Here is a 57,334-nt window from a genome sequence, read left to right on the forward strand (position 1 = left end):
CGCCGGGCCCGCGCGACTGGCTGTTCGGGACCGGGGCGACGCGCGCCGAACGGGGCGTCGTGTGGGCGACCACGGCCCTCGCGGTCGGCGTCCTGCTGCTCACCGCACCCGACGACTGGTCCTGGCTGACGTGGGCGGTGGTGCTCCTCGTCGCGCTCGACGTCACGGGCGGTGTCGCCGCGAACGCGCTCGGCTCGGCCAAGAGGCTCTACCACGCCCCGCTCGCGCCACCCGTCACCCGGGTCGACCGGGTGCTGCACGACCACGTCGCGTTCACCGCGCTGCACGTCCACCCGTTCGTCCTCGCGGCGGTCGTGCCGGACACGACCTGGGTGTGGGCGCTGTGGTGGTACCTCGTGCCGCTCGCGGGCGTGATCGTGGTGCGGTCCGTCCCCGCCTACCTCGAGCGGCCCGTCGCGCTCGGATTCGCGACCGTCGCGCTCGTCGCCGCACCCATCGCGGGAACGCCCGACGGGCTCGCGTGGTTCGGACCTGTGATGGTGCTCAAGCTCGTCGTCGCGCACGCCGTCCGGGAGGAGCCGTACCGGCCGGCACCGCGCACCGTCGACGTCGGCCCGGGGTCCGCCCCCGGGGGCCGACCCGACGCCGCTCAGGGTCCGACCAGGGCCTGACCAGGGACGTCACCCATGTCCCCCGCCGCCGCGCGCGAGGACCATCGTCCGTGGCGGGCATGCCTGGCGTGCCGTGAGGTGAGCACGGACGTCGGACGACGTGCCGGTGGGAGAGGTGGAGGACATGGCGAGGGACACGACCCCGATCGCGAGCGCGCGCGGGCTGGTCAAGACGTACGGCAAGGGCGACACCGCGGTGCACGCGCTCGCGGGCGTCGACGTCGACTTCGGCCGCGGCGAGCTCACGGCGATCATGGGCCCCTCCGGCTCGGGCAAGTCGACGCTCATGCACTGCATGGCGGGGCTCGACCGCACCGACGCGGGCACGGTCGTCGTCGACGGCCTCGAGGTGTCCGGCATGAACGAGCGCAGGCTGACCAAGCTGCGCCGCGACCGGCTCGGGTTCGTCTTCCAGGCGTTCAACCTCGTGCCGACCCTGACCGCGCTCGAGAACATGACGCTGCCCCTCGACATCGCGCGGCGTCCCGTCGACCGCGCGCACCTCGACACCGTCGTGCGGGCCGTCGGCCTCGAGGACCGCCTCGACCACAAGCCGTCCGAGCTCTCGGGCGGCCAGCAGCAGCGCGTCGCGTGCGCGCGGGCGCTCGTCACGCGGCCCGCCGTGGTGTTCGCCGACGAGCCCACCGGCAACCTCGACTCCACGTCGTCGGCCGAGGTGCTGGGCTTCCTGCGCCGGTCCGTCGACGAGCTCGGGCAGTCCGTCGTCATGGTCACGCACGACCCGACGGCCGCCTCCTACGCGCACCGCGTCCTGTTCCTGGCCGACGGGCGCCTGGTCGGGGAGGTCGTCGACCCCACGACCGAGTCGGTGCTCGCCGCGCTCGCGGCGCTCCGGCCGGCGCGGTCGACCGACCCCGCGGCTGCTCCCGCCGCGTCCGCCGCTCCCGTGGCGTCGTCGTCCCCCGCGGCTCTCTGATGGGCCGCGTCGCGCTCCGCGGGATCCGCGCGCACCTCGTGCGGTTCCTGCTCTCGCTGCTGGCCGTCGCGCTCGGCGTCGCGTTCGTCGCGGGCACGTTCGCGCTGCGCACCATGCTGTCCGGCACGTTCGACGGGATCGTCGACGCCGCCGCCCCCGCCGACGCGTACGTGCGCGTCGACCAGCCCGACGACGCGTCCGTCGTCATGGGCACCACGACCGCGCAGAGCGTCCCGCTCGAGCTCGTCGACGAGGTCGCCGCGGTCGACGGCGTCGCGCACGCGATCGGCGGCCTGTCCGGCACGATCGTCCTGGTCGGCGCCGACGGGACCGCGGTTCAGTCGACGCAGGCGCCCAGCCTCGCCCTCAACTACGTGCCCGACGACCCGTCGCTCGACGTGGTCGAGGGCCGCGGGCCGGAGCGCACGGGCGAGGTCGCGCTCGAGACGGCGACGCTCGAGTCGTCGGGCCTGTCCGTCGGCGACACGACGACGGCCGTGCTCGGCGGCCAGGTGACCGAGGTCGAGATCGTCGGCCGTGTCGACCTCGGCGGGCCGATGGCGGGCGCGACGATCGTGCTCGTCGACCAGCAGACGGCCCTCGACGTGCTCGCGCCCGACGGCGGCGGCGTCAACGAGATCGCCGTCTACGCGGCCGACGGGACGACGCCGCAGCAGCTCGTCGAGCACCTCGAACCGCTGGCCGGCGACGGCCTCGAGGTCGTCACGGGCGACGCGCTGCGCGCCGACAACAAGGCCGACATCGCGTCGCAGCTCGGCTTCATCACGACGTTCCTGCTGGTCTTCGCGGGTATCGCGCTGTTCGTCGGCGCGTTCATCATCTCCAACACGTTCGCCATGTCCGTCCGGCAGCGCATGCGCGAGCTCGCGCTGCTGCGCGCGGTCGGGGCGTCGCCGCTCCAGGTGTTCTCCTCCGTGCTCGTGCAGGCGGCGGTCGTCGGCCTGCTCGGGTCGGCGCTCGGCATCGCGGGCGGTCTGGCGCTGGTCTCCGGGCTGCGGGTCGTGCTCGGGTCGATCGGCATGGACCTGGTCGGGGACATCCCCGTCGACGGGGCGACGATCGTCGTGTCCCTCGTCGTCGGGACCGCGGTGAGCGTGCTCGCGGCCGCGCTGCCCGCCCGACGGGCCGCGCTCGTGCCGCCCGTCGAGGCCATGCGCGACGACGTCGCGGTGCCCGAGCGCTCGCTGCGCTGGCGCGCCGCGGGCGGCCTCGCGCTCGGGGCGGTCGGGGTCGCGGCGCTCGTCCTCGCGCTCGTGCGGCCCGAGGCGGACGCGGCCGAGGCGCTGCTCGGCGTCGGTGCGGGCGCGGTGCTCGTCGGGGTGCTCATGCTGTCGCCCGTCGTCGCGCGCGCCGCCGTCGGCGTCCTCGCGTGGCCGTTCGTGCGGCTGCTGCGGCCCGTCGGGCGGCTCGCGCGCGGCAACGTCGTGCGCAACCCGCGCCGTACCGCGAACACGGCCGGCGCGCTCATGATCGGCATGGCGCTCGTGGGTGCGGTGTCCGTCATCGCGGTGTCGGCGCAGCAGTCCGTGACGGGTGTCGTCGAGGCGCAGACCAACGCCGACGTCGTGGTCCGCTCGGCCACCATGGTCATCCCGTCCGGGGCCGTCGACGACGTCGCCGCGCTGCCCGAGGCCGGCACGTCCGACGCGGTCGCGTTCGCGCCGCTCGCGGTCGCCGGCCCGGGCGAGGAGCCCGCGGTCGACTACGTCATCGGGCTGGCCGACGGCACCCTCGGCCGGTCCGTCGAGGTCGAGCTCGTCGACGGGTCGCTCGACGCGCTCGAGTCGCTGAGCGCCGGGGAGGTCGCCGTCACGGAGGCCGCGGCCGACGAGCACGGATGGCAGGTCGGCGACGACCTCACCGTGACCGGCGCCGCCGGGCCGCAGGACCTGTCCGTCGTCGCGGTCTTCACGACGAACGTGCTCGGCGCGCCGCTCGTGGTGGACCAGGACGTGCTCGACACGCTCGTCCCCCGGGAGCAGCAGCAGGTCGACACCATCCTCGTGACCGCTGCCGCCGGGGTCAGCGCGACCGAGCTGCAGGACGCCGTCGCCGACGTCGTCGCGCCCTACGTCGTCGTGTCCGTGCTGACCCGCGACGAGTTCGTGTCGAACCTCGCCGACCAGGTCAACCAGCTGCTCGTCATCCTCTACGCGCTGCTCGGCCTGTCCGTCGTCATCGCGGTCCTCGGCATCGTCAACACGCTCGCGCTGTCGGTGATCGAGCGGACGCGTGAGATCGGGCTGCTGCGGGCCGTCGGGCTCGGGCGGCTCCAGCTCGCCGGGACGGTCACGATCGAGTCGGTCCTGACTGCCGTGTTCGGCACCGTGCTCGGGCTCGCGGTCGGCGTCGCCCTCGCCGCGACGATGCCGACCGTGTACGCCGACGACGGCCTGTCCGAGCTCGCCGTCCCGTGGGCGAACCTCGGCGCGATGGTCGCGCTGGCGGTCGTCGTCGGGGTGCTGGCCGCGCTGTGGCCGGGGATCCGCGCTGCCCGGCTCAAGGTGCTGGACGCCGTCGCGTACGAGTGACGGCCCCGCGACGCGGACCGTGCGGTGTCCTGCACGGTCCGCGCCGCGCCGCCCGGGCCGGCGGTGCGAGCCCCACGCCTCCCGGGTCGTGCGGACCGTCCGTCCGTGTGACAGTCGGAGGGACGTGTCCGGCAAGGGGCACGGGCGGGTCCGGCGCCGGCAAGGGCCCGCGGGGGAGGAACCGTGCGCCGTCCTGCCGTTCCCGTCGCGTCCGCCGTGCTGCTCGCGGTGCTCGCCGTCCTGGGGGCCGTCGCCCCGGCCGCCGCCGCCGTCGACCCCGCCGTCACCGGCCGCCTGTCGCTGTTCAAGCGCATCGAGAACCTCGACACCGGCGCGAGCGAGGGCCGTCGCGAGCTCTGGACGATGACCGCGGTGAACACCGAGGACCCCGCGTACACGTTCACCGGGAACGGGCTGAACGGCGTCCAGTCGCTCGTCGTGCCGGCGGGCGACTACACGATCAGCGAGTCCGGCGGCGTGCCCGGGTACGCGTTCGTGAGCTGGGACTGCGGCGCGGCGGGCACGTTCACGGACCCCGCGCCGACGATCACCGTCCCTGCCGACGGCACCGTCACGTGCACGGTCCGCAACGACGCGATCCAGCCGAGGCTCACGCTGCGGAAGGTCGTGACGGGAGGCCCCGCCTCGCCCAACGCGTGGAACCTCACCGCGCAGGGACCCACGACCGTCACCGGCCCGGGCACCGCGAGCGGGCCGGTGCGCATCGGCGAGTACCAGCTGTCGGAGACCGCCGGGCCGTCCGGGTACACCGCGAGCGCCTGGACCTGCACGGGCGGCACGCAGACCGGGCCCTCGAGCGTCGTCGTCTCGCTCGGGCAGGACGTGGAGTGCGTCATCACGAACTCCCGCAGCCAGCCGACGCCGCACCTCGTGACGCTGCGCAAGGAGGTCGTGGGCGGCCCCGCGACGACCGCCGACTTCCTGCTGTCCGGGACCGGACCGCCCGGCACCGTCCAGGGTGTCTCCGGGTCGCCGACGGTCACCGAGGTGCCCGTCCCGTCCGGGACGTACACGCTCGCCGAGACACCGACCACGCCCGCCGCGCAGGCGGGCTACACGGCGTCGGCGTGGACCTGCACGGCGGGGACCGTCAGCGGCAGCACCCTCACGCTCGCCGACGGCGACGGGGACGCGGTGTGCACCGTCACGAACACGTGGACCGGCGGGACGCTCACGCTCGTCAAGCAGGTCGCGGGCGGCTCGCTGATCCCGCAGGCGTGGACCCTGTCCGCCACGGGGCCGGTGACCGTCAGCGGCCTCTCCGGCGGTCCCGGCGTCACGGGCGTGCAGGTGCCCGCGGGGACCTACGCGCTGGCCGAGTCGGGACCGACGAACTACACCACCTCCGGCTGGGTGTGCGACGGGGGAGCCGGCGGGCCCGGCACGGTCGAGGTCACCGCGGGCGCCGATGTCACCTGCACGATCACCAACACCATCGAGCGGGGGAGCCTCACGCTCGTCAAGGTCGTCGACAACCGGACCGGCGGCACCGCCGACCCGGGTGACTTCACGCTCACGGGCGTGAACGCGCCCGACGGGCTCGTCCTGAGCGGCCCGGCCGGGTCGGCCGCGGTCACGCGGCAGGCCGTCGACGTCGGCTCGTCGTGGGCGCTGTCCGAGGACGGCCCGCCCGGCTACAGCGCGGGACCGTGGACGTGCGACGGCGCCCCGGTCGTCGGCGACGTCGTGACGGTCGACCAGCCCGCCGACGTCGTCTGCACCGTGGTGAACACCTGGGCCGGGGCGTTCCTCACGCTCGTCAAGGACGTCGAGGGCAGCAGCGCGCCGCCCGCCGCCTGGACGCTCACGGCCACCGGCGCCGACACGACCGTGACCGGCCCCAGCGGGTCGGCGGCCGTCACGCGCGTGCCCGTGCCGGCCGGCGACTACACGCTCGGTGAGTCCGCGATCGCCGGCTTCACCGCCGCCGGCTGGACCTGCGGCACGGCGCCGGTCACCGGCGACGTCGTCACGCTCGCCGCGGGCGACGACGTCACGTGCACCGTCACGAACGTCGCGACCCAGCCGCACCTGACCCTGTCCAAGCTCGTCGCCAACGACGCCGGCGGCACCGCGACCGCGACGCAGTGGACCCTGTCCGCGACCGGGCCGACCTCGTTCAGCGGCACCACCGGTAGCCCCGCCGTCACGCGCGTCGCGATCACACCCGGGACCTACCAGCTCGCCGAGTCGCCCGAGACCACCCCCGGGTACGAGGCGTCGGACTGGCTGTGCGAGGCCGGCGGCACGTTCGTCGACGCGCCCGACGGCGTCCTCGTCGTCCCCGCGACCGCCGCCGACGGGTCGCCGTTCACCGACGACGTCCGCTGCTCGATCGTGAACTCCGACGTGGCGCCCCTGCTCACGCTCGTGAAGAGGCTCGACAACCGCGGCGGCGGCCCCGCGGTGCCGTCCGCGTTCGTCCTGCTCGGCATCGGCGACGGCGGGCTGCTCGTCGGTGCGACGGGCAGCGCGACCGTCACGGACGTCCCGGTCGGCGCGGGCAGCTACCGGCTCACCGAGATCGGTGCGCCGCGCTACGTCACCGAGGGCTGGACGTGCGTCGACGCCGACGGCGGCACCGTGCCGGTGGCGGGGGACGGCACGATCACGCTCGACCTCGCCGACGACGTGACGTGCGCGGTCACGAACCGCTGGACGGGCGCGCAGCTCACGCTCGCCAAGTCCGTCGACGGCGGACCGGCCGCCGCGCAGGACTGGACCCTCGTCGCGTCGTCGCCCGGCGGCTCGTCCTTCAGCGGCACGTCCGGCACCCCGGAGGCGACCGGCGTCGTCGTGCCCGGGACGTACACGCTCACCGAGCTCCCGCGGACGTCCGTCGCCGACCTCGGCTACGAGCCCGACGGGTGGGACTGCGGACCCGACCACCCCGTGCTCGACGGGACCGTCGCGCTCGCCGAGAACGACGAGGTGACGTGCACCGCGACGAACGCCTGGGTCGGCGGAACCCTCACGCTCCAGAAGGTCGTGTTCGGCGGGGACGCGCAGCCGTCCGACTTCACGCTCGTCGCGACCGGCCCCACCGGGTCGTGGGAGGGACCCGGCGGGAGCGCGGCGGTGCGCTCGATCCCCGTCGTGCCGGGCGTGTACCGGTTGGCCGAAGGACTCGGCGGACCCGTCGGGTACCGGTTCGAGCGGTGGACGTGCGACGGCGCGACCGTCCTGGGCGACGCTGTCGTCGTCCCGCAGGACGCAGACGTGACGTGCGCCGCGCTCAACGTCTACGTCCCGGCCGTCGACCCGCCGGACCCGCCGGGGCCGCCTCAGCCGCCGCTGCCTCCCGGCCCGCCCGGACCCCCGCCCCCGGCAGGGACCGACACCGGAGGCGGCGCCGCGCTCGCCACCACCGGCTCGACGACGGCCGCGCTCCTCGCGGTCGCGCTCGGGCTCCTCGTCGCGGGGGCGGGCGCGCGCGTCGTCGTCCGCCGCCGGACCGTCTGACGCTGCGCGCGCCGCGGGACGACCTCGGTGGGCCGCGCGTCGCGGGAACGTCCCCGGCGCGACGCACGCCGCACGACCGTGCGGGCGCCCGCCGAGCCCGAGCAGGCGCGTCGCGCGCGGCCCGGTCGCGTCCGTGCTTGGCTGACCACGGGTGCGACATCCGACGCTGGGGGGCGCCGATGACCGACCGCCGAGCAGAGCCCGCGCGCAGCGACGGGCCCGACGACGACGCGTCCCCGGGCGCGCCTGACGTGCCGGCGCCGACGACCGCCGACGACGCCACCGCCGGCCACGAGGCGCGCGCCGACGGAGACGCGACCGCCGCTCCGCCCGACACCGCGCGGCCGGCCACCGGTCCGTCGTCCGACCGTCCGCTCCCGAGCGAGGCGACCGCACCCGCCGGCCCGACCGCACCCGTCCCCGTCGTCGGCACCGCGCCGACCCCGCCCGTCCGCACGCCGCCGCCGGCAGCACCCACCGCCCCGCTCCCGCGCGCCGTCCCGCCCGCACCCATGCCGCCCGCGGCGATCGGCGCGGCCGTCGGCACGGTGCTGGTGCCCGACGCGTCGACGCCCGTCCTGGAGGCGGCGGGCGTCGGCGTGCGCGACCGCTCGCGCTGGCTCGTCCGGGGTCTCGACCTCAGCCTCGCCGCCCGCACGGTCACGTGGCTCGTCACGCTCGACCCGTTCGCGCGCGACGCGACGGCCCTCGCGCTCGCGGGCCGCCTGGCGGTCGACGAGGGGCACGTCCACGTCGTCGACCCGCGGGACGCGACACGCCGGTCGGGCCGGGCCGTGCGCCGCGTCGTCGGGATCGGCTGGGTGCCGCGGCTGCGGCTGCTGGAGGACCGCGCGCGCGTCGGCGAGGTCGTCCGGCAGGCGCACCGGCGGGCGGGGACGCGGCTCGACGACGAGACGCTCGACGCGCTGCTCACGGACGCGGGCCTGGCCGGCGCGGCCGGGCAGGCCGCCGACGACCTCCCGGCGTCGCAGAAGGCGCTGCTGGGTCTCGTCGCCGCCGTCGCGGGCGACCCGCCGGTGGTCGTCGCACCGTTCCCGTCCGGGTCGACGCAGGACCGCGACGCGATGACGTCGTTCACCGAACGGCTCGCGCGCGAGGGGTCGACGGTCCTCGTCGTGACCGCGGGCGACTTCCGCCCGCCCGACGCCGGTGCGCTCACGCGCATCGTGGGGCGCGTCGCATGAGGGCCGCGGGGCTGACGCTCGCGCGGTTCGTGCGCGACCGGTTCGCGGCGCTCGTGCTGGTCGGGGTGCTCGCCGTGCCGGCGATCTACGGCGGCGTGCTCGTCTGGGGCTACTGGGACCCGTACGCGCGCTCGGGCCACATCCCGGCCGCGCTGGTGAACCTCGACGAGCCCGTGCAGACGAGCGACGGCAGCGACCTCGCGGCGGGCGACGACCTCGAACGCGTGGTCCTCACCTCCGACACCCTCGACTGGACCGCGACCGACGCCGACAGCGCCGCGCAGGGCCTCGAGGACAAGACGTACTACGTCGTCGTCACGATCCCGCCGGAGTTCTCCGCGCAGGTCGCGTCGCTGTCGAGCGCCGACCCGCAGCAGGCGCGCGTCGAGGTCCGCACCAACGACGCGGGCAACTACCTCGTCGGGGTGCTCGCCAAGGACGCGTCGCAAGCCGTCGAGGGGACCGCCGGGAGCCAGGTGCAGGCCGACTACCTCGACGTCGTGTACGGCCTGCTCGGGCAGGCGAAGGACGCCGGGGGCGAGGTCGGCGGGTCCGCGCAGGAGCTCGCGGACGGCACGCAGGAGGCCGCCGACGCCGCGCGGCAGGTCGCCGACGGCGCCGCGCAGGTCGCGGACGGCGTCGCGCAGGTCGCCGACGCGCTCGCCGACGTCGACGACGCCGTGCAGGACGCCCCCGCGCTCGCGGACTCGGTCGCCAACGTGGCGTCGTCGGTCGCGGCCCGGACGTCCGGGGCCGCCGACGCCGCGCAGGACGTCTCGGCCCGCCTCACGGCCCTCGAGCAGCAGCTCGCGGCCGGGGGACAGGCCGACGCGGCGGCGCGCGTCGCGGAGATCCGCGACTCGTTCGAGGCGACGGTCCTGCCTGCCGTCGAGGACGCCGCCGACGACGCGTCCGACATCGCCGACGACGCCAGCGCGCTCTCGGACCTCGCGACCGAGGCCGTCACGGCCGCGGACCAGGCGAACCAGCAGGGCCAGGCCCTCGCCGACGGCGCACAGGCGGTCGCGGACGGGTCGGAGGACCTCGCGACGGTGCTCGCCGACCAGCTCGCACCCGGCGCGCAGCAGCTCGCCGACGGGCTCGCGCAGGCCGCGGAGCGGCTCGACGTGCCGATCACCGACGTGGACCGCGAGACGTTCGGGGAGGTGCTGTCCCGGCCGGTCACCGTCGAGCAGGTCCGCGACAACCCGATCGCGCACTTCGGCGACGGCTTCACGAGCTACTTCGCGGGCCTCGGGCTGTTCGTCGGCGCGGTGTTCGTCTTCCTCGTGCTGTCGCCGCTGGACCGGCGCGGGCAGCTCTGGGGTGCGGGCCCGCTCGCCGTCGCCGGGGCGCCCCTGCTGGCCGGTGGCGCCGTCGTGCTGCTGCAGGCGGCGCTGTTGTTCGGCGCGCTGCTGCTGGTCGGGGTCGCGCCCGACGCGCCGTGGGTCCTGCTCGGGGTGCTCGCCGCGTCGGCCGTGTGCTTCGTCGCCCTCATGCAGCTGCTCAAGGCCGCGTTCGGGCTGGTCGGCGAGTTCGTCGGGGTGATCCTGCTGGTCCTGCAGGTCGCCGCCGGCGAGGGCGCGTACCCGATCCAGACGTTCGGCACGTTCTTCCAGACCGTGCACCCCTACCTGCCGATGAGCTGGACCAACGACGCGGTGCGCCGCGCGGTCGCTGGCGGCCCGCTGACGCCCTACGTGTGGGTCGACCTCGCGCTGCTGCTCGGCACCGCCGCCGTCGCGTTCGGGCTGACGTGCCTGGCCGCCCGGCGTCGCGAGCGGTGGACCCCGGCGCGCCTGCGCCCGTCGGTCGAGCTCGTCTGACCTCGCCCCTCGGCACCGGAGGTGTGGCCCGATCCGGTGAAGCCGCAGGTCCGCAGTGACCTAAGTCCCGCGCCACGGCGTCGCGGGGGGAGTGAGATTGCGGGCATGGCCCCGGGCAACCGGCAGGTGCGGCCGGCCGGGGCAGCAGGGGGCACGACGCCGGGGCGTGGGGACGCGCTCCGGCGAGGAGGAGGGCGCGTCCGACCCCCGGTCCCCGCGCGCCCTCCTCCGTGCGCCTGCCCGAAAAGGGCGGATGACCTGCGACGACACCGTGGAAAAACGTGGGACTTGGGTCCCGTACGTGAAGCAGATGTGAACGCAACGATCGTCATGTGAGCCCGATCGGCTCACCGGATCTGGGGAGATCCGCACTCCGGGGGTACCGAAAGGTCACGAACCATGAGCACCAGCACCGTCACCACCAAGTCGCCGGCCCGCCTGATCGGCCTGATCGTCATGATCCTCGGCGGCATCTTCCTCGTCTCGGGCGCCGTCACGTGGGGTGCCGTCTCGAGCAACCTGCGCGCCGAGAACATCACGGTCTCGGAGGACGCGGACATGTTCGCGAACCAGATCGTCGACACGCCCTGGGAGGCGTACTCGCAGGCCGCGATCATCAACCACCACGCGCTCGAGGCGTCGGGCGGCAAGACCTACGCCGAGCTGGACCGTGAGGACCCGGTCCGCGCCACGGTGATGAACGGCTCGTTCCTGCGGGCGTCGCTGTTCACCTCGGTCGTCGCCTTCGGTGTCGCGCTCCTCGTCATGGGCGTCGGCGTCACCTTCGGGCTCGTGGGCTGGGCCATCCGTTCGCTCGGCACCGTCGTCGCCGGAACCTCGACGGTCGAGCGGCCCGCGGTGGCCGCGGTCTGACACCGCACGGCGAACCCGCCAGCACGGCGGTGACCCCGCCGCGGTGAGGACCACCGGGAGGCCGGCACCCGACCAGGGGGTGCCGGCCTTCCGCACGCCTGCCCCGCACCTGTCCGCAGCACCCCGGCCCGACCCGGACGACCGTCCGGCGGGCCCGGCAGGGTGCCATGACCTGCACCGTCACCGCAACGGTGACCTTCTGGGAGGAGCGCCGCTACCGTGAGTGAGGTGACAGCGAACACCGAACCCGTCGCGACGCGTGAGCGCACTGTCGAGGGCTTCGTGCGGGAGTACCTGCGCGAGCTCAACTTCGGGCAGGGAGTCGACCTCTCCCGGGCGTCCGTCAACGACCAGTACCTCGCGCTGGCCCGCACCGTCCGCCACTACCTCATGGTCCGCTGGCTCGAGACCCTGCGCCGGCAGTCCGAGCTCCAGGCCAAGTCCGTCGCCTACCTGTCCGCCGAGTTCCTGCTGGGGCGCCAGCTCGACAACGCCCTGCTCGCCGCCGACCTCACCGACATCGTCGAGGAGGGCCTCGCGGGCCTCGGGATCAGCCTCGACACGCTGCGCCAGGCCGAGGTCGAGCCCGGTCTCGGCAACGGCGGCCTCGGCCGGCTGGCCGCGTGCTTCATCGACTCGCTCGCCACCATGAACGTCCCGTCGATCGGCTACGGGATCCGCTACGAGTACGGCATCTTCCGCCAGACCTTCGTCGACGGCTGGCAGGTCGAGAAGCCCGACTCGTGGCTCACGCTCGGCTCGCCGTGGGAGTTCCCGCACCCCGAGATGGCCGTCAATGTGAGCTTCGGCGGGACCGTCGAGGACTACGAGGACGACGACGGCACCACCCGCAAGCGCTGGGTCCCGGGCTGGAGCGTGCTCGGCGTCCCGTACAACTACATGGTCCCCGGGTACGGCAACAACCGCGTCAACACCCTGCGCCTGTGGTCCGCCCGCGCGACGCGCGCGTTCGACCTGCAGATCTTCAACTCCGGCGACTACGCCCAGGCGGTCCGCGCGCAGACCTTCGCCGAGAACATCTCGAAGGTCCTCTACCCCGAGGACTCGACGCCGCAGGGCAAGGAGCTGCGGCTCCAGCAGCAGTACTTCTTCGTCGCGTGCTCGCTCAAGGACTTCGTCGACCAGGTGCTGCCGAAGGACTTCGACCTCACGCGCCTGCCCGACCGCATCCACTTCCAGCTCAACGACACGCACCCCGTCATCGCGATCCCGGAGCTCATGCGGATCCTCGTCGACGAGAAGAAGTGGGCCTGGGACGACGCGTGGAGCGTCGTGCGGCAGGTCTTCTCCTACACGTGCCACACGCTGCTGCCCGAGGCGCTCGAGGTGTGGTCCGTCGAGCTGCTCGGCCGGCTCCTGCCGCGCCACCTCGAGATCATCTACCGCATCAACGAGGAGTTCCTCGAGGGGCTGCGCGCCGCGTACCCCGACGACGAGCTGCGGGCGCGACGCATGTCGATCATCGCGGAGTTCCCCGAGCGGGGGATCCGCATGGCGCACCTCGCGACCGTCGCGGCCGTCAAGGTCAACGGCGTCGCGGAGCTGCACTCGCAGCTGCTGCGCGACAAGGTGCTGCACGACTTCGCCGAGTACTACCCCGGCAAGTTCACCAACGTGACCAACGGCATCACGCCGCGCCGGTTCCTGCGGCTGTCCAACCCCGGCCTGTCCGGGCTGGTCACCGAGGTCCTCGGCTCCGAGAGGTGGGTCACGGACCTCGACGAGCTGCGTGCGCTCGAGCCGCTGGCCGAGGACGCCGAGTTCCGGCGGCGGTTCCGTGAGGTCAAGGCCGCGAACAAGCGCCGGCTCGTCGACGTGCTCGCCGAGCGCGACGGCATCGTGCTCGACCCCGAGACGATGTTCGACGTCATGGTCAAGCGCCTGCACGAGTACAAGCGGCAGACCCTCAAGCTGCTGCACATCGTGTCGCTCTACGACCAGATCTCGTCGGGTGCGCTCGACCCCGCCGACGTGACGCCCCGGACGTTCGCGTTCGGCGCGAAGGCCGCGCCCGGCTACCGGATGGCCAAGCAGATCATCGGCCTCATCAACGCGGTCGGGCGGACCGTCAACGCCGACCCCGCGGTCAAGGGGCGGCTCACCGTCGCGTTCCCGGCGAACTACAACGTGACGCTCGCCGAGACCCTCATCCCCGCCGCCGACCTGTCCGAGCAGATCTCGCTCGCCGGCAAGGAGGCGTCCGGCACCGGGAACATGAAGTTCATGCTCAACGGCGCCCTGACGATCGGGACGGACGACGGCGCGAACGTCGAGATCCGCCAGCTCGTCGGCGACGAGAACTTCTTCCTGTTCGGCCTGACGGAGCCGGAGGTCGCGGACGTCGTCGAGCGCGGCTACCACCCGACGTCGTACTACGAGACGAACCCGAAGCTGCGCCGCGCGCTCGACCTCATCGCGTCGGGCGCCTTCTCCGGGGGCGACCGCAGCGTGTTCGAGCCCGTCGTGTCGAACCTGCTGAACGAGGACCGGTTCCTGGTGCTCGCGGACTTCCAGGCGTACGTCGACGCGCAGGCCCGCGTCGACGCCGCGTACGCCGACCCGGAGGCGTGGACACGGTCGGCGATCATCAACGTCGCGCGTGCCGGGTTCTTCTCGTCCGACCGGTCGATGCGCGACTACCTCGAGCGCGTCTGGCACGCGACCCCCGTCCCCCCGGGCGCCTGACCCCGGCCGACCCGCCTCGACCCGTGGGGCCCCGTCGCGACGTGCGGCGGGGCCCCACGGGCGTCCGGGGCGCGGTCGTCGGCGCGGACGGTCGTTAGGGTGGGCGCGTGAGCCCCAAGAAGCCGCAGGAGATGAAGCCGTCGACCGCGGCCGCCAAGCTCGACGTCTACCTCCCCGCGACGCCGCCCGAGTTCCAGGCCGGCCCCGTGACGCGAGACGAGCTCGCCGACCTCCAGCGCAACCCCCCGCAGTGGCTCGTCGACCTGCGCCGCGACGGGCCGCACCCGCGCACCGTCGTCGCGGGCCGCCTGCGCGTCTCGATCAGCGGCCTCGCGCGCGGCGGCATCACGGATCCGCTCACGACCGAGCAGATCGACGCGCTCATCGCCGACCCGCCCGAGTGGCTGGTCCGCGAGCGTGCGACGTTCGAGGAGGTCCGCCGCGAGGAGCGCCGCCTGCGCGCCCGCGCGACGGACCGCCGCGCCGAGGCGGCCAAGCGCGCGCAGGACTGACCCCACGGCACCCCCGCGTTGCCGCCGAGGTCGTGAGGTCGCGGCGAGATCGTGCGATCCCGCGCGTGACGTCGCCAGGACGTCACGACGTCGAGACCGCCGAACGGGCCCGTGGTGTCGGGGCGCTCCGCTACGGTGCAGCCGGACGTCGCCCGTCCCCGGGAAGGACCGGGGGTCCCGCGGGCACGCCGCACGACGCGGAGGTCGTAGATGCGCAGGTCGGTCCAGTGGTCCACCCCCGGTCGGAGCGGGCGCGCGCGTGGCGCGGTCGTGGCCGCGCTCGTCGCGGCAGCCTCGCTGCTCGCACCGAGCGCCGCGACGGCGGCGCCACCGACGGCCGGCCACCCGCACCGTCTGGTGAATCGTGCGCCGCTCGCGCCCACCGACCTCGCGGTCGACCCGGGTGGTGCGTGCGCGGCCGGCGTGGCGGCGCCCGTCCGAAGCACGACGCCCACCCTGCGGGTCACGCTCACCGACCCGGACGGCGACCACGTCGCGCCGACCACCACGGTGCGCGACCGCGGCACCGGCAAAGTGGTGTGGCGTACGGGTATGGGCACCTCGCAGGCGTCCGGCTCGTCGCACGCGGTGCAGGTGCCGGCGGGCGTGCTCCGGGACGGCCGCACCTACGAGTGGGCGGTCGAGCCGCGCGACGCGCACGGTCGCAAGGGTCCCGTGGCTCGCTGCCTCCTGACCGTCGACGTCACCGCCCCTGGTGCCGTCGACGTCGCGCCCGCGCCGGGCTCGGCACCGGCGGCGTACGCGGAGGACACCACCGCGGGAGCCGTCGGCCTCGCGGGGCAGTTCCGGTTCTCCGCGTCGGCGGCTGACGGCGTCGTGGCGTTCGAGTACGCGGTGGCCGGTGTGCGCGACCGTGTCGGCGTCGCCGCCGGCGAGGCTTCGGCGACGGTCTCGTGGACGCCGGCGCTCGACGGTCCGACGGTGCTGACCGTGCAGGCGGTCGACGCGGCGGGCAATGTCGGTCCGGAGCGGTTCTACCGCTTCACCGTCGGCAGCCCGGTGGTCGAGCTCCCGTCGGACGCGCGGTGGAGGCTCGACGAGGGCGCCGGTGCGACCGCGGGGAGCGCGACCCCGACCGGCGCCGGTCCGACGCTGACGCTGTCGCCGTCGACCACCTGGACGGGCGGCCTCATGGCCGACCTCTTCGGCGAGGACGACGACCGCGCGCTGCTGCTCGACGAGGCCGGTGACGGAGCCGCGAGTGCCGGGCCGTTGCTCGACACCGCCTCGAGCTACTCGGTGATCGCTGTCGTCCGTGCCGACGGCACCGGGGCGGGCACCGTCGTGAGCCAGGACGGCGCAGGTGGTCCGGCATTCACGCTCGGGCAGCGGACCGACGGCTGCCCCGACGGCGTGATCTCGTGCTGGGCGTTCGACGTGGCCGGGGACGGCGCGTCGGAGGCGGTCGCGACGTCGACGGTCCCGGTCGTCCCGAGCGCGTGGGTGGCGCTCGTCGGCATCCGCGACGCCGCGACGGGAACGGTGCGGCTCGACGCCTGCTCGTTCGGCACCGCCGACCAGCCTGGCGACTTCCGCATCGTCACCGGTGCCGCGCAGCCCGTCGGTGCCACGCCGGCATCCTCCGGCCCGTTCCGGATCGGGACGGCGTCCGGTGGTGACGCGTGGTCAGGTGCGGTCGGCGGGCTCCGGACGTACGCGAAGGCCGTGGGCGCGCCCGAAGAGCGGATCGTCTGCAGTTCGGGCGTCTGACGCCGTCGGGGCAGGGCCGTGCGCGCCGCGTCGCGAGACGCCGCTGCGCTCGGCCCCGCCCGGGCCACGAGGCACTTCCCCCTCAGCGGCCGCGTCGGGGGCGTCGCGCCGCGGACCGGCCGGACCGGCCGCCGCTCTGCCCGCTGCCGGAGCTGCCGCGTGAACGCCCCGACGCGGGGTCGCGTCGCGAGGATCCGCCCGCGCCGCGCGCCGCGCTCGCGCCCTGCCCGCCGGCGCGCCCTGTCGTGCCAGGGCCCTTCTCAGCGGTCGACGACGCCTCCCGCTGCGGCGTGCCGCGGCCGCGCGACGAGCCGGCCGTGCGGCCGCGGACGATGCCGATGAACTCCTCGGTGAGGTCGTCATGGGCGTCGGTGAGCCAGGTGAGCGCGACGACCGAGCCGGGGGCGTCGGTGACCGGGCGGGAGACGAGGCCGCGGCGGTGGTGCAGGCGCGCGACCGACTGGGGGAGCAGGACGACGCCGATCCCCGCGGCGACGAGGTCGACGGCGTCGGCGGTGGTCGCGACCGCGCCGCCCGCGAACGGCTCACCGGGAGCGTCCGTCCAGCGGACGAGGTCGTCGTCGGGGCGGACCACGGTCTCGTCGGCGAGGTCCGCGGGCGTGACCTGCTCGGCGACGGAGAAGACGTGGTCGCGGGCGGCGACCACCACGGTCTCCTCGGTGTAGAGCGGGATCGCCGAGAGCGCGTCGCGGTCGACGGGCAGGCGCAGGATCGCCACGTCGGCGTCGCCCGCGCGCAGGGCGGGCTCGGCGTCCGGCGGCTCGACGACGACGAGCTCGAGCGGCACGTCGGCGAGGCGCTCGCGCCACACCCGCAGCCAGCGGTCGGGGTTCACGCCGGGCACGACGAGGACGCGGAACACGCGGGCCCCGCCGCCGGAGTCGTCGGCCGCGGGCGTGACGTGCTCGTCGGGGGTCATCGGGCTCTCCTCATGACGACGTCGCGGACTTCGTGGCCCAGGTCGATCCCGCGCTGCTCGAACTTGGTGACCGGCCGGTGCGCGGGACGTGCGACGAACCCGTCGGCGGTGTTCTCGAGGCCGGGGTCGGCCGCGAGGACGTCGAGCATCTGGTCGGCGTAGTCGGCCCAGTCGGTCGCGCAGTGCAGGGTGCCGCCGACGCGCAGCCGCGACCGCAGCAGCGCGACGTGCGCGGGCTGCACGAGCCGCCGCTTGTGGTGCCGGGCCTTGGGCCACGGGTCGGGGAAGAAGACGTGCACGGCGTCGAGCGTGCCCTCGGGGACGTGCCGGCGCACCAGGTCGAGCGCGTCGCCGTGCGCCACCCGCACGTTCGTCAGGCCCGCACGCTCGACGAGGACCAGCAGGTTCGCGACGCCCGGCAGGTGCGCCTCGACGGCCAGGTAGTCGCGCGACGGGTCGGCGGCGGCCATCGCGACGGTCGTCTCGCCCATGCCGGAGCCGATCTCCAGGACGAGCGGCGCCTCGCGGCCGAAGAGCGCCGCGACGTCGAGCGACCCGTCGGCGCGCAGCGGTGCCCGGCCCAGGGCGTCATCGTGCACCGAGAACCCGAACCGCGGCCACAGGTGCGCGAGCGCGCGCTCCCGCTCACGGCCGAGCGTCGCGCGGCGCGGGTGGAACGTCCGCAGCGGCTCGTGGGGTCGCGACGCGACGTGCCGGAACGCGTCGGAGGGCAGGCTCACCCCGCGAGCCTACGGAACCCGTGCCGGTGCTCGTCCTCGTCGCTCCCTGCGAGGGCTGACGGCCGCGCCGCCCGGCGTGCCGGCCCGCGGACCGGCACGCCGAGGGCCCGGCTGGTCGTCAGGCCGGAGCGTCGTCGGGCCGGCCCTCGTCAGGCCCGTCGTCGCTCTCCGCGATGAGCGCGAACACCTCGCCGAACGGGCCGGAGACGATCGACATACGGCCGTAGGGCGTGTCGGACGGCGGGCTCAGGACGGTGCCGCCGAGGTCGACCGCGCGCTGCGTCGCGAGGTCGGTGTCGGGCGTGCCGAAGTACAGCGTCCACGCGGCGGGCGTCTCGGGGTCGACCTTGTCGCTGTAGCCGCCGATGCCGCACACGAGCTGGCCGTCGAGCCGCACCGACGCGTACGTGAAGCCGGGGCCGCTCATGTCGTCGGCGGTGAACCCGAACACGTGCTGGTAGAACGCGAGCGACGCGGGCTGGTCGTGCGACATGACCTCGGTCCAGACGATCGCGCCGGGCTCGTCGGTGACGTCCCACCCGGTGTGCCCGTGCGGCTCCCAGCCGCCGAAGACGGCGCCCGTCGGGTCGACGAAGATCGCCATGGACCCGAAGTCGACGATCTCCATGCCCGGCAGCAGCACCTGCCCGCCCGCCTCGGTGACGGCGTCGGTCGTCGCGGCGAGGTCGTCGGTCGCGAGGTACAGGCACCAGGCCGACGGCGGTGCGGGGTCCTCCCCGGTCGGCTCGCCCATCCCGACGACGCGTCGACCGCCCACGAACGCCTGCGTGTACCCGCCGACCTCCGGGCCGCCGCGCTCGAACCGCCACCCCAGCAGGGCGCCGTAGAAGTCGATCGCGCGGTCCAGGTCCGGCACGGTGATGTCGGCCCAGGCGGGCGTGCCCGTGGGCCAGCTGCCCCGGTGCGTCGTCATCGGTCCTCCTCGTCGTCGGTGCGTGCCCATCCCACACCGATCCTCCGGGTCGCACCACGCGAGCGATGGTGCTAGTCACGGACGCATGACGCAGCCGGGTCCCGACGAGCCCGCCGTCGACGTGCTCGGCGTGTCCCCGGAGGCCGACGACGACGGCCACGGCGAGTCCGCGCTGACGGTGGCGATCGCGCTCGGGGCGAACGTGCTGATCGCGGTCGCGAAGACGGCGGCGGCCATCCTCACGGGCGCCGCGTCGATGCTCGCCGAGGCCGCGCACTCCTGGGCCGACGCGGGCAACGAGGTCTTTCTCCTCATCGCCCAGCGCCGCGCGGCCAAGCCGGCCGACGACTCCCACCCGCTCGGGTACGGGCGCGAGGTCTACGTGTGGTCCCTGTTCGCCGCGATCGGGCTGTTCGCCGTCGGCGCCGGGGTGTCGATCACGCACGGCATCCAGGAGCTGTCGCACCCCGAGCCGGCATCGGACTTCGGCATCGCGTACGCGGTGCTCGGCGTGTCCCTCGTGCTGGAGGGCGTCTCGTTCGTGCAGGCGTCGCGGCAGGCCAAGCGCGCCGCGGCCCGACGGGACCGCGACCTCGTCGACCACGTGCTCGCGACGTCCGACCCCACCGTGCGCGCGGTGTTCTTCGAGGACGCCGCGGCGATCGTCGGCATCCTCATCGCGACCGGCGGGATCGCGGCGCACCAGATCACCGGCTCGGCGGTGCCCGACGCGATCGGGTCGATCCTCGTCGGGATCCTGCTGGGCGTCGTCGCCGTCGTGCTGATCGACCGCAACCGCCGCTTCCTCGTGGGCGAGGCCGTCGACCCCGCCCTGCACGCCGCCGCGGTGCACGCGCTGCTCGCGCTGCCCGAGGTCGCGCGCGTGACGCAGCTGCGCCTCGAGTTCGTCGGCGCCCGCCAGGTGTACCTCACGGGGGCCGTCGACCTCGAGGGCGACCCGAACGAGACCGTCGCGTCCCACGTGCTCGCGTCGCTCGAGCGTCGGATCTCCGCGACGGACGGCGTCGTCGGGGCCGTCCTGTCGCTGTCGGAGCCGCAGGAGCCGTCGATCCACGACTGACCGCCGGTCATCCGCAAGGGGTGACGCGCACGACGAGCCGCTCCGGGGACGCTGGGCGGAGACGGGGGTGGCGATGACCGAGCCGAACACCGAGTTCCACGTGCCCGTGCGGCAGCTGCTCAGGCTGGCCGTCCCGGCTGCCCTGGTCGGCATCCTGTGCGGGCTCCTGCTGATCGGGCTCAGCGCGCTCGCGGACGTCGTCGAGGGCTGGCTGTGGGACGACCTGTCGGGCGTCTTCGGCCTCGACCGCGACTCTCCCGTGTGGATCGTCGTGATCCTCACGCTCACCGGCCTGCTGGTGGGGCTCGTCATCCGGTTCGCGCCGGGGCACGCCGGCCCGGACCCCGCGTCGGCCGGGCTCGTCGAGCCGCCGCTGCCGCCGCGGGTGCTGCCCGGGCTCGCGCTCGCGATGGTCCTCATGCTCGCCGGCGGCGTCAGCCTCGGGCCCGAGAACCCGATCATGGCGATCAACGCCGCGCTCGTGGTGTGGCTCGGCGCACGCGTCGCCGGACAGGTCGGTGCCCCGCAGTGGATGGCGCTGTCGACCGCCGGGACGCTCGGCGCGATGTTCGGCACACCGCTCGCGGCGGCGCTCATGTTCAGCGAGCTCGACCCCGGCGACCGTCGCATCCCGCTGTGGGACCGGCTGTTCGCGCCGCTCGTCTCGGCCTCGACCGGCGCGCTGACGATGCTGATGCTGTCCGACCTCGACTTCGCGATGGACGTACCCGCCTACCCCGGGCTCCAGGTCACGGACCTCGCGATCGCCGTCGCGGTGTCGCTCGGTGCCGCCGCGCTCGGGCTGCTCGCGTCGTACGTCTTCACGCCGCTGCACCGGTTCGTGCACCGCGTCCGCCAGCCCGTCCTGCTCCTGACGCTCGGCGGCCTCGTCCTCGGGCTCCTCGGTGCCCTCGGCGGGCCCATCACGCTGTTCAAGGGCCTCGAGCAGATGAAGCAGCTGCCCGGTCTGGTCGGCGAGACGACGGCGCTCGGGTTCCTCGCGTTCGCCCTGATCAAGCTCGTCGCGCTGCTCGTCGCGTCGAGCGTCGGGTTCCGCGGCGGTCGGATCTTCCCCGCGACGTTCGTCGGCGTCGCGCTCGGTTACGCGGTGGCCGTCGCGTTCCCGTCGGTCCCGACCGCGCTCGCCGTGGGCTCCGCCACCGTCGGCATCATCGTCGCCGCGACCCGCAGCGGGTGGCTGAGCATCTTCCTCGTCGTCGCGATCATCCCGCAGGCCACGCTCATCCCGCCGCTGCTGTTCGCGACGCTCGCCGCCTGGCTGCTCGTCACCAACCGCCCGGAGCTGCGCGCCGCGCCGCTCGACGAACCGGCGACCGCCGAGGCCGGCGCGGGTGCGCCGCTCGCTCCGCCGGACACGACCGGGGAGCGAGGGTCGGTCGACAGGACCTGAGCGCACCACCGGCCGGGGCGCAGGGGCGCGACCGGGCCGACCGACGACCACGCGCACCCCCCGCCCTGGACCGTGAGGCGCAGCGTGGCCCGCTCACGTCGCGGGCGCCGACCCGCCGGCGTCGCCCGCACGCCACGCGACGACGGCCGCCGTCACGTCGGCCCCGTGCACGCGGGTGAGGTCGCGGGCGCGGTACGGCGACGTCGACCCCGCCGCGAGCGGCGCCGAGGCCTGCACGCGCGCGGCGAGCCGCGTCAGAGCCGCCCGCCCCTCGTGCTCGTAGGCGTCGTGCTCGCCGTCCGTGAGCGCGATGAGCAGCGAGCCGCTGACCGGCCCCTGGCTCACGTGCACGTCGAGCAGGAGCGACCCGTCGGACTCGAGCAGGAACCAGGACGAGCGCTCGTGGTCGAGGACCTTCACGACGCGTCCGGGCGACCGCCCGTCACGCGGTCGAGGAAGTCGACGACCTCCTTGAGGTAGCGCTCGCGGGCCGGCGCCGGCGACAGCGCGAGGTCGTGCGCACCGCCCGGCACCTCCACGAACGTCACGTCCGGGCCGAGCCGTGGGGCGAGCGTGCGGATGTGCGCGACGTCGAGCACCGAGTCCGTCGTGAGCAGCGCGTCGTGCTCACGGTCGTCCGGCCCGGACGCGTCGGACGCCAGCACCAGCACCGGCACCTGGATGTCGAGCCCGTGCGCGACCCGCCGGTGCCCCGCGCGGACCGCGCGGACGAACCCCGCCCGCGCCGGGAAGCCGTCGTGGGGCTTCCACGTGAGGTCGAAGTCCCACTCGCCGCCGGTCCCGCTGTGCAGCGCGCGCCCGTAGTGCGGCGCGATGTGCCCGACGACGACGTCGGGTGCGACCCGCCCGACGACGCGCAGCGCCTGCGTGAGCGCGTGCCGCTCGAACCACGACCCGCGCAGGTCGAGCCAGGGGCTGTTGAGCACGACCGCGTCGACCGCGCCCGCCCGCCCGTTCGTCCACAGCGCCGCGATCAGCCCGCCCGTCGAGTGCCCCAGCAGCGACACCGACGCGTACCGCTCGCGCAGCAGCCGCACGGCGGCGTCGATCTCCTCGGCGTAGACCGACAGCTCGCGCGTGTCGTTCGGGACGCGGCCGTCGCGGATCGACCGCCCGTAGTCCCGCAGGTCGAGGCCGTGCAGGTCGTACCCGTGGTCCGCGAGCGCGCCGGCGACGTGCGGGTGGAAGAAGTAGTCGACGAACCCGTGCAGGTAGAGCACGGCCCGGCCGCGGCGCGGTCCGTCGGCGCCTAGCGAGCCCGCCGGGCTGACCAGGGTCGCGACCGGGTCGACGCCGCCCGTCGACCGGCCGTCGGGCGCCAGCGGGATCGTCCGGGCGGTCCACCCGTCGCCGAGCACGTCGGGCACGTCGATGACGTCGTTGTCCATGCGGCGATCCTGCCACCCCCGGTCGTCGGCCGGTGGCACACGCCGACCCCGTCATGAGGCCCGCTCGACGAGTCGACGCGGGCCCCAGGACGGGGTCGTGGCGTGGCGCGGGGCGTCAGGCGACCGACGGGACCGCCGTTGCGGTGCGCATCGGGCGGGCGGCGACGTGGCCCTGGTGCGCGACGTCGACGGCGAGGCTCGTGATGCGGGCGGTGCCGTCAGGGTCGACCTCGACCGTCGAGACGGACGCGTTGGGCAGCGGGACCAGTCCGACCTCGTCGACCGTGGCCAGGTACGCGCCCAGGGTGAGGCCGTGGCCGACGACGAGGACGTGCCCGTCCTCGTGCTGCGCGGCGATGCGGGCGAAGACGTCGCGCGTGCGGTCCATGAAGTCGCGCGCGTGCTCACCGCCGGGCAGGCCCGGGTGGCGGCCGGCGAGGACCTCGGTGACCAGGTCCGGCCACGCGACGACCTCGTCGAGCACGCTCTCGGGCTTCTGCTCGTAGATGCCGAACGCGTACTCCAGCAGCCCACGGTCCGTGCGCAGCGGCACGCCCTCGTGGTGCCGGAGCAGCTCGACGGCCGTGGCGACGGCCCGGCCGGACGGCGAGGACCACGCGGCGGTGAACGGGACGTCGGCGAGGTGGCGCGCGGTGGTCCGCACGCCCGCGCGGCCGTCGCGCGTGAGGGGGGAGTCGCAGCGTCCCTGCAGGACGCGGCGCGCGTTGAAGTGGGTGCGCCCGTGCCGGACGAGCGTCATCGTGAGGGTCATCGGTGCCCTGCTCTCTCTTCGGTGTCGCCCGCGACGCTAGGCGGGTGACGTGTCCTCGGGCCGACGGGGAGGTGACGTGTCGGCGACGTCTCGCCGCCGATGGCCTCGCGGACGGCCCGGGATCGTGGTCGAGCACAACATCAGGCGCCGTCACGGGGTACGGCGGGCGCGTGATGTTGTGGTCGGCGGACGGGTGGCGGGTGCGGCACCGTCAGATGGCTCGGCGAAGTTGAGTGGAATAGACTCAACTTTGGTCGATGTTGAGTCGGGCAGACCCCGATCCCGTCCTGACAGGAGATTCCGTGGACGCCAAGTTCACCACCCGCTCGCAGGAGGCCCTCGGCGACGCCATCCAGCAGGCGTCGGCCGCCGGCAACCCCCAGCTCGAGCCCGCGCACGTCCTCAACGCCCTGCTCCAGCAGGAGGGCGGCGTCGCGAACGCGCTGCTCGACGCCGTCGGCGCCGACCGCGCCGCGCTCGGCCGGTCCGTGCGCTCGACCCTCGTCGGCCTGCCGTCGTCGGCCGGCCAGACGGTCGCGCAGCCGTCGGCGTCGCGCGCCACCGCCGCCGCGCTCGAGGCCGCGTCGGCCGAGGCGCGCGCGCTCGGCGACGACTACGTCTCGACCGAGCACCTGCTGCTCGGCCTCGCTGCGGGGCAGTCCGGCGTCGCCGACGCCCTGCGCTCCGCCGGTGCCAGCCGCGACGCGCTCGCGGCCGCGCTGCCGAACGTCCGCGGCAACAGCCGCGTGACCAGCCCGAACCCGGAGGGCACGTTCAAGGCGCTCGAGCAGTACGGCATCGACCTCACGCAGCGTGCGCGGGACGGCAAGCTCGACCCCGTCATCGGTCGCGACTCGGAGATCCGACGCGTGGTCCAGGTCCTGAGCCGTCGCACCAAGAACAACCCCGTGCTCATCGGCGAGCCGGGCGTCGGCAAGACCGCCGTCGTCGAGGGCCTCGCGCAGCGCATCGTCGCCGGCGACGTACCGGAGTCCCTGCGCGGCAAGCGGCTCGTCAGCCTCGACCTCGCGGCGATGGTCGCGGGCGCCAAGTACCGGGGTGAGTTCGAGGAGCGGCTGAAGGCCGTCCTCGCGGAGATCACGGGCGCCGAGGGGCAGGTCGTCACGTTCATCGACGAGCTGCACACCGTCGTCGGCGCGGGCGCCGGGTCCGAGGGCGCGATGGACGCGGGCAACATGCTCAAGCCCATGCTGGCCCGCGGCGAGCTGCGCCTGGTCGGCGCGACGACGCTCGACGAGTACCGCGAGCGCATCGAGAAGGACCCCGCCCTGGAGCGCCGGTTCCAGCAGGTCTTCGTCGGCGAGCCGTCCGTCGAGGACACCGTCGCGATCCTGCGCGGCCTCAAGGAGCGGTACGAGGCGCACCACAAGGTGACGATCTCCGACGCCGCGCTCGTCGCCGCCGCGACGCTGTCCGACCGGTACATCACCGGCCGCCAGCTGCCCGACAAGGCGATCGACCTGGTCGACGAGGCCGCGTCGCGCCTGCGCATGGAGCTCGACTCCTCGCCCGTCGAGATCGACGAGCTGCAGCGCGCCGTCACGCGCTTGGAGATGGAGGAGGTCGTCCTCCAGGAGTCCGACGACCCCGCGTCGCTCGAGCGCCTGGAGCGGCTGCGCAAGGACCTCGCCGACCGCCGCGAGGACCTCGCGTCGCTCACCGCGCGGTGGGAGAAGGAGAAGGCCGGCCACAACCTGGTCGGTGACCTCAAGGCGAAGCTCGACGCGCTGCGCACCGACGCCGAGCGGCTGCTGCGCGAGGGCGACCTCGAGGCGGCGGCGCGCATCCAGTACGGCGAGATCCCGTCGCTCGAGCGCGAGATCGCGGCGGCCGAGGCGTCCGAGGAGGCCGCCGACGACGCGCTCGCGCCCGAGGGGACGCCGATGATCGCCGACAAGGTCGGGCCCGACGAGGTCGCCGAGGTCGTCGCCGCGTGGACGGGCATCCCCGCCGGCCGGCTGCTGGAGGGCGAGACCGCGAAGCTGCTGCGCATGGAGGACGTGCTCGGCGAGCGGCTCATCGGTCAGCGCACCGCCGTCGCCGCGGTGTCCGACGCGGTCCGCCGCGCGCGGGCCGGCATCTCCGACCCCGACCGCCCGACCGGCTCGTTCCTGTTCCTCGGGCCGACGGGTGTCGGCAAGACCGAGCTCGCCAAGGCGCTCGCGGACTTCCTCTTCGACGACGAGCGGGCCATGGTCCGCATCGACATGTCGGAGTACTCCGAGAAGCACTCGGTCGCGCGGCTCGTCGGTGCCCCTCCCGGGTACGTCGGGTACGAGGAGGGCGGCCAGCTCACCGAGGCCGTGCGGCGCCGGCCGTACTCGGTCGTGCTGCTCGACGAGGTCGAGAAGGCGCACCCCGAGGTCTTCGACGTCCTGCTCCAGGTGCTCGACGACGGCCGCCTCACCGACGGCCAGGGCCGCACGGTCGACTTCCGCAACGTCATCCTCGTGCTCACGTCGAACCTGGGGTCGCAGTTCCTCGTCGACCCGCTGCTGTCGGCCGACGCGAAGAAGGACGCCGTGATGAGCGCCGTGCGTACCGCGTTCAAGCCGGAGTTCCTGAACCGGCTCGACGACGTCGTCCTGTTCGACCCGCTGTCGCTCGACGAGATCGGGCACATCGTCGAGCTGCAGGTCGCCTCGCTGGCACGCCGGCTCGCCGACCGTCGGCTCACGCTCGACGTCACGCCCGCCGCGCGCGAGTGGCTCGCGCTCGAGGGGTACGACCCCGCGTACGGTGCGCGGCCGCTGCGGCGGCTCGTCCAGCGGGAGATCGGCGACCGGCTCGCGCGCTCGCTGCTCGCGGGCGACGTGCACGACGGGCAGACCGTCCGCGTCGACCGCGACGGCGACACGCTGACGGTGACGTCCGCGGCCTGACGCTCGCGACCGCGGCGACCGCGGCGACCCGACGCCCGGTGCTCGCGTCCTCGTGACGCGGCGCCGGGCGTCGTCGTGCACGCGCGGCGGCACGGCGGGACGCTGGACCGGTGTGAGGAGGCCGCACGGACGCCCGACGACGGAGGCCGACGTGGCCCGACCCGATCCCGACCGCCCCGGAGCCCAGCAGTGGGTGCCCGACGGCGCCGACGTCGACACCCTGGCCGCCGCGGCCCCCGCGTGCCGGGGGTGCGAGCTGTGGGCACCCGCGACGCAGGTCGTGTTCTCGACGGGCTCGCCGACCGCGCGGCTCGCGCTCGTCGGCGAGCAGCCCGGCGACCGCGAGGACCGCGAGGGTGAGCCGTTCGTCGGCCCCGCCGGGCGCATGCTCGATCGCGCGCTCGACGAGGCCGGCATCGCGCGCGACGACGTCTACCTGACGAACGCCGTCAAGCACTTCCGGTTCGACGAGCGCGGCCAGCGCCGGATCCACAAGACCCCGGCCGTCGCGCACATCCGCGCGTGCCTGCCGTGGCTCACCGCCGAGCTCGCCGCCGTCCGCCCGCGCGTCGTCGTCGCGCTCGGGGCCACCGCCGCGCGCGCGGTCCTCGGGCACGACGTCACGGTCGGGGACGTCCGCGGGCGTGTGCTCGACGAGGCCGGCGCCCGCGTCGTCGTCACCGCGCACCCGTCGTCGATCCTGCGCCTCCGCGACGACGTCGACCGCACCGCCGCGCTCGCCGCCCTGGTCGCCGACCTGCGCACGGCGTCCGGGGCCGCCGCGTCCTGACGACGCCGGTGTGACGACGTCCGAGCCCTCGGGGTGCGCGTCCCTGGGCTCCGACTGCTCGTCCGCCGTGCGTCTGGCACGCTGGCCCGATGTCCGCCGACCTGCACCTCCCCGACCCGCGCACGCCCGACCCCGCCGACGCCCCGCCGCTGCGTTGGGGGATCCTCGCGCCCGGCTACATCGCCGGGCGCTGGGCGACGGCCGTCCGTGAGCACACCCGCCAGCGGCTCGTCGCCGCCGGGTCGCGGTCCGTCGAGCGGGCGCAGGCGTTCGCCGACGAGCACGGCGTCGAGCGCGCGCACGGGTCCTACGAGGCGCTCGTCGGCGACCCGGAGATCGACGCCGTCTACGTCGCGAGCCCGCACAGCCACCACCACGAGCAGGCCCTGCTCGCGCTGCGCGCCGGCAAGCACGTCCTCGTCGAGAAGGCCTTCACACGCAACGCCGCCGAGGCGCGCGACCTCGTCGACGCCGCGCGCGAGGCGGGCGTGCTGCTCATGGAGGCGATGTGGACGCGGTACCTGCCGCACACGGACGTCCTGCGGCAGCTGCTGGACGACGGCGTGCTCGGCGACGTCCACCGCGTCACCGGAGACTTCGCGGTCCGCGCCGAGGTCGACCCCACGCACCGGCTGGTCGACCCGGCGCTCGCGGGCGGCGTGCTGCTCGACCTCGGGGTGTACCCGGTCGCGTTCGCGTCGTTCGTCGCCCGCCACGCGGGTCTCGGCGTCGCGCCGTCGGCCGTGCAGGCCACGGGCTCGCTCACGTCGACCGGGGTCGACGCGCAGGCCAGCCTCCAGGTCGCGTACGGCGCGGCGCAGGCGCAGCTGTTCACGTCGATGCTCACCGCGACCGGCCAGACGACCGCGGTGCACGGGTCGCTCGGCCACGTCGCCGTCGACGAGTCCGCGTACGTGCCGTCCGCGCTCACCGTGACGGTCGGCGACCGCACCGCCCGCTGGGACGCGAACCGCGTCACCGGGTACGGCGGGCTCGCGTTCCAGGCCGCGGCGTTCGCGACCTACGTCGCCGAGGGGCGCACCGACTCGCCGCTGCTTCCCCTGGCCGAGACGGTCCGCATCCTCGAGACGACCGACGAGGCCCGCCGCCAGCTGGGCGTCGTCTACCCCGGCGAGTGACCCGCCGCCCGCCGGGCGCCCGCGCCGACCGGATGACAGCATCGGACCGATGAGGTCCCCCCTGCACCTGGCCGCCGGTCTCGGACCCCACGCGAGCCTCGGTACCGCCACCTCGGAGGCCGAGCTCACCGGCCTCGTCGGGTGGGTCGTCTCGGTGATCGCCGCGCTCGGACCCGTGGGCGTCGGCCTGCTCGTCGCGCTCGAGAACGTCTTCCCGCCGCTGCCGTCCGAGGTCGTGCTGCCCGTCGCCGGGTACGTCGCGAGCCAGGGGCAGATGTCGCTGGTCTGGGCGGTCGTCGCGTCGACGCTCGGCTCGCTGATCGGAGCGTGGGTCCTGTACGGGATCGGCGTGAGCGTCGGGCGGGTCCGGCTGCGGCGCTGGCTCGGCAAGGTGCCGCTCGTCGAGGTCGAGGACCTCGACCGGTCCGAGGGCTGGTTCGAGCGGCACGGCGGCGCCGCCGTGCTGGTCGGGCGGTGCGTGCCCGTCGTGCGCAGCCTCGTCTCGATCCCCGCGGGCGTCGAACGGATGCCCCTGCTGCGGTTCAGCGTCTTCACGGTGATCGGCTCGGGCGTCTGGAACGCCGGCCTGATCCTCGCCGGGTACGCCCTCGGCGACCGTTGGGAGGACATCGGGCGGTACAGCGACTGGCTCAACTGGCTGGTCTACGCGATCCTCGCGTGGCTCGTCGGCCGGTTCGTCTGGACGCGCACCCGCCGTCGCCGGACCGTGCCCGACCGCGGCTGACGCCGCGGCGCGCCGCCGCGTGCCCGCTCAGGGCAGCGTCGCCGACCCGTCCAGGAACGACCCGGTCACGCCCCCGCCGTCGACCACGGCGAGGCACAGCCCGCGCCGGTCACCCCGCGCCCAGCCCTGCTCGGTGGGCGCCCACGTCACCGGACGCACGCCTGCCGCCGTCTCGTCGTCGTCCAGCACGCAGGCTCGCGCGACACGCGCGTCGGCGGCCTGCTGCCCCGGCCACACCGCGTTCCCCGCGAAGTCGTACTCCGTGACGACCTGCGCCTCGTGCGGCTGCGCGCACGGCACGACGCGCACCACGTCGACGGACCCGTCGGCCGGCAGCTCCTCGACGCACGTGCCCGTCACGAGCTGCACCGCGTGCGCGTCGCGCGCCGACCCCACGTCGCCCGGCAGGGGACGCGTGGCCTGCGCGGTCACGAACCCCACGACGACGGCCACGACGACGCCGAGCGTCGCCAGCGCGCCGAGCACGATCGCGGCGACCGCCATGCCGCGGCCCCGCGTGCCGTGCGCGGACGTCCGCCGCAGCGCGAGGATCCCGAGGACCAGCGCGAGCGGGCCGATCAGCAGCACGCCCCCGGCGAGCGCCCACCCCGCGAGCGGCTCACGTCGCGCGGGGGCGTCCTCCCAGCCCGGGGCGTAGTACGGCTCGGGGTAGTCGTCCCCCTGCGCGAGCGGCTCGTTCAGGAGCCGACCCCCTGCCCGGCGACCTGCACGTCCCCCACGACGATCGAGCCGGTGAGGTTCGACTCGTCCGCGGTGTACGTGCACAGGGCGGTCGAGCCGCCCGCCTGGTCGAAGTCGTCGGGGTGCGGGTAGTACACGTCGGGGAACCCGCCGACGTCGAAGAGGCCGGGGGCGCGCGAGTCGATCGCGGTGAAGCACACGTCGACCGCGGCGTCGTAGGCCGGGTCGTCCACGTCGTCGACGATCGGACCGTCGAGCTGGACCTGCGTGACGATCTCGGTGCTGTGCGGCTCGGAGCACGGCACGACCTCGGCGTCGCTCATGTCGTACTGGTTGGGGTACTCGGCGAGGCACGTGCCGACCGGCAGGTCCGTCCGGAGCTCCCAGTAGCCGAGGTCGCCCGACGTGTCAGGTCCCGGCTGGCCCTCGTCGACGGTCTCCCCGAGGTCGTCGAGCGCCGACTGGACGGTGTCGTCCGTCGCGACGCGCGCGAACAGGATGAGGCCGACGATCACGCCGAGGACGAGGAGCACCGTCCCGATCGCGCCGACCACGACGCCCGCGATCGCCAGACCGCGCCCCTCCTGACCGGTCCGCCTGATGCGGCGCAGCGACGCGATGCCGAGCCCGAGGCCGACGGGGGACAGCAGGCCCGCCGTGAGCAGGAGCCCGCCCGCGCTGGTGGCGATCGACGCGACCGCGAGGCCGTCGGTGGAGCGGGTCGCGGGCGCGTAGCCGGGCTGTCCGTAGCCGCCGTACGCCGTCGGCGCGCCGTATCCGGCCTGCTGGCCGTACCCGGGCTGTCCGTACGCCTGCGGCTGTCCGTACGCCTGCGGCTGCCCGTACGCCTGCGGCTGTCCGTACGCCTGCGGCTGCCCGTACGGCTGGTCCGCCCGGCTGGGCGGCTGTCCCGTCGCGCCGTACCCGTGCGGCTGCTGGCCGTAGGGCTGCCCGTACGGCTGCTCAGGCGGCTGCGCGCCGGACGGCGGCTGGCCCGGACCCTGCCCCGGCGGAGGGCCGGCCGGTGACGGACCGGTCACAGGCCCGGCGGATGTCGGCACGGCCTCGTACCCGCTCGGCGGGGGAGGCAGGGGCCGGGTCGGCGCGTCCGACGGCGTCCGGTCGTCCGGGGCGGCGAAGGGGTTGTGCTCGGGCGTGGGCCCGCCCGGCTCGTTGCTCATGGCCGCAACCTAGCCGACCGCGCCGACGCGCGGATCCCCCTGCTCAGGTGGTCGCCCGGTCCGCGATCTCGAGCACCACGGGGACGTGGTCGGACGGCGCCTTGCCCTTGCGCTCGTCGCGCACGATCGTCGCCCCGGTGACCCGGGCGGCGAGCGCGGGAGACGCGTACGTGAGGTCGATGCGCATGCCCTGGTTCCGCGGGAAGCGCAGCTGCTGGTAGTCCCAGTAGGTGTACGTGTGCTCGGCCGGGAGGTGCTCGCGGGACACCTCGGTGAGCCCGGCCTCGGCGAGCGCCGTGAACGCGGCGCGCTCGGCGGGCGTGACGTGCGTGCGACCCGCGAACCAGGCGGGGTCCCAGACGTCGGTGTCGAGCGGCGCGATGTTCCAGTCCCCGACGAGCGCGAACGGTGCGTGCGGGTCCGCGGCGAGCCACCCGGCGGCGGCGTCCCGGAGCCGCGCGAGCCAGTCGAGCTTGTAGGCGTAGTGCGGGTCGTCGATCTCCCGCCCGTTCGGCACGTACAGGCTCCAGACGCGCACCCCGCCGCACGTCGCGCCGAGCGCCCGTGCCTCGGCGACGGCCGGGTCGCCCCACGTCGGCATGCCGGGAAAGCCGGTCTCGACGTCCTCGATGCCGACGCGCGACACGATCGCGACGCCGTTCCACTGGCTGAACCCGGCGGTCGCGACCTCGTAGCCGAGCGCCTCGAACGGCTCGCGCGGGAACTGCTCGTCCTTGCACTTCGTCTCCTGCAGCGCGAGGACGTCGACGCCGCTGCGCTCGAGGAAGGACACGGCGCGCTCGGTGCGCGCGCGGATCGAGTTGATGTTCCAGGTGGCCAGACGCATGGACGGCGACGTTACCGGCCCCGGCCGACACCGCCGGACGCTCGGGTGGGCCGGTCGGCGGGGACGCGGGACACGCCGGGCGTGGCCTCGCGGCGCGCGCAGCAGCACGGCGAGCGGGGCCGGCGCGACGGACGTTGGACCGGGTGGGTGTCGACCGGACGGACGAAAAGGACGTCCGGGCTGTTCCTGGGGCGAAGCGCCTCGATACCGTTCCGCCAGCGACACCGGGGCAGAACCGGGCTCCCCGGCCGGCGGGCACCCGTCACGAGCGGGTCGAGGAGGACGACGGTGGACGAAGGGCTCAAGGGGCGGCGCGCGCTCGTGACGGGCGGCGCGAGCGGGATCGGCCGCGCGGTGGCCGTCGCGCTGGCCCGCGCAGGGGCGGACGTCGCGGTCACGCACCTGTCCCACGACCCGGCGCACGTCGTCGCGGAGATCCAGGAGGAGGGGCGCTCGGCGACCGCCGTGCAGGTCGACGCCCGGCACTCGTGGGACGTCGACAAGGCGGTCAGCACGGCGGCCGACGCGCTCGGCGGCGGGATCGACGTGCTGGTCAACAACGTCGGCGGCATCGTCGAGCGGCGCACGCTGGCGGCGATGGACGACGCCCACTGGCACCACGTGCTGGACCTCAACCTGTCGTCGGTGTTCTACGCGACGCGCGCGGCGCTCGCGGTCATGCCCGACGGCGGCCGCGTCGTGAGCATCGGCGCGCAGGCGGCGCGCAGCGGCGGCGGCACGGGCATGGTCGCGTACACGACCGCGAAAGCCGCGCTCGAGGGGTTCACGCGCGCCCTCGCGCGCGAGCTCGGCCCGCGGCGGATCACCGTCAACGCGGTCGCGCCGGGGTTCGTCGCGCACACCCCGTTCCACGCGACGCACACGCCCGAGCCGGCGCAGCGCGCCGCGGTGGCGGCGGCGGCCGTCGGCCGCGCGGGTGTCCCGGACGACGTCGCGGAGGCCGTGCTCTACCTCGTGTCCGACGGTGCCGCGTTCGTCACCGGTGCCGTGCTCGACGTCAACGGCGGCGCGTACTTCAGCTGACGCGCCGCGGGCGGCGGTCGGAAGAAAATCACCTGACTCGCCGCCGGGCGTCTCTCAGGCGAGCGCGCGGCGCGCCCGGCGGCCCGTGGACTCGACGAGGCGCAGGCCGCGCGAGACGAGCGTGGGACCGCCCTGCGCCCGCTCGACACGGGTGGCGATCTTGCCGGCCACGCCGGAGACGACGGGCACGACGACGGCGGCGATCAGGACGGTGCGCACGCGGCGCATCAGGAAGGCCCACATGATGGCTCCTCGGGGTCAGTCGGGCGGCTCCCCGGCCGACGTCGTCGGACCGAGGTCCCCGCGGTCCGGCACGCCGGGCGCGTCCGGTGCGGGCGGCGCGTCGCTCGGCAACGGGTCCTCCTCGCGACGGGGGTCGTCGGGCGGGAGGTCGTCGAACGCGGGCGAGTCGGGCACGCGGCCGGGGTCGGGGATCGGGCTGCTCATGGGTGCTCCCTCTTCCTGGGAGCGGCCGTGCGGTCGCTCCGCCGTTCGACGGGCGTCCGCCCACCCCGACGGTATGTCGGCGACGCGGTTCGCGCGCGTCAGGTGAGGTCGTCGAAGTCGCCGCGGGTCCAGGCGGCGTGCCGTTCGGCGGACCGCTGCACGACGGCCGACGCGTCGGCGGGGATGACGCCGTCGAAGTTGTTGTAGAGCCGGTCGAACGGCCGCCGCGCGACGTGCGCCGCGACGCGCAGCGCGACCGCGCCGGACAGCGGGATGCGGTTCGGGTAGGACCGCATGAACGACGCGGTGCGGTCGGGGTTCGCGAAGATCGTGTCGCCCGACAGCAGCACGCCGCGGCCCTCGGCACCTGCGGCCCAGTGCACGACCGCGCTGCCGGCGAAGTGCCCGCCGGGCTGGGACAGCACGACGCCGGGCAGCGCCTCGCGCTCGCCCTCCCACGTCTCGATGCACGGGTCCGGCCGCTGCACCCAGCCCGCGTCCGCCGCGGACACGAGCACCGGCACCCCGCCGAGCGCACGGCTCCACTCGACCTGCACGCCGAACATGTGCGGGTGCGACGCCGCGACCGCGACCACGTCGCCGAGCGCGCGGACCGCCGCGACCGCGGCGTCGTCGACGTAGCCGAGCGGGTCCCACAGCAGCATCCCGGTGGGTGTGCGCAGCAGCTTCGACTCCTGCGCGATCCCCACGCCGGGCGCGACCGTCAGGCCGAAGAGGTCGGGCTCGAGCTCGCGGACCGCGACGCCGTGCCCCTCGGACCGCAGGTCGTCGAGCGTCGTCCACTCCTGGCCCGTCACGGGCACCCACTGCCGCTCGTCGGCGCAGATGGGGCACACGTCGGACCGCTCGGCGCTCTCGACCGCGCACGTCCGGCAGATCCACCACGTCATCGTCGTCTCCTCCGCGGCCCCCGGCGCACACGGCCGCGGGTCCGCCGCCCATGCTGCCGTCGACCACCCACGACGAGCGAGGGCGGGGTCCGTCGTCGGAAACGCGATCCATGCCCGGGCCCTCGTCGTCCCGGGCACGCCGAGGGCCGGGTGGCCTGCGGTCCACCCGGCCCTCGTGACGGTCGCGGCTGCCCCGGTGCCGCGTCCGTCCTCCCGTGACGTCCTACTGCACGTCGTCGTCGACCCAGTCGAAGGTCTTGGTGACGGCCTTCTTCCACAGGCGGTACTGGCGGTCGCGCTCGGCCTCGTCGGCGTTCGGCTCCCAGCGCTTGTCCTCGGCCCAGTTGTCGATGACGTCCTGCTCGCCGGACCAGTACCCGACGGCGATGCCCGCGGCGTACGCGGCGCCGAGGGCGGTGGTCTCGGCGACCTTCGGCCGGATGACGGGCACGCCGAGGATGTCGGCCTGGAACTGCATGAGCGCGTCGTTGGCGACCATGCCGCCGTCGACCTTGAGCTCGGTGAGGTCCACGCCCGAGTCGGCGTTCATCGCGTCGAGCACCTCGCGCGTCTGGAAGGCGGTGGCCTCCAGCGCGGCGCGGGCGATGTGGCCCTTGTTGACGTACCGCGTGAGCCCGACGAGCGCACCGCGCGCGTCCGCCCGCCAGTACGGCGCGAACAGGCCCGAGAAGGCGGGCACGAAGTACGCGCCGCCGTTGTCCTCGACGGTCGCCGCGAGCTGCTCGATCTCGGGCGCCGACGAGATGATCCCGAGGTTGTCGCGCAGCCACTGCACGAGCGACCCGGTGACCGCGATCGAGCCCTCGAGGGCGTAGACCGGGTCGGCGTCGCCGATCTTGTAGCAGAGCGTGGTGAGCAGGCCGTTCTTCGACGGGATGGGCTTCGTGCCGGTGTTGAGCAGCATGAAGTTGCCGGTGCCGTACGTGTTCTTGGCCGTGCCGACCTCGAAGCACGCCTGCCCGAACGTCGCCGCCTGCTGGTCGCCGAGGATGCCGGCGATCGGGACACCGGGCACCATGCCGCCCTCACGGCCGTTGCCGTAGACCTCGGACGACGACCGGATCTCGGGGAGCATCGACAGCGGGATGCCCATCTCGCCCGCGATCTCCTCGTTCCACGACAGCGTGTCGAGGTTCATGAGCATCGTGCGGGACGCGTTGGTGACGTCGGTGACGTGCACGCCGCCGTCGACGCCGCCCGTCATGTTCCACAGCACCCACGCGTCGGTGTTGCCGAACGCGAGGTCGCCGCGCTCGGCCTTCTCGCGCGCACCGTCGACGTTGTCGAGGATCCACTTGATCTTCGGGCCGGAGAAGTACGTCGCGAGCGGCAGGCCGACGCGGTCCTTGTAGCGGTCCGCACCACCGCCGAGCGCCCCCAGCTCGTCGGCGATCTTCTGCGTGCGCGTGTCCTGCCAGACGATCGCGTTGTAGACCGGCTTGCCGGTGGTGCGGTCCCAGACGACGGCCGTCTCGCGCTGGTTGGTGATGCCGACGGCCGCGATGTCGCGGTGCGTCAGGTTCGCACGGGTCAGGGCGAGGCCGACGACCTCACGGACGTTGACCCAGATCTCCTCGGGGTCGTGCTCGACCCACCCCGCTCTGGGGAAGATCTGCTCGTGCTCCTTCTGGCCGACGGCGACGATCTGGCCGCCGTGGTCGAAGACGATCGCGCGGGAGCTGGTGGTGCCCTGGTCGATCGCCAGGACGTACTGCGTGTCGGGCATGGGGGTCTGCCTTTCGGTCGAGGCCGCGGTCAGTAGAGGTAGGCGGCGCCGACGAGTCCCGCGAGGACACCGCCGACGAGGGGCCCGAGCACCGGGACCCACGAGTACGACCAGTCGCCCCCGCCCTTGCCGGGGATCGGGAGGACGGCGTGCGCGATGCGCGGGCCGAGGTCACGCGCCGGGTTGATGGCGTAGCCGGTGGGTCCGCCGAGGCTCGCGCCGATGCCCACGACGAGCAGCGCGACCGCGAGCGGGCCGAGGCCGGACGGCGTCGGTCCGAACGCGAGGACGACGAAGACCAGCACGAAGGTCGCGATGACCTCGGTGACGAAGTTCCACGCGTACGACCGCAGGGCCGGACCGGTGGAGAAGACCGCGAGCTTGATGCCCGGCTCGGCCTCCTGGTCGAAGTGCTTCTTGTAGGCCAGCCAGGCGAGGACGGCACCGACGAACGCGCCGATCATCTGCGCGAGCCAGTACCAGAGCATGTTGCCGACGGTCGGGGCGATCGAGGCGGTGACGATGTCTTCTGGCCCCGTCTTGCTGTAGAACGGCTGGTCGGCCGTGAACAGACCGATCGTGACGGCGGGGTTGAGGTGGGCGCCCGACTTGAAGGCGGTGTAGACACCGGCGAAGACGGCGAGACCCCATCCGAAGTTGATGAGGAGCCAGCCGCCGCCGAAGCCCTTCGTGCCGGGCAGGATCACGTTCGCCACCACACCGGCGCCGAGCAGGATCAGCATCGCGGTACCGAAGATCTCGGAGACGAACGCCTGGGACATGAGTGTGCCCACGGCCTATCCCTTCTGTTGACGAGACGTCGTTGTCACGTGCACCCCGCGCACGGGCCGCGGGGAGTCTGGGGTGGTGCTCAGGTGCCGGCCGGACCGGCCGATCCGCGGCCGCGCGGCGAGCCGGGCTTGGTCCCGGCCTCGACCACGTCGTCCAGGCGGCGCATCGGCGCCAGGTCGGCGGCGCGCAGGCGCACCTGCTCGGCCGCCGCGTCGTCGTGCTCCTGCGCGGCGGCGTCCTCGGCCTCGGCGCGCGCGGTGTACGCGGCGATCTCCTTGCTGCGCGTGCGCTCGTCCCAGCCCAGGACGGGGGCGATGAGGTCGACGATCTCGTCGAGCGCGCCCACGCCCTTGTCGGCCTGCTCGTAGTTGAGCCGGGTGCGGTGCATCATCACGTCGTCGAGGTGCAGGGCACCCTCGTGGCTGACGGCGTAGACGATCTCGGCACCGATGTACGCGGGTGCGTTCTTCAGCGGCTCGGCGAGCGCCGGCTCGGCGTCGACGAGGTCGATGAGCTCCCCGAGCAGCGAGCCGTACCGGTGCAGCAGGTGGTCCATGCGCGGCCGGTCCCAGCCGTACTTCGCGCCGATGGCCTTCGCCTGGCGCTGGAACACGCGCAGGCCCTCGGCGCCGACGAGCGGCAGGTCGTGCGTGAGCGACGGCAGGCTCGTGGCGCGCGAGCCGATCGCGAAGTCGACGGCGTCCTTCGCCATGACGCGGTACGTCGTGAGCTTGCCACCGGCGATGACGGTCAGGCCGGGCGTCGGGGACGCGACGGTGTGCTCGCGCGACACCTTGGCCGACGACGTGCCCTCCTTGACGTGCGGCTGCAGGAGCGGCCGCAGGCCCGCCCAGGTGCCGATGACGTCGTCGCGGCTGATCGGCCGGGACAGCACGGCGTTCGCGTGCTCGATGACGTAGTCGATGTCCGCGCTCGTCGCGACGGGGTGCACGAGGTCCTGCTCCCACGGGGTGTCGGTCGTGCCGATCACCCAGTAGCGGGACCACGGGATGATGAACAGCACCGACTTCTCGGTCTGGAGGATCAGGCCGGTGTTGCCCGCGATGCGGCTGCGCGGCACGACGATGTGGATGCCCTTGGAGGCGAGCACGCGCAGGCCGCCCTCGGTACCGGCGAGGCTCTCCGTCTCCTCGGTCCAGACGCCTGTCGCGTTGATGACCGCGCGGGCCCGGACGTCGAGGTGCTCGCCCGTCTCGAGGTCGACGAGCTCGGCGCCGGTCACCGCGCCGCCCGTCGTGGTGTGCAGGTCGAGCACCTGGGTGCGGCTCGCGGCGTGCGCGCCGTACGACACGGCCGTGCGGATCAGGGTCTCGACGAGGCGCGCGTCGTCGACGCTCGCGTCCCAGTACCGGACTGCGCCGACCGCCGCGTCGTGCCGCAGGTCGGGGAACAGCCGCTCCATGCCCTTGCGGGACAGGTGCTGGTGCATCGGCATCGCGCGCTTGGAGCCGTTGACCGTGGCGAGCGTGTCGTAGAGCAGGACGCCCGCGCCGACGTACGCGCGCTCCCAGACGCGGTTCTCGAGCGGGTACAGGAACGAGACGGGCTTCACGAGGTGCGGCGCGAGCGTGTTGATGAGCAGGTCGCGCTCGGTGAGCGCCTCGCGCACCAGGTGGAAGTCGAGCATCTGCAGGTACCGCAGCCCGCCGTGCACGAGCTTGCTGGACCGGCTCGACGTGCCGCTCGCCCAGTCCTGCGCCTCGACGACGGCCGTCGACAGGCCGCGGGTCACGGCGTCGAGCGCGATGCCCGCGCCGGTCACACCGCCCCCGATGACCAGCACGTCGAGCTCGTTGCCGCGCTCGCCGCTCGCGCGCATGACGTCGAGCGCGTCCTGGCGTGCCTGGACCGTCAGTGGTGCTGTCCGCATGTGGTTCTCGTCCCCCGGGTGATTCGTCTGCCTCGGATCGCTGCGCCCGTGGCCGCTCGCTATCGTCATCACGGGGCGAACGGACGCGCAACCGGGGTGCACAAACGTGCATGCACAGGCGTCCGGGAGAGGAGGGGTCCATGTACGTCGAGCGGGAGCAGGACGTCCTGCGTGCGGCGTCCATGTACTACCTGCAGGACCTCAAGATGGAGGTCATCGCGCGGCACCTCGGGACGTCCCGGTCGACCGTCTCGCGACTCATCAAACGTGCACGGCAGGCCGGCCTCGTGGAGATCACGCTGCGCCCCGCGAGCACACGTGCACCCGGGCTGGGGCGGTCGGTGGCCGCCACGTTCGGCGTCGACGCCTACGTCGTGCCGGTGCCGGACTCCGCGTCGCACATCGAGCGGCTCGACCAGGTGTCGATGACCGCGGCACGCCTGCTCTCGTCGTGGTTCGACTCGGACATGGTCATGGGCGTGGCCTGGGGGACGACGCTCGCGTCGGTGTCCCGCTACCTCACGCCCAAGCCGACGCGCGGGTCGCACGTCGTGCAGCTCAACGGCGCCGCGAACATGCGCACGTCCGGGATCGAGTACGCGTCCGACCTCATCTCCTCGTTCGGCACCGCGTTCGGCGCGGCCGTGCACCACTTCTCGGTGCCCGCGTTCTTCGACTACCCCGACACCAAGCGCGCGATGTGGCGCGAGCGCTCGGTCATGCGCGTCCTCGACATGCAGCGGCGCGCGGACATCGCCGTCTTCTCGGTGGGGGCCGTGGCGGGCGCGGTCCCGTCGCACGTGTACTCCGCCGGCTACCTCGACGACGCCGACGTGCGCCTGCTGCACGACGAGGGCGTCGTCGGTGACGTCTGCACGGTCTTCCTGCGCGCCGACGGGTCGTGGCAGGACGTGCACCTGAACGAACGTGCGACGGGCCCGACGCCCGAGGAGCTGCAGCGCGTGCCGCGTCGGGTGTGCGTCGTCGCGGGGGACAACAAGGTCGCGCCGCTGCTCGCCGCGCTGCGCGCGGGGGTCGTGACGGACCTCGTCGTCGACGAGCTCACCGCGACCGGGCTGCTCGACGCGGCCGAGCCGCCGCCACCACGTCGCAGCCGCGCGACGCACGCCTGACCGGGCTGCTCGACGCGGCCGAGCCGTCGACACCGACCGGCCGCAGCGCCGCGGCGCCCGTCCGGCCGGACGCCGTGCCGCCCCGCCGCGGCCGCGGGCCGGTCCGCTCGCCGTGCGGACCGGCCACCCGGTGCTGATACTCGCCCGATGACCGACACCGCCACCGCACCCGACGACGTCGACGCCACGCGTCTGCGGCGCAGCGTCTCCGGCCGCCTGCTGTTCCTGTTCATCCTGGGCGACGTGCTCGGCGCGGGCGTGTACGCCCTGGTCGGCGAGCTCGCGGGCGAGGCGGGCGGCATGGTGTGGGTGCCGCTGCTCGTCGCGCTCGGCATGGCGCTGCTCACGGCCGCGTCGTACGCGGAGCTCGTGACGAAGTACCCGCGGGCCGGCGGGTCGGCGGTCTACGCGCAGCGCGCCTTCGGGCGGCCGGTCGTGTCCTTCCTCGTCGGCTACTGCATGCTCGCGGCGGGCGTGACCTCGGCGGCGGGGCTGTCGCTCGCGTTCACCGGGGACTACCTCGGCGTCTTCGTCGACGTGCCCGCCGTCCCCGCGGCCCTCGTCTTCCTGGCGCTCGTCGCCGCGCTCAACGCGCGCGGGATCCAGGAGTCGCTGCGCGCGAACGTCGTCATGACCGCGATCGAGCTCAGCGGGCTGGTGCTGGTCGTCGTGCTGGGGGCGATCGTGCTCGGCCGCGGCGACGGCGACGTGTCGCGCCTGACCGAGCTCCCCGAGGGCACGGGCGTCGCGGCCGCGACCCTCGGCGGTGCGCTCATCGCGTTCTACTCGTTCGTCGGCTTCGAGACGTCCGCGAACCTCGCCGAGGAGGTCCGCGACGTGCGTCGCACGTACCCGCGCGCGCTGTTCGGCGCGCTGCTCACGGCCGGGGTCGTCTACGTGCTCGTGGGGATCGTCGCGCCCGCGGTCGTCGCGCCCGCCGACCTGCAGGCGTCGAGCGGGCCGCTGCTCGAGGTCGTGCGCGTGGCCGGCGGGGTGCCGCTCGAGGTGTTCTCCGTCGTGGCCCTCGTCGCCGTCGCGAACGGCGCGCTGCTCACGATGATCATGGCCAGCCGGCTCGCGTACGGCATGGCCGAGGAGGGGCTGCTCCCGTCCGTCTTCGGGAGGGTGCTGCCGGGCCGGCGGACGCCCGTCGTCGCGATCGTCGTCACGACGGCCGTCGCGATGGTGCTCACCACGACCGGCTCGCTCGTCGACCTCGCGTCGACCGTCGTGCTGCTCCTGCTGCTCGTCTTCCTCAGCACCAACGTCGCGGTGCTCGTGCTGCGGCGCGACCGCGTCGAGCAGCCGCACTTCCGGGCGTGGACGCCCCTGCCCGTGCTGGCGGCCGCGACCTGCGTCGGGCTGCTCACGCAGCAGGAGGCGCGGCACTGGCTGCTCGCCGGGGTGCTGCTCGGCGTCGGGCTCGTGCTCTACGCCGTCGCGCGGTTCGCGTCGCGCCGGTCGGGGGACGCGTCGCGGCAGGCGTGACGCGACTTCGTCACTCGTCCGGGTGGTTCTGGACGGCTGGCTCACGTTGTCACAGCGTCCGGGCGCGGACGGGCGTGGCGCGGTGTCGGTGGTGCAGGGCACCATCGTGTCATGGCCGATGACGACGCAGTCTCACAGCGCTATGACGGCGCCGCACGACGCGGTCACGACCGTGTCGCCACGCGACCCGGTCCGCTCGCCGGCGTCCTCGCCGGTGTCGTCGGCGTGAGCCTCGCGCTCTCGCCCGAGCTCGTCCTCGTCCCCGGTGGCGCCTACCTCACGCACCCCCCGCTCCAGTCGCCGCTGCTTCTCGCCGCGATCGCCGCCGTCGTCGTCGGTGTGCTCGTCGCCCGGCGCCACCCCGGGTGGGCGACCGTCCTCGTCCTCATGCCCTTCGCGACCACCGTCTGGACGGGCTGGTTCGTCCTCGGCTGGTGGGCCGGGCTCGTCGCCGTCGCGGCCGTCGCCGCCCACCGCGGTCCGCGTCGCGCGCTGCTGCCCGCCGCCGCGGCCGTCGCCGTCACGGCCTGGTTCACCGTGTCCGACATCATCGCGTCCGTACCGCTCGGGTCGAGCGCGGTCGGGGACGGCCGCGACGAGCTCGTGTCGATCGCCGCGATGCTCGGCCTGCTCCTCGTCGCCATCACCATCGCGACGGTCGGCGGGATGGTCGACCGGCCGCGCGAGCCCGACGCGGCCCCCGACGACGACGCCGCCGCGGAACGGGCGCGGCTCGCCCGCGAGCTCACCGACGCCGCCGCCCGGCGCATCTCGCTCGTCGCCGCCCGTGCCGAGACCGCCCCGCCCTACCGCTACCGCGACGGCGGCGCCGACCGGCGCGCGGCCCTCGCGGCGCTCGCGGTCGACGCCCGGCGCGCCCTCGGCGAGCTGCGGCACGCGCTCGTCGTCCTCGACGACGCCGACGCCCGGGCCGACCGCCCCGGTCCGGCGGGCCGCGCGGAACCGGGGCTCCGCGCGGGGGCGCTGCGCTGACGGCCGCACCGGTCGCCGCGGTCCCGACGCGCGTGACCCTGCCGGACCGGCGACCGGGGGTGCCGGTTACCGTGTCCGCGTGACGACCGACCAGCTCACGATCCGGTCCGCCCGCCCGGCCGACGTGCGCGCGATCCGTGCCCTCGTCCAGCCCTACGCCGACCAGCGCATCCTGCTGGCCAAGGAGTGGGTGGGCTACTACGAGGCCGTGCAGGAGTTCGTCGTCGCCGAGGCGCCCGACGGGACCGTCGTGGGCTGCGGGGCCCTGCACGTCATGTGGCAGGACCTCGCCGAGATCCGCACGCTCGCCGTCGACCCGACGTACCGCGGTCAGGGCGTCGGGCACCTGCTGCTCGACGCGCTCGTCGACCGCGCGCGCGACCTCGGGCTGCGGCGGCTGTTCTGCCTCACGTTCGAGGTCGACTTCTTCACCGCGCACGGGTTCCACGCGATCGAGGGCACGCCCGTCACGCCCGACGTGTACGCCGAGCTGCTGCGCTCGCACGACGACGGCGTCGCCGAGTTCCTCGACCTCGCACGCGTGAAGCCGAACACCCTCGGCAACACCCGCATGCTGATCGAGCTCGACGACCCGACGCACTGACCGGCGCCGTGACGGCCGTGGGTCACGCGGCGGTCGTCACCGCCACGGGGTCGAGGACGACGAGGACCTGACCGGGGCCGACCTGGTCGCCGGGCGTGACGGTGATCTCGACGACCGTGCCGCCGCTCGTCGCGACGACGGGCGCCTCCATCTTCATCGCCTCGAGCGCGAGCAGCTGCTGGCCGGGCTCGACGACGTCGCCGGGGCGGACGTCGACGCGGAACACGGTCGCGACGAACGGCGCCTCGACGCCGTCGCACCCGTCGGGCACCGCGACGCCGGTCGCCGAGGGGGCGGCGGGCTCGGGATCGCGACGGTCGAACTCGCCCGCCGCCTCCCACGCGGACCGCTCGGCGCCGAACGCGTCGGCCTGCCGCGCCTGGAACTCGGCGATCGAGGGCGCGTTCGCGGCGAGGAACCGCTCGTGCTCGGCGAGCGAGAACGTGCCCTCCTCGATGCGGACGTCGTGCCGGCCCGCGGCCATGTCGGCGCGCAGGTCGAGCAGCTCGTCGGCGCCGACGGGGTACCAGCGGATCGTGTCGAAGAACCGCAGCAGCCACGGCGTGCCCGGCTCGAACGGCCGGTGCCGCGCGTACGTGTCCCAGACCTGGATGGTCCGGCCGACGAACTGGTAGCCGCCCGGGCCCTCCATGCCGTAGATGCACAGGTACGCGCCGCCGATGCCGACCGCGTTCTGCGGCGTCCACGTGCGGGCCGGGTTGTACTTCGTCGTGACGAGGCGGTGCCGCGGGTCGAGCGGGGTCGCGACGGGCGCGCCGAGGTAGACGTCGCCGAGCCCGAGCACCTGGTACGACGCGTCGAACACGGTGCGGTACACGTCGTCGACCGAGTCGAGGCCGTTGATGCGGCGGATGAACTCGATGTTCCACGGGCACCACGGGGCGTCGTCGCGCACGCCGGCCATGTACCGCTGGATGGCCTCGCGCGTCGACGGGTCGTCCCACGAGAGCGGCAGGTGCACGGTGCGGCTCGGCACGACGAGGTCGCGCGTCGCGGGCAGCGTCTCCTCGACCTCCTCGACGATCTCGAGCGCGCGGCGCAGCGGCAGCACGTCCGGGTCGACGTGGAGCTGGAGCGAGCGGATGCCGGGCGTGAGGTCGACGACCCCGCGCAGGCCGTCGTGGTCGACGCGCTGCTGCACGGCCTCCATGAGCGCGTGGACGCGCATGCGCGACGCGAGGTCGAGCTTCATCGGCCCGTACTCGACGAGCAGGTTGTCGTCGCCGGAGCGGCGGTAGGTGACCTCGGGGTCGGTGGTCGTGCCGCCCGCCGGGACGCCCGTCGTCGCCGTGCGCGCCGGGCGGGCCGGCGTGCGGCCCAGGACGCCGCCGTCGACGTGCGGTGCGCGGCGGGGCACCGGGTCGGCCTGCGGGCGCCGGCGCAGGTCGTCGGCCTGCGCCTCGTCGACGGGCACGAACCGGACCTCGTCGCCGGGGCGCAGCTGCCCGAGCTTCCAGAGCTGGCCGAGCGCGACCGTCGCGGGGCACGTGAACCCGCCGAGGCTCGGGCCGTCGGGGCCGAGCAGGATCGGCAGGTCGCCCGTGTAGTCCACCGCGCCGACCGCGTAGGGCGTGTCGTGGATGTTCGACGGGTGCAGCCCCGCCTCGCCACCGTCGGGGCGCGCCCACGTCGGCTTGGGCCCGACGAGCCGCACGCCCGTCCGGGCCGAGTTGAAGTGCACCGACCACGTGGCGGCGTAGAACTCCTCGACGTCGTCCGTGGTGAAGAACTCCGGCGCCGCGTGCGGGCCCTCCAGTGCACCGATGCGCCACGACGACGGGATGACGGGCCTGTCGTCGACGGGCACGGCGTGCGCGGCGGGCGCGTCGGCCGGCGCGGTGCCCAGGGAGATCAGGTCGCCGGGGCGCAGGGGCAGGCCGGTCGCGCCGCCGATGCGGCCGAGGTCGAACGTCGCCGCCGAGCCGAGCACGTCGGGCACGTCGAGGCCGCCGCGCACGAGCACGTACGAGCGCATGCCCGCGGTCGGGGTGCCGATCGTCAGCAGGCCGCCCGCGGGGACGTCGACCGGCTCCCACTGCGGCACGGGCGTCCCGTCGACCGCGACGGGGGTCGGGGCGCCCGCGACCAGCACGGTCGCGCCGGTCACGAAGCGCAGCTCCGGGCCGGCCATCGTGCACTCGAGGCCCGGCGCACCCTCGGGGTTGCCGAGCGCGCGGTTGCCGAGGCGGAACGACAGGTCGTCCATCGGGCCCGACGGCGGGATGCCGACGTGCCACAGGTGCGTGCGGCCCGGCCAGTCCTGGATCGTCGTGAGCATTCCCGCGCGGACCACCTCGACGCGGGGCGTGGCGTCGCGGACGTGCGCGAGCGTGCCCGTGTGGTGCAGGGCCTCGGCGACCTCGGGCGTGCGGACGATGCTGCGCAGCAGGCCGAGGTTGGTCGCGATCCCGTCGAGGCGGCTCGCGGCGAGCGCGCCGTCGAGCGCGGCCCACGCCGCGGCGCGGTCGTCGCCCGCCGCCACGACCTTCGCGAGCAGCGGGTCGTAGTGCGTCGACACCTCCAGGCCGGGCTCGACCCAGGTGTCGACGCGCACGTCCGCCGGCACCGCGAAGGACGTCACCGTGCCCGCCGACGGCAGGTGGTCGCGGTCGGGGTTCTCCGCGTAGACGCGCGCCTCGACGGCCGCACCGCGCGGGTGCAGCGGCGTGTCGAGCGGGCTCGTGTCGCCCTGGGCCAGCCGGATCATCCAGGCCACGAGGTCGACGCCGTAGACGGCCTCCGTGACCGGGTGCTCGACCTGCAGGCGCGTGTTGACCTCGAGGAACGCCGCCTCCTCGCGCTCGGCGTCGTAGACGTACTCGACGGTGCCCGCGCTGCGGTACCGCACCGACGCCGCGAGGTCGCGCGCCGCGTCGGCGATCCGCTGCCGCACCACGTCGGGCAGCGCGGGCGCCGGGGCCTCCTCGACGACCTTCTGGTGCCGCCGCTGCAGCGAGCAGTCGCGGTCGCCCAGCGTGACGACGCGGCCGAGCCCGTCCCCGAACACCTGCACCTCGACGTGCCGCGCCGCGGTGATGAGCCGCTCCAGGTACACGCCGGCCGACCCGAACGCCGCACCCGCGGTCCTGCGGACCGCCTCCCAGGCCGCCGCCAGCTCGTCGGGCGTCGCGCACGCGCGCATGCCGATCCCGCCGCCGCCCGCCGTCGCCTTGAGCATGACCGGGAAGCCGATCCGCGCGGCCTCCGCCTGCGCCTCGTCGAGGTCCTCCAGCAGACCCGTCCCGACGAGCATCGGCATGTCGACCGCCGCCGCGGCCGCGCGGGCCGTGTGCTTCGCGCCGAACAGCTCGAGCTGGTCGGGCGTCGGCCCGACGAACGCGACGCCCGCCGCCTCGGCGGCCCGGGCGAACCCCGCGTTCTCCGACAGGAAGCCGTAGCCCGGGTGGATCGCCCCCGCACCGGTCGCGAGCGCCGCCTCGACGATCGCGTCGGCTCGCAGGTACGACTGCGCCGCCGGCGCCGGGCCCAGACGGACCGCGGTGTCGGCCAGGTGCACGTGCGGGGCGCCCGCGTCGGCGTCGGAGTAGACGGCCACCGTGCGCAGGCCCAGGTTGCGCGCGGTGCGCAGGATGCGGACCGCGATCTCGCCGCGGTTCGCGACGAGGAGGGTGTCGAAGCTCATCGTGCGGCCTCCGTCGTCGGCGTGGTCGGGGTGCCCGTCCGGTCGGGGTGGGTCACGACCATGCGGACCGGGGTCGGGTCGAAGCCGTTGCACGGGTTGTTGACCTGCGGGCAGTTCGAGACGACGACGAGGACGTCGCGCTCCGCCCGCAGCGACACCGCCAGCCCCGGTGCGGAGATGCCGTCGACGATGCCGAGCGCACCGTCCGGGTCGACCGGCACGTTCATGTACCAGTTGATGTTCGACACCAGGTCGCGCTTGCCGAGCCCGTGCCGCCCGCCCTCCGCGAGGAAGTTCTCGACGCATGCGTGCTGCGCGCGGGTGTGGTGGCCGTAGCGCAGGGTGTTCGACTCCTGCGAGCACGCGCCCCCCAGGGTGTCGTGCCGGCCGCAGGTGTCGGCGACGACCGTCATGAGCTCGCCGTGCTCGCAGTCGCGCAGCACCGATCCGGTCGTGAGGAACACCGAGTCCTGCGCCTGGATCGTGTCGGGCGCGCTGTACCGCAGCGACGTGTCGTGCGCGTCGTAGACGAGGAAGTCGACCGCCTGGTTGCCGCCGAGGTCGACGATCGTCAGCACGTCGCCGGCCGCGACCACCGCCGACCAGGGCGCGCGGGCCGGGACGACGTCGTCACGCAGCACCTCGCCGGCCGGGACGGGGTCGGCGTCGGGTGCCGGCCCGGTCGTCGGAGCAGAGGTGACGGGGGTCGCCGGGCTGGCTGCGGTCGCGGGGAACGCGTCGGCGACCGCCGTGTCGGGCGTGCCGGTCGCGGGCGTGGTCGTGGTCATGCGATCCCCCGGGCGGTGAGGTCGGCGACGGTGTTGGTGAAGGCGCGACGGCCCTCGGGAGTGGCGGTCCACAGCGGGTCCTCGGGCGTGGTGGCCGAGCCGTGCCAGGCGAGGACCTCGAGCGGCGACGACGTGAACTCCGGCCGCGGGTCGAGCGGGTGCGCGGTGTTGGCGACGAGCAGCAGCAGCGGCACCTCGGCGCGCAGCGTGACCGCCGCACCGGCGCCGGCCGAGCCCTCGAAGTGCGGACGGCCGTCGTCGTCGACCCGGACGCCCTGGAAGAACGACACGCTCGGCGGCAGGTCCCGACGTGTCAGCCCGTGCTTCGCGGCCGCCAGGGCGAACAGCTCACGGCCCGCGGGCGACGGGCCGTGCGCGTCGCCGTCGCCGTAGCGCTGCGCGTTGCGCGCGCGGGTCGTCGTGCCGAACAGCGCGTCCTGCCGGCCCGACGAGTCCTGCACGACCGAGGCGAGCACGCGGCCCGCGTCGGACAGCAGCAGGTGCCCCGCCGTCAGGTAGACCTGCCACTGCACCTTGACGGTGTCCGCGACGTTGAGCCGCTCCCACGGCCGGTCCAGCCGGTACGCGAGCACGTGCGCGCACGCGTCGCCGGTCAGGTCCGTGAGCCGGACGTGCGTGCCGCGCGCGACCGCGAGATGCGTGTACCCGCCGCCCGTGACGACCTCCGCGTGCACCAGGTCCGCCGGGTCGACGTCGGCCGGCGGGCTGGGCCAGGCGCTCGCGGGGAGCGTCGGCATCGCGTGGACCTGGCCGGCGGCTGCGGCCTCCTGGGCCCGGGCGTGTGCGCGGGCACCGGCGGTGGTGCCGGTCCCCGGGTCGCTCGTCGGGGGAGCGCTGGCGGTCGTCATGTCGGGCTCCTGGGTTTTCTGTCGTCTGACAGAAACAGCCTCCCGACCGCCTGTTCCCCGCCGGTCACCACCCCGTAAACGTTGCGTTACGCCGCCCCGCCGGCCGGGCGCCCGCTCGATACCGACATGGGTGCCGCTCACGGCCCGCGAACGGCACCCATGTCGGTATCGCCGCAGGAAGGGGCTCGCCCGGCGTCGACGCAGGCCCGGTGCCGGACATGTGCGTGGCAGTCGCCCGGGCCCGGGGGCGAGGTCTCCGGGCACCGCACGGACCGGTGGTACGTTCCCCAGGCCATGGGACGCAGACCTGGACGACCACGCGCGACCGGCGACCCGCACGAGCAGCGGGACACCCGGCAGGACGTGCTCGACGCCGCCGCGGCCCTGTTCTGCACCGTCGGCTACGCCGCGACCAGCACCCGCGCGGTCGCCGACCGGGCGGGCGTCCGGCAGGCGTCGATCTACCACCACTTCGCGAGCAAGGACGCGATCCTGCTCGACCTGCTGCTCGGGTCCGTCCGCCCGTCGCTCGAGCTCGCCGACCGCCTCGCGACCACCGACGACGCCCCGGCCGCCGCCCGCCTCTGGGCCCTCGCGCACGCCGACGTGCTGCTGCTGACGACGAGCCCCGTCAACGTCGGCGCGCTGTACCTGCTGCCCGAGGTCGACGGCGAGCAGTTCGCCGAGTTCCACGCGCTCCGCGACCGCCTGCGCACCCGCTACGACGACCTCGCCGCCCAGGTGCTCGCCGCGCTCGCGGCCGCCGGGGAAGCGCCCGCCACCGACGACGTGGTCGCGGTCGAGGCCGCCGGCCCGCTCGTCCTCGGGCTCGTCGAGTCGGTCATCCTCCGGCGGCGCGCGGGCGAGCGCCTCGACGACGACGCCGTCGCTCGGTCGGTGGCGGACGGCGTGCTCCGGCTCCTCGGCGGTGACGCCACGACCGTGGAGGCGGCACGCACCGCGTCCGCGGACCTCGCGTCGGCGGCCACGGGTGCGACCGCGCGCGCGTCGGGGGTCCGGGAGGTCACTGAGCGTGTCCCCGTCACCATGTCCGGCCGTGCGCCGCTCCCGGCGTCGGACCGTGCGCCGCTCGCCGCACCTGGCCGTGCACCGGTCTCCGCGCCGGACGACGGTCGCGGTGCGCCGTCCGTCGACGTAGCACCCGCGTGACCGTGCGCGTCCTCCGTCGCGAGGGGGAGGTGGTGGTCCCGCGCGCGGCCCTGGCGCGGGCACGACCACGGCCGCGAGCATCGACGTCATGAGCACGCTGCCCGTTGCCGGCCCAGTCGCCGCTGCCGTGCCGGCGGCCGGCGCCGCGCTGCGCAGGTCCTTGCCGTCGATCGTCCTCGCGACGCTCGTCGGGGCGTTCCTGCTGGCGAGCCCCGCCCTCGACGGCGTCGTGTACCGCGACGGCTCCTGGGTGTCGTACGGCACGGCGCCGGGGGCGTCGTCGGGGTACGTGCTGGCCGCGCTCGTCGTCGTGGTCGTCGGCGTGCTCCTCGGGCGCGCGCACCCCGTGTGGGCGACCGTCCTCGTGCTGCTGCCCTTCCTCGGGTACGCCTGGCTCGGGTGGTGGGCCTACGGGTGGTGGCTCGCGCTGGTCGCGGTCGCGGTGCTCGCCGCGCTCGACGGCCCGGTGCGGGCGGTCGTGCCGGTGGTGGCGGCGGTCGGGGTCGCACTGTGGTTCTGCGCGGCTCCGGTCGTCGCGAGCGTGCCTGTCGGCCTGACCGACTCCGGTTCGGGGTCCGGGTTCTCGGCGTACGTCTTCGTCGCGCACGTCGTCGCGGTGGGCGCCGCGGTGAGCCTCGCGGCGGCGGCCGGCTCGTCGTCGCGGAGCCGGGCCCGGACGCGCGCGGCGGAGTCGCAGGAGCGGCGGGCGCTCGAGGTCGAGTCCGCCGCGGCCGAGCGCGCGCGGCTCGCGCGCGACCTGCACGACGTCGTCGCGCACCACGTGTCGCTCGTCGTCGTGCGCGCCGAGAGCGCGCCGTTCCAGTACCCCGACCTCGACGACGACGCGCGCGAGGTGCTCGCGGCGGTCGCGTCGGACGGGCGCCAGGCGCTCGGCGAGCTGCGGCAGGTCCTCACGGTGCTGCGGCGGTCCGAGGCGACGGAGGGTGCGGAGCGGGCGCCGCAGCCCGGTGCGCAGGACGTCGACGTGCTCGTCGCCGCCGCCCGGGACGCCGGGCAGGAGGTCCGGGTGTCGGGCGCCTGGCGCGACATCGACGAGCCGACCGGCTACGTCCTCTACCGCGTGGTCCAGGAGTGCCTGACGAACGCGCGACGGCACGCCTTCGGGGAGCCCGTCGACGTCGAGCTCCGCAGCGACGCCCGTGGCGTCGGCCTGGTCGTCCGCAACGCGTCCCCCCAGCCGGACCGACCGGTCGTGCCCGGGCGCGGGCTCGTCGGGATGCGGGAGCGCGTCGAGGCGCTCGGCGGTCTGCTCGACGTGCGCACGGCGGGCGGGCAGTTCGTCGTCGAGGCGCTGCTGCCCGACGGGCCTCCCGGCACGCCCGAGGCCGGCGCGGGGGCACGCGCATGACGCGCGTCGTCGTCGCGGACGACCAGCCGGTCGTCCTGCAGGGGTTCGCGGCGATCCTCGGCTCGGCGCCGGACCTGGAGGTCGTCGGCACGGCCGCCGACGGGCGTGCGCTGGTCGAGCTCGTCGCGCGCACCGAGCCCGACGTCGCCGTCGTCGACGTGCGGATGCCCGTGCTCGACGGGATCGCCGCGACGCAGCAGGTCGTCGCGCGGCACCCGTCGACGCGCGTCCTGGTCCTCACGACGTTCGACCTCGACGAGTACGTGCTGGACGCGCTGCGCGCCGGTGCCAGCGGGTTCCTCCTCAAGGACGTCACCGCGGAGCGGCTGGTCGAGGCGGTCCGCCTCGTCGCCGAGGGTTCGATGCTGCTCGGCCCGAACGTGACGCGGCGGCTCGTCGAGGACTTCTCGCGACGCGTCCGCCGGCCGTCGCCGGAGTTCGACGCACTGACCCCGCGCGAGCGTGAGGTGGCGCTCGCGGCGGCGCGCGGGCTGTCGAACGGCGAGATCGCGGCCGAGCTCTACATCGGCGAGTCGACGGTCAAGACCCACCTGTCGGAGGTGCTGCGCAAGCTGCGGTGCCGGGACCGGGTGCAGCTCGTCGTGCGCGTGCACGAGGCGGGCCTCGTCGAGGGCTGACACCCGCCGCGCGCACCCCGGAGCCGGACGGCCGACGCGGCGCCTCGCGCGCGTGCGCGTGTGCCCGCGTCCGCGCGGTCGCTGCGGAGCGGGATTTAACACAGCCGTTTCGTGCGTGCAGCGACGGCGACACAGCCCGGGTGGTCAATGAACCTGTCGAGCGACAGAAACTCTCGACACGCGTCGTGACCTGGCCACCGCGCCGACCCGGGAGAGCAGCCCGGCGCCGCCGCCGTCCCTCCCGGAGCCACCATGATCATCGCCGGAGTCGGGCTCTCCGTCCTCGCCGTCGTCCTCGTCGGCATCCTCGTCGCCCGCAAGGTCGACGGGGACAGCGCCAACTACCTCGTCGCCGGGCGTCGCCTCGGCGTCCCGCTCGTCGCCGCCTCCCTCATGGCGGCCGCGGTCGACTCGAACGCGACCGTCGGCAACACCGACCTCACCTCGTCGTTCGGCTTCTGGGCGGGCACGTCGCTCGCGCTCGGCCTCGCGATCTGCCTCACGCTGACCGGCCTCTTCCTCGCCAAGCCCATGCACCGCCTGAAGCTCTTCACGCTCGGCGACTTCTACCGGATCCGGTACGGGCGTGGCGTCGAGGTCTCGGCGTCCGTCCTCATGATCTTCGCGTTCGCGATCCTCATGGCGGGCAACCTGGTCGCGTGCGGGTTCCTGCTCGAGCGGTTCCTCGGGCTCGACTACACGGTCGGCGTCGTCATCGCCGTCGTCCTCGTGCTCGTCTACACGATCGGCGGCGGCATGTTCTCCGACGCCTACACCGCGGCGATCCAGATCACCATCACCGCCGCCGCGACCGTCGCGATGCTGTGGTGGGTCGGCTCGACGATCGGCTTCCAGATCGACCCCGGCATGGGCCCGTTCGACCTCGAGCAGCTCACGTCCACCGACGCGGGCGCCCCCATCAACTGGGCGACGCTCATCTCGCTCGGCATCGGCGACATCGTCGCGATCGACTTCATGCAGCGCGTGTTCTCCGCGAAGTCGCCCGAGATCGCCCGCCGCTCGTGCTTCACCGCCGCCGCGGGCACCGCGCTCGTCGGCGTCGCCTACGGCCTCGTCGCGCTCACCGCGGTCTCCGTGCTCGGCATCACGACCGCCGACGGACCGGTCCTGTTCACGCTGCTCGACGACTACGCGCCGCCCGGGCTCGCGATCCTCGTCCTCTCGGGCATCGTCGCCGCGTCGTTCTCGACCGCGTCGGGGGCCATCCTCGCGACGTCCGCCGTCGCGGTGCGCAACATCTTCGGCGTCCGCCGCGTCGTCGACACCCCCGGTGTCAAGGACCCGCTGCTGCGCTGGACCCGCCTCGCGATGGTGCCGATCGTCGTCCTGGGCGTGACCGTCGCGCTCGAGGTCGCCCAGACGGGGATCCTGCTGACCCTCGCGTTCGACCTCATGCTCGCCGCACTCGTCGTGCCATTCCTGCTCGGCCTGTTCTGGAAGCGCGGCGGTCGCGACGCCGCGGTCGCCGCGATGGCGGTCGGCCTCACCGTGCGGCTCGGGCTCTTCGTCCTCACGCCCACGATCTACGGCGTCCCGAACGACGTCCTCTACGTCCCGAACGACCTCGTGCCCGCGACCTTCGACGGCTGGCCGACGTTCTACGGCGCGATCACGTCGCTGCTCGCCTACCTCGTCGTCGCGTTCCTCCGCCCGCGCTCCGTCGCCGAGGAGGCCTGGGCCCTCACCGACACCGCCCCGGCCGCGACCGAGGCAGCGCCCGCGGCGGTCCCGGAGGCCGCGCTCGCGGAGCCGCACGACGGGGCCGCGGGCGTGGGGTCCGGCATCCCGACCGAGCCCGGTCCTCGCAACGACGGGCTCCCGGCACCGGCCTGAACGACCGGGACCGAGGCGGCCGGTCGACTGAGGTCAGGCCGTCCGCTCGACGAACGGGTCCGCGACGTCGAGATCGCCGGACGTCTCGACGATCACCAGGACGGCTTCCGTCACGGCCCACGTCTGGTGCAGCTCGCCGGGCTCCCAGACGACGAGCGTGCCCGGGCCGGCGGTGACGCGCGGCTCGTCGTCGGTCCGGACCTCGACATCCCCCGACACGACGCCGAGCACCTGTCGCCGCACCGCCCGGTGCCGGCCGATCGTGCCGCCCGCGTCGAGCCGCGCGACGTGCACGCTCGTCGCACCGGTCGTCGGCGGGACGGCGTCGAGCAGCACCCCCGCGCTGTCGAACCGGTCGAGGGGGTAGCGGACGACGTCGAAGAGGCGCATGCCCGCACCGTCTCCGCTCGCCCGACGACCGTCAAGCGCAGGTCGCCCGAGCGGCCGTCGGACGACCTGCACGGACGAGGACGCGCGGACGGCGAGCCGGCGTCAGGCGGGCAGGCGGTAGGTCGGCGGCGCGTCGTCGTCGTGGCCCGGGACGCGCACGACGAGACCGTCCGCGACGAGCGCGTCCACGCACCGCTCCCGCTGCACGCGGTCCGGCCAGACGGCGTCGACAGCGTCCTGCGGCACCGGCTCGATCGCGAGGCGGAGCAGCGCCATCACCCGCCCGCGCACCTGCCGGTCGGTCCCCGCCCACGCCTGCGTGCGGCGTCGCGCGGCGTGCTCGTCGGCGGGTCGGCCCGCCGCGCGCCACGCGCAGCGGTCGGCGACCGGGCACGCGTCGCAGCGTGGCGACCGCGCCGTGCAGACGAGCGCGCCGAGCTCCATGGACGCCGCCGCCCACCGCGCCGCCGTCGCGTCGTCGTCGGGCACGAACGTCCCCGCGAGGCGCAGCTCGGTCACCGTCTGGGCCGGCGCCGGGAGTGCGGCTCCCGCGGCGACCCGCGCGATCACCCGTCGGACGTTGGTGTCGAGCACCACCGACCGCCGTCCGAACGCGAACGCCCGGACGGCTGCCGCGGTGTACGAGCCGATCCCGGGGAGCGCGAGCAGCGCGGCCTCGTCGTCGGGGACCTCGCCCCCGTGCCGCTCGACGACGGCCCGCGCGCACTCCTGCAGCCGCAGCGCCCGTCGCGGGTAGCCGAGGCGGTCCCACGCGCGCAGCACGTCGGCGGTGCTCGCGGCGGCCAGGTCGGCCGGCGTCGGCCAGCGCGTCATCCACGCGCGCCACGCGGGCTCGACGCGCACGACCGGCGTCTGCTGGAGCATGACCTCGCTGACCAGGACGCCCCACGGCGTGCGGTCCGGTGCGCGCCACGGCAGGTCGCGCGCGTGCTCGTCGAACCACGCGACCACGTCGTCGCGCACGCCGGCGGCGTCGAAGGTCGGGGACACCCGGACATCCTCCCCGACGCCGCCCACGCCCGTGTGGGTGCGACGCCGGCCGGCGCCGGCGCCGGCGTCCGCCCGTGCGTCTCGGCCCGCGAGTCGGGTCCGGTCACCGTGCGCCGCCGCCGTACTGTGGTCGCGCGTCAGGCCGCTGCACCGCGCGCGAGCGCCGGTCGACGCGACGACCGACCGACCGAGAAGCCGACCGAGGGGGTGCGATGGGCGTCGTCCGGCCCGCAGGCCCGCTGCCCGCCCGGGTGTACTGGGTGCGGCGGGGCGTCGTCCTCGGGATCCCGCTGCTCCTCGTCGCGCTGGTCGTCTGGCTGGTCGCCGGCCGCGGCTCGGCGACCCCGCCGACCGACGCCTCGCCGGCGGACACGCCGTCGTCCGAGCCGAAGGACCCGGCGCAGACGCCCGCAGCCGACGGCGACGAGGACACCGAGGACACCTCGGGCGTCCCGCAGACCTGCGCGCCCGAGGCCCTCGCGCTCGCGATCGCCGCGACCGCCGAGTCCTTCCCCGAGGGCACGAGCCCGACGTTCACGGTGAGCATCACGAACACCGGCACGCAGCCGTGCGTCGTCGACGCGGGCGACGCGCAGCGCGAGATCGTCATCACGTCCGGCGTCGACCGCGTCTGGTCGTCCAAGGACTGCCCGGTCGCGGGCAGCGAGTCCCGCACGCTCCTGCTCGCCGGTGGCACGGCCGACGAGTCGACGCTCGCGTGGAACCGGGTGCGCTCCGCCCAGGGCTGCCCGGCCGACCAGCCGACCCCGGGCGCGGGGACCTACTCGGCGGCGTTCACGCTCGCCGGTGCGACGGCGACGCCGGTGGTCTTCGGCCTCGGCTGACCTGCAGCGGACGGCGCCGGAGCGTTCGACGCTCGCCCGCCGACCGGACGTCCGGCTCGCGCGTCAGACGTACCGCTCGAGGATCGACGACTCCGCGAGCCGGGAGAGACCCTCGCGCACCGCACGCGCCCGCTGCTCGCCGACGCCGTCGACGGCCATGAGGTCGTCGATGCTGGCCGCGAGGAGCTTCTGCAGACCGCCGAAGTGCGCGACGAGCCGGTCGACGATCGTGCCGGGCAGCCGCGGGACCTTCGAGAGCAGCCGGTAGCCGCGGGGGCCGGCGGCCGCGTCCAGGGCGTCGCCGCCGCCGGGCAGCCCCAGCACGCGGGCGATGTGCGCGATGTCGAGGAGCTCCGTCGAGGTGAGCTCGCCGAGCGCGGCGAGGACCGTGTCGACGTCGCGGCGGTGGGTGTCGACGTAGTCGCGGATGACGAGCGCGCGGTCGGACCCGAGGCCGCCGACGAGCTCGTCGAGCTGGAGCGTGAGGAGGCGCCCGTCGGTGCCGAGCTCGACGACGTAGCCCTCGATCTCCTCGGAGATGCGGCGGACCATCTCGAGCCGCTGGACCACGGTGGACACGTCGCGGACGGTGACGAGGTCCTCGATCTCGAGCGCCGACAGCGTGCCGCTGACCTCGTCGAGGCGGGCCTTGTAGCGCTCGAGCGTCGCGAGGGCCTGGTTGGCGCGCGACAGGATCGTCGTGGAGTCCTCGAGGACGTGCCGCTGGCCGCCGACGTAGAGCGCGATGATCCGCATGGACGCGGACACCGAGATCACGGGGAAGCCGGTCTGCTTGGCGACGCGCTCGGCGGTGCGGTGCCGCGTGCCGGACTCGGACGTCTCGATGGTCTGGTCGGGCAGCAGCTGCACGGCGGCGCGGACGATGCGGTCCCCGTCGACGACGACCGCGCCGTCCATCTTGGCGAGCTCGCGCAGGCGGGTCGCGGAGAACTCGACGTCGAGCTCGAACCCGCCGGAGCAGATGCTCGAGACGAGGTCGTCGAAGCCGAGCACGATGAGGGCGCCCGTGCGGCCGCGCAGGATCCGCTCGAGGCCGTCGCGAAGTTCACCGCCGGGGGCGACGGCGGCGAGGGTGGACCTGAGCAGGTCGTCGGGGGCGTGCGAGGTCGGCACCTGAGCATGGTAACGAGCCGTGTCGAGCGAGTTCCGGACGACCCGCCTACCGGGCACGACGAGTGCGGACGTCCGCGCGTTCGCCCCGCTCACAGGGCCGGCAGCCTGCGGTGGTCGATGAGCGCCGTCTCGACGCCGCACGCGGTGCACCGCAGCCGGTGGACGGTGCTCTCCACGTCGGTCCACAGCACGACGGGGGACGGCTCCCAGGCGACGTCCCGGTGCTCGCAGACGGCGTCGTCCCCGCGGACGCGGTCGTGCTCCGCCGCCGCCTCTCGCCGCACCGCGTCGTCGCGCTCAGCCGCGCCCTCGCGCTCAGCCGCGCCCTCGCGCTCAGCCGCGCCCTCGCGCTCTGCCGCCTCCTCGCGCTCTGCCGCCCGCTCGCGTTCCGCCGCCCCTTCGCGTTCCGCCGCGTCTCCGCGCTCGGCCGCCACCTCGCGCTCCGCCGCCGCGCCGCGCTCGTGCTCCCCGCTCACGCGCCGATCCCGGCTGCGCTGACGG

General features: G+C 74.8%; 49 protein-coding genes (1 of these 49 cut by a window edge). 26 read left to right on the plus strand and 23 right to left on the minus strand.

Annotation, left to right across the window (positions count from 1 at the left end; all coding sequences use genetic code 11):
* The 10 genes from OMK64_RS10185 to OMK64_RS10230 form a co-directional block, all read left to right on the plus strand.
* Positions 1-632, plus strand: a 632-nt coding sequence (locus tag OMK64_RS10185) for a hypothetical protein (protein WP_272728026.1), incomplete at its 5' end; no start/stop codon positions are given.
* Between the two features lie 124 nt (positions 633-756).
* On the plus strand, positions 757-1,569 hold the full coding sequence (locus OMK64_RS10190; protein WP_272728028.1) for an ABC transporter ATP-binding protein: 813 nt from the start codon (positions 757-759) through the stop codon (positions 1,567-1,569).
* A complete protein-coding gene (locus OMK64_RS10195) occupies positions 1,569-4,121 on the plus strand; it encodes an ABC transporter permease (protein WP_272728031.1) in 2,553 nt (850 codons plus the stop codon). The genes OMK64_RS10190 and OMK64_RS10195 overlap by 1 nt, the downstream gene beginning before the upstream one ends.
* Positions 4,122-4,304: 183 nt before the next feature.
* Positions 4,305-7,604, plus strand: a complete 3,300-nt coding sequence (locus OMK64_RS10200; RefSeq protein ID WP_272728033.1) for a hypothetical protein — start codon at positions 4,305-4,307, stop codon at positions 7,602-7,604.
* A 179-nt stretch (positions 7,605-7,783) separates the two neighbouring features.
* Positions 7,784-8,809 (plus strand): hypothetical protein, encoded by a 1,026-nt coding sequence (locus OMK64_RS10205; protein WP_272728035.1) that lies wholly within the window; start codon positions 7,784-7,786, stop codon positions 8,807-8,809.
* Entirely contained in the window at positions 8,806-10,635 is a 1,830-nt protein-coding gene (locus OMK64_RS10210; protein ID WP_272728037.1) for a YhgE/Pip domain-containing protein, read from the plus strand. The genes OMK64_RS10205 and OMK64_RS10210 overlap by 4 nt, the downstream gene beginning before the upstream one ends.
* A 399-nt stretch (positions 10,636-11,034) precedes the next feature.
* Positions 11,035-11,508 carry an aromatic ring-opening dioxygenase LigA gene (locus tag OMK64_RS10215; protein WP_272728039.1) on the plus strand — a complete coding sequence of 158 codons (474 nt, stop codon included), beginning with the start codon at positions 11,035-11,037 and terminating at the stop codon, positions 11,506-11,508.
* A 219-nt stretch (positions 11,509-11,727) separates the two neighbouring features.
* The gene (locus OMK64_RS10220) at positions 11,728-14,214 is read left to right on the plus strand and encodes a glycogen/starch/alpha-glucan phosphorylase (RefSeq protein WP_272728041.1); all 2,487 of its coding nucleotides are present in this window, start codon (positions 11,728-11,730) and stop codon (positions 14,212-14,214) included.
* Between the two features lie 107 nt (positions 14,215-14,321).
* On the plus strand, positions 14,322-14,726 hold the full coding sequence (locus OMK64_RS10225) for a DUF5997 family protein (RefSeq protein ID WP_272728044.1): 405 nt from the start codon (positions 14,322-14,324) through the stop codon (positions 14,724-14,726).
* A gap of 210 nt (positions 14,727-14,936) precedes the next feature.
* Positions 14,937-16,457 (plus strand): LamG-like jellyroll fold domain-containing protein, encoded by a 1,521-nt coding sequence (locus OMK64_RS10230; protein ID WP_272728046.1) that lies wholly within the window; start codon positions 14,937-14,939, stop codon positions 16,455-16,457.
* A gap of 82 nt (positions 16,458-16,539) precedes the next feature.
* Here OMK64_RS10230 and OMK64_RS10235 read toward each other — a convergent pair whose 3' ends face one another.
* The 3 genes from OMK64_RS10235 to OMK64_RS10245 form a co-directional block, all read right to left on the minus strand.
* Positions 16,540-17,397 (minus strand): LysR family transcriptional regulator substrate-binding protein, encoded by an 858-nt coding sequence (locus OMK64_RS10235; protein ID WP_272728048.1) that lies wholly within the window; start codon positions 17,395-17,397, stop codon positions 16,540-16,542.
* Positions 17,394-18,137: a tRNA (guanosine(46)-N7)-methyltransferase TrmB gene (gene trmB / locus OMK64_RS10240; RefSeq protein WP_272728050.1), complete on the minus strand. Its 744-nt coding sequence runs from the start codon at positions 18,135-18,137 to the stop codon at positions 17,394-17,396. Before trmB ends, OMK64_RS10235 begins: the two co-directional genes overlap by 4 nt.
* Positions 18,138-18,255: 118 nt before the next feature.
* Complete coding sequence (locus OMK64_RS10245) at positions 18,256-19,071, minus strand: VOC family protein (RefSeq protein WP_272728052.1); 816 nt, start codon at positions 19,069-19,071, stop codon at positions 18,256-18,258.
* An 85-nt stretch (positions 19,072-19,156) separates the two neighbouring features.
* Between OMK64_RS10245 and OMK64_RS10250 the strand changes: the two genes are divergently transcribed.
* The gene (locus tag OMK64_RS10250) at positions 19,157-20,152 is read left to right on the plus strand and encodes a cation diffusion facilitator family transporter (protein ID WP_272728054.1); all 996 of its coding nucleotides are present in this window, start codon (positions 19,157-19,159) and stop codon (positions 20,150-20,152) included.
* Between the two features lie 73 nt (positions 20,153-20,225).
* Positions 20,226-21,563, plus strand: a complete 1,338-nt coding sequence (locus OMK64_RS10255) for an ion channel protein (protein ID WP_272728056.1) — start codon at positions 20,226-20,228, stop codon at positions 21,561-21,563.
* A gap of 93 nt (positions 21,564-21,656) precedes the next feature.
* Here OMK64_RS10255 and OMK64_RS10260 read toward each other — a convergent pair whose 3' ends face one another.
* The 3 genes from OMK64_RS10260 to OMK64_RS10270 form a co-directional block, all read right to left on the minus strand.
* The gene (locus tag OMK64_RS10260; RefSeq protein WP_272728058.1) at positions 21,657-21,983 is read right to left on the minus strand and encodes a hypothetical protein; all 327 of its coding nucleotides are present in this window, start codon (positions 21,981-21,983) and stop codon (positions 21,657-21,659) included.
* Entirely contained in the window at positions 21,980-22,972 is a 993-nt protein-coding gene (locus tag OMK64_RS10265) for an alpha/beta hydrolase (protein ID WP_272728060.1), read from the minus strand. The genes OMK64_RS10260 and OMK64_RS10265 overlap by 4 nt, the downstream gene beginning before the upstream one ends.
* Positions 22,973-23,087: 115 nt before the next feature.
* Complete coding sequence (locus OMK64_RS10270; RefSeq protein ID WP_272728062.1) at positions 23,088-23,744, minus strand: histidine phosphatase family protein; 657 nt, start codon at positions 23,742-23,744, stop codon at positions 23,088-23,090.
* Positions 23,745-24,046: 302 nt separating this feature from the next.
* Between OMK64_RS10270 and clpB the strand changes: the two genes are divergently transcribed.
* The 4 genes from clpB to OMK64_RS10290 all read left to right on the plus strand — a co-directional run bounded on the left by clpB (position 24,047) and on the right by OMK64_RS10290 (position 29,321).
* On the plus strand, positions 24,047-26,647 hold the full coding sequence (clpB, locus tag OMK64_RS10275; RefSeq protein WP_272728064.1) for an ATP-dependent chaperone ClpB: 2,601 nt from the start codon (positions 24,047-24,049) through the stop codon (positions 26,645-26,647).
* Between the two features lie 151 nt (positions 26,648-26,798).
* Complete coding sequence (locus OMK64_RS10280; protein ID WP_272728067.1) at positions 26,799-27,437, plus strand: UdgX family uracil-DNA binding protein; 639 nt, start codon at positions 26,799-26,801, stop codon at positions 27,435-27,437.
* A gap of 89 nt (positions 27,438-27,526) precedes the next feature.
* The gene (locus tag OMK64_RS10285; protein WP_272728069.1) at positions 27,527-28,576 is read left to right on the plus strand and encodes a Gfo/Idh/MocA family protein; all 1,050 of its coding nucleotides are present in this window, start codon (positions 27,527-27,529) and stop codon (positions 28,574-28,576) included.
* Positions 28,577-28,625: 49 nt separating this feature from the next.
* Positions 28,626-29,321 (plus strand): DedA family protein, encoded by a 696-nt coding sequence (locus OMK64_RS10290; protein WP_272728071.1) that lies wholly within the window; start codon positions 28,626-28,628, stop codon positions 29,319-29,321.
* A gap of 27 nt (positions 29,322-29,348) precedes the next feature.
* On the opposite strand, the gene OMK64_RS10295 is transcribed toward OMK64_RS10290, so the two are convergent.
* The 3 genes from OMK64_RS10295 to OMK64_RS10305 are packed head-to-tail and all read right to left on the minus strand — an operon-like array spanning position 29,349 to position 32,051.
* The gene (locus OMK64_RS10295; RefSeq protein WP_374694082.1) at positions 29,349-30,107 is read right to left on the minus strand and encodes a DUF4190 domain-containing protein; all 759 of its coding nucleotides are present in this window, start codon (positions 30,105-30,107) and stop codon (positions 29,349-29,351) included.
* Positions 30,020-31,204 carry a DUF4190 domain-containing protein gene (locus OMK64_RS10300; RefSeq protein WP_272728075.1) on the minus strand — a complete coding sequence of 395 codons (1,185 nt, stop codon included), beginning with the start codon at positions 31,202-31,204 and terminating at the stop codon, positions 30,020-30,022. The genes OMK64_RS10295 and OMK64_RS10300 overlap by 88 nt, the downstream gene beginning before the upstream one ends.
* A 43-nt stretch (positions 31,205-31,247) precedes the next feature.
* On the minus strand, positions 31,248-32,051 hold the full coding sequence (locus OMK64_RS10305) for an exodeoxyribonuclease III (protein ID WP_272728077.1): 804 nt from the start codon (positions 32,049-32,051) through the stop codon (positions 31,248-31,250).
* A gap of 288 nt (positions 32,052-32,339) precedes the next feature.
* On the opposite strand from OMK64_RS10305, the gene OMK64_RS10310 reads away from it, so the two are divergent.
* Positions 32,340-33,095, plus strand: coding sequence for an SDR family NAD(P)-dependent oxidoreductase (locus OMK64_RS10310; protein WP_272728079.1), 756 nt, complete (start codon positions 32,340-32,342; stop codon positions 33,093-33,095).
* 54 nt (positions 33,096-33,149) lie between these two features.
* On the opposite strand, the gene OMK64_RS10315 is transcribed toward OMK64_RS10310, so the two are convergent.
* The 6 genes from OMK64_RS10315 to OMK64_RS10340 form a co-directional block, all read right to left on the minus strand.
* The gene (locus tag OMK64_RS10315) at positions 33,150-33,338 is read right to left on the minus strand and encodes a hypothetical protein (protein WP_272728081.1); all 189 of its coding nucleotides are present in this window, start codon (positions 33,336-33,338) and stop codon (positions 33,150-33,152) included.
* 15 nt (positions 33,339-33,353) lie between these two features.
* Positions 33,354-33,542, minus strand: a complete 189-nt coding sequence (locus tag OMK64_RS10320; RefSeq protein ID WP_272728083.1) for a hypothetical protein — start codon at positions 33,540-33,542, stop codon at positions 33,354-33,356.
* A 98-nt stretch (positions 33,543-33,640) separates the two neighbouring features.
* Positions 33,641-34,453 carry an MBL fold metallo-hydrolase gene (locus OMK64_RS10325; RefSeq protein ID WP_272728085.1) on the minus strand — a complete coding sequence of 271 codons (813 nt, stop codon included), beginning with the start codon at positions 34,451-34,453 and terminating at the stop codon, positions 33,641-33,643.
* Positions 34,454-34,676: 223 nt separating this feature from the next.
* Positions 34,677-36,200 carry a glycerol kinase GlpK gene (gene glpK / locus OMK64_RS10330; protein WP_272728088.1) on the minus strand — a complete coding sequence of 508 codons (1,524 nt, stop codon included), beginning with the start codon at positions 36,198-36,200 and terminating at the stop codon, positions 34,677-34,679.
* 29 nt (positions 36,201-36,229) lie between these two features.
* Positions 36,230-36,982: an MIP/aquaporin family protein gene (locus OMK64_RS10335; RefSeq protein WP_272728175.1), complete on the minus strand. Its 753-nt coding sequence runs from the start codon at positions 36,980-36,982 to the stop codon at positions 36,230-36,232.
* Between the two features lie 89 nt (positions 36,983-37,071).
* Positions 37,072-38,883: a glycerol-3-phosphate dehydrogenase/oxidase gene (locus OMK64_RS10340; RefSeq protein WP_272728090.1), complete on the minus strand. Its 1,812-nt coding sequence runs from the start codon at positions 38,881-38,883 to the stop codon at positions 37,072-37,074.
* Between the two features lie 140 nt (positions 38,884-39,023).
* Between OMK64_RS10340 and OMK64_RS10345 the strand changes: the two genes are divergently transcribed.
* From OMK64_RS10345 to OMK64_RS10360, 4 genes are all read left to right on the plus strand, one after another.
* A complete protein-coding gene (locus tag OMK64_RS10345) occupies positions 39,024-40,016 on the plus strand; it encodes a sugar-binding transcriptional regulator (RefSeq protein WP_272728092.1) in 993 nt (330 codons plus the stop codon).
* Positions 40,017-40,163: 147 nt separating this feature from the next.
* A complete protein-coding gene (locus OMK64_RS10350; RefSeq protein ID WP_272728094.1) occupies positions 40,164-41,504 on the plus strand; it encodes an APC family permease in 1,341 nt (446 codons plus the stop codon).
* A gap of 111 nt (positions 41,505-41,615) precedes the next feature.
* A complete protein-coding gene (locus OMK64_RS10355) occupies positions 41,616-42,497 on the plus strand; it encodes a histidine kinase (protein WP_272728096.1) in 882 nt (293 codons plus the stop codon).
* Positions 42,498-42,576: 79 nt separating this feature from the next.
* Positions 42,577-43,101: an amino-acid N-acetyltransferase gene (locus tag OMK64_RS10360; RefSeq protein WP_272728098.1), complete on the plus strand. Its 525-nt coding sequence runs from the start codon at positions 42,577-42,579 to the stop codon at positions 43,099-43,101.
* A gap of 22 nt (positions 43,102-43,123) precedes the next feature.
* On the opposite strand, the gene uca is transcribed toward OMK64_RS10360, so the two are convergent.
* The 3 genes from uca to OMK64_RS10375 are packed head-to-tail and all read right to left on the minus strand — an operon-like array spanning position 43,124 to position 48,422.
* Positions 43,124-46,765 carry an urea carboxylase gene (uca, locus tag OMK64_RS10365; RefSeq protein WP_272728100.1) on the minus strand — a complete coding sequence of 1,214 codons (3,642 nt, stop codon included), beginning with the start codon at positions 46,763-46,765 and terminating at the stop codon, positions 43,124-43,126.
* Positions 46,762-47,553 (minus strand): urea amidolyase associated protein UAAP2, encoded by a 792-nt coding sequence (locus OMK64_RS10370; protein WP_272728103.1) that lies wholly within the window; start codon positions 47,551-47,553, stop codon positions 46,762-46,764. The genes uca and OMK64_RS10370 overlap by 4 nt, the downstream gene beginning before the upstream one ends.
* Positions 47,550-48,422 (minus strand): urea amidolyase associated protein UAAP1, encoded by an 873-nt coding sequence (locus OMK64_RS10375; RefSeq protein ID WP_272728105.1) that lies wholly within the window; start codon positions 48,420-48,422, stop codon positions 47,550-47,552. The genes OMK64_RS10370 and OMK64_RS10375 overlap by 4 nt, the downstream gene beginning before the upstream one ends.
* Positions 48,423-48,716: 294 nt before the next feature.
* On the opposite strand from OMK64_RS10375, the gene OMK64_RS10380 reads away from it, so the two are divergent.
* The 4 genes from OMK64_RS10380 to OMK64_RS10395 all read left to right on the plus strand — a co-directional run bounded on the left by OMK64_RS10380 (position 48,717) and on the right by OMK64_RS10395 (position 53,453).
* Positions 48,717-49,592 (plus strand): TetR/AcrR family transcriptional regulator, encoded by an 876-nt coding sequence (locus tag OMK64_RS10380; protein WP_272728108.1) that lies wholly within the window; start codon positions 48,717-48,719, stop codon positions 49,590-49,592.
* Between the two features lie 88 nt (positions 49,593-49,680).
* Entirely contained in the window at positions 49,681-50,961 is a 1,281-nt protein-coding gene (locus OMK64_RS10385) for a sensor histidine kinase (protein ID WP_272728110.1), read from the plus strand.
* The gene (locus tag OMK64_RS10390) at positions 50,958-51,599 is read left to right on the plus strand and encodes a response regulator transcription factor (protein ID WP_272728113.1); all 642 of its coding nucleotides are present in this window, start codon (positions 50,958-50,960) and stop codon (positions 51,597-51,599) included. Before OMK64_RS10385 ends, OMK64_RS10390 begins: the two co-directional genes overlap by 4 nt.
* Before the next feature lie 252 nt (positions 51,600-51,851).
* On the plus strand, positions 51,852-53,453 hold the full coding sequence (locus tag OMK64_RS10395) for a high affinity choline transporter 1 (RefSeq protein WP_272728115.1): 1,602 nt from the start codon (positions 51,852-51,854) through the stop codon (positions 53,451-53,453).
* Between the two features lie 33 nt (positions 53,454-53,486).
* On the opposite strand, the gene OMK64_RS10400 is transcribed toward OMK64_RS10395, so the two are convergent.
* Together OMK64_RS10400 and OMK64_RS10405 are read right to left on the minus strand one after the other, a co-directional pair.
* Entirely contained in the window at positions 53,487-53,843 is a 357-nt protein-coding gene (locus OMK64_RS10400; RefSeq protein ID WP_272728117.1) for a cupin domain-containing protein, read from the minus strand.
* A gap of 102 nt (positions 53,844-53,945) precedes the next feature.
* A complete protein-coding gene (locus tag OMK64_RS10405) occupies positions 53,946-54,854 on the minus strand; it encodes an iron-sulfur binding domain-containing protein (RefSeq protein ID WP_272728120.1) in 909 nt (302 codons plus the stop codon).
* Between the two features lie 212 nt (positions 54,855-55,066).
* Here OMK64_RS10405 and OMK64_RS10410 point away from each other — a divergent pair, with 212 nt between their 5' ends.
* Positions 55,067-55,699, plus strand: a complete 633-nt coding sequence (locus OMK64_RS10410) for a hypothetical protein (protein WP_272728122.1) — start codon at positions 55,067-55,069, stop codon at positions 55,697-55,699.
* Between the two features lie 63 nt (positions 55,700-55,762).
* Here OMK64_RS10410 and disA read toward each other — a convergent pair whose 3' ends face one another.
* From disA to radA, 3 genes are all read right to left on the minus strand, one after another.
* Entirely contained in the window at positions 55,763-56,833 is a 1,071-nt protein-coding gene (disA, locus tag OMK64_RS10415; RefSeq protein ID WP_272728124.1) for a DNA integrity scanning diadenylate cyclase DisA, read from the minus strand.
* A gap of 89 nt (positions 56,834-56,922) precedes the next feature.
* Positions 56,923-57,309 carry a hypothetical protein gene (locus OMK64_RS10420; protein ID WP_272728126.1) on the minus strand — a complete coding sequence of 129 codons (387 nt, stop codon included), beginning with the start codon at positions 57,307-57,309 and terminating at the stop codon, positions 56,923-56,925.
* Positions 57,306-57,334, minus strand: the 3' portion of a protein-coding gene (gene radA, locus OMK64_RS10425) for a DNA repair protein RadA (protein ID WP_124344376.1). The gene runs 1,369 nt beyond the window's last position; only the last 29 of its 1,398 coding nucleotides appear in the window; its start codon lies off the right edge, out of view; it ends in the stop codon at positions 57,306-57,308. The genes OMK64_RS10420 and radA overlap by 4 nt, the downstream gene beginning before the upstream one ends.

The sequence above is a fragment of the Cellulomonas fimi genome (assembly GCF_028527925.1).
GTDB lineage: Bacteria > Actinomycetota > Actinomycetes > Actinomycetales > Cellulomonadaceae > Cellulomonas > Cellulomonas fimi_C.

Excerpts from the sequence above, each read along its gene's own strand:
- OMK64_RS10255 (WP_272728056.1), top strand. The coding sequence starts at position 20,226 with ATGACCGAGCCGAACACCGAGTTCCACGTGCCCGTGCGGCAGCTGCTC.
- OMK64_RS10410 (WP_272728122.1), top strand. The coding sequence starts at position 55,067 with ATGGGCGTCGTCCGGCCCGCAGGCCCGCTGCCCGCCCGGGTGTACTGG.
- OMK64_RS10315 (WP_272728081.1), bottom strand. The coding sequence starts at position 33,338 with ATGTGGGCCTTCCTGATGCGCCGCGTGCGCACCGTCCTGATCGCCGCC.
- OMK64_RS10270 (WP_272728062.1), bottom strand. The coding sequence starts at position 23,744 with ATGACCCTCACGATGACGCTCGTCCGGCACGGGCGCACCCACTTCAAC.
- OMK64_RS10285 (WP_272728069.1), top strand. The coding sequence starts at position 27,527 with ATGTCCGCCGACCTGCACCTCCCCGACCCGCGCACGCCCGACCCCGCC.
- OMK64_RS10190 (WP_272728028.1), top strand. The coding sequence starts at position 757 with ATGGCGAGGGACACGACCCCGATCGCGAGCGCGCGCGGGCTGGTCAAG.
- OMK64_RS10320 (WP_272728083.1), bottom strand. The coding sequence starts at position 33,542 with ATGAGCAGCCCGATCCCCGACCCCGGCCGCGTGCCCGACTCGCCCGCG.
- OMK64_RS10340 (WP_272728090.1), bottom strand. The coding sequence starts at position 38,883 with ATGCGGACAGCACCACTGACGGTCCAGGCACGCCAGGACGCGCTCGAC.
- OMK64_RS10385 (WP_272728110.1), top strand. The coding sequence starts at position 49,681 with ATGAGCACGCTGCCCGTTGCCGGCCCAGTCGCCGCTGCCGTGCCGGCG.
- OMK64_RS10230 (WP_272728046.1), top strand. The coding sequence starts at position 14,937 with ATGCGCAGGTCGGTCCAGTGGTCCACCCCCGGTCGGAGCGGGCGCGCG.
- OMK64_RS10325 (WP_272728085.1), bottom strand. The coding sequence starts at position 34,453 with ATGACGTGGTGGATCTGCCGGACGTGCGCGGTCGAGAGCGCCGAGCGG.
- OMK64_RS10210 (WP_272728037.1), top strand. The coding sequence starts at position 8,806 with ATGAGGGCCGCGGGGCTGACGCTCGCGCGGTTCGTGCGCGACCGGTTC.
- OMK64_RS10375 (WP_272728105.1), bottom strand. The coding sequence starts at position 48,422 with ATGACGACCGCCAGCGCTCCCCCGACGAGCGACCCGGGGACCGGCACC.
- OMK64_RS10290 (WP_272728071.1), top strand. The coding sequence starts at position 28,626 with ATGAGGTCCCCCCTGCACCTGGCCGCCGGTCTCGGACCCCACGCGAGC.
- OMK64_RS10205 (WP_272728035.1), top strand. The coding sequence starts at position 7,784 with ATGACCGACCGCCGAGCAGAGCCCGCGCGCAGCGACGGGCCCGACGAC.
- OMK64_RS10335 (WP_272728175.1), bottom strand. The coding sequence starts at position 36,982 with ATGTCCCAGGCGTTCGTCTCCGAGATCTTCGGTACCGCGATGCTGATC.
- OMK64_RS10355 (WP_272728096.1), top strand. The coding sequence starts at position 41,616 with ATGGCCGATGACGACGCAGTCTCACAGCGCTATGACGGCGCCGCACGA.
- OMK64_RS10380 (WP_272728108.1), top strand. The coding sequence starts at position 48,717 with ATGGGACGCAGACCTGGACGACCACGCGCGACCGGCGACCCGCACGAG.
- OMK64_RS10370 (WP_272728103.1), bottom strand. The coding sequence starts at position 47,553 with ATGACCACGACCACGCCCGCGACCGGCACGCCCGACACGGCGGTCGCC.
- OMK64_RS10245 (WP_272728052.1), bottom strand. The coding sequence starts at position 19,071 with ATGACGACGCACCGGGGCAGCTGGCCCACGGGCACGCCCGCCTGGGCC.
- OMK64_RS10215 (WP_272728039.1), top strand. The coding sequence starts at position 11,035 with ATGAGCACCAGCACCGTCACCACCAAGTCGCCGGCCCGCCTGATCGGC.
- OMK64_RS10400 (WP_272728117.1), bottom strand. The coding sequence starts at position 53,843 with ATGCGCCTCTTCGACGTCGTCCGCTACCCCCTCGACCGGTTCGACAGC.
- OMK64_RS10345 (WP_272728092.1), top strand. The coding sequence starts at position 39,024 with ATGTACGTCGAGCGGGAGCAGGACGTCCTGCGTGCGGCGTCCATGTAC.
- OMK64_RS10395 (WP_272728115.1), top strand. The coding sequence starts at position 51,852 with ATGATCATCGCCGGAGTCGGGCTCTCCGTCCTCGCCGTCGTCCTCGTC.
- OMK64_RS10265 (WP_272728060.1), bottom strand. The coding sequence starts at position 22,972 with ATGGACAACGACGTCATCGACGTGCCCGACGTGCTCGGCGACGGGTGG.
- glpK (WP_272728088.1), bottom strand. The coding sequence starts at position 36,200 with ATGCCCGACACGCAGTACGTCCTGGCGATCGACCAGGGCACCACCAGC.
- OMK64_RS10250 (WP_272728054.1), top strand. The coding sequence starts at position 19,157 with ATGACGCAGCCGGGTCCCGACGAGCCCGCCGTCGACGTGCTCGGCGTG.
- OMK64_RS10235 (WP_272728048.1), bottom strand. The coding sequence starts at position 17,397 with ATGACCCCCGACGAGCACGTCACGCCCGCGGCCGACGACTCCGGCGGC.
- OMK64_RS10300 (WP_272728075.1), bottom strand. The coding sequence starts at position 31,204 with ATGAGCAACGAGCCGGGCGGGCCCACGCCCGAGCACAACCCCTTCGCC.
- uca (WP_272728100.1), bottom strand. The coding sequence starts at position 46,765 with ATGAGCTTCGACACCCTCCTCGTCGCGAACCGCGGCGAGATCGCGGTC.
- OMK64_RS10195 (WP_272728031.1), top strand. The coding sequence starts at position 1,569 with ATGGGCCGCGTCGCGCTCCGCGGGATCCGCGCGCACCTCGTGCGGTTC.
- OMK64_RS10305 (WP_272728077.1), bottom strand. The coding sequence starts at position 32,051 with ATGCGTCTGGCCACCTGGAACATCAACTCGATCCGCGCGCGCACCGAG.
- OMK64_RS10350 (WP_272728094.1), top strand. The coding sequence starts at position 40,164 with ATGACCGACACCGCCACCGCACCCGACGACGTCGACGCCACGCGTCTG.
- OMK64_RS10390 (WP_272728113.1), top strand. The coding sequence starts at position 50,958 with ATGACGCGCGTCGTCGTCGCGGACGACCAGCCGGTCGTCCTGCAGGGG.